The 57671-nt window shown below is 38.5% G+C and carries 53 protein-coding genes, 1 rRNA gene and 1 riboswitch (1 of these 55 only partly in view); of the genes, 10 read left to right on the top strand and 44 right to left on the bottom strand.

Translation table 11 applies throughout. From position 1 onward, the window contains the following. Window positions 1–358, bottom strand: the 5' portion of a protein-coding gene (locus KHA97_RS19895; RefSeq protein WP_213126550.1) for a family 16 glycosylhydrolase. Its footprint begins 1451 nt before the window's first position; only the first 358 of its 1809 coding nucleotides appear in the window; the start codon lies at window positions 356–358; the stop codon falls past the left edge of the window. A gap of 1413 nt (window positions 359–1771) precedes the next feature. Then, window positions 1772–2347, bottom strand: a complete 576-nt coding sequence (locus tag KHA97_RS19890; protein ID WP_213126549.1) for a dihydrofolate reductase family protein — start codon at window positions 2345–2347, stop codon at window positions 1772–1774. A gap of 965 nt (window positions 2348–3312) precedes the next feature. Between KHA97_RS19890 and KHA97_RS19885 the strand changes: the two genes are divergently transcribed. Beyond that, a complete protein-coding gene (locus KHA97_RS19885) occupies window positions 3313–4866 on the top strand; it encodes an ABC-F family ATP-binding cassette domain-containing protein (RefSeq protein WP_213126548.1) in 1554 nt (517 codons plus the stop codon). Window positions 4867–5101: 235 nt separating this feature from the next. Further along, window positions 5102–6799 (top strand): M3 family oligoendopeptidase, encoded by a 1698-nt coding sequence (locus KHA97_RS19880; protein WP_213126547.1) that lies wholly within the window; start codon window positions 5102–5104, stop codon window positions 6797–6799. Between the two features lie 371 nt (window positions 6800–7170). Here the strand turns inward: KHA97_RS19880 and KHA97_RS19875 are convergent, their stop codons facing one another. The 5 genes from KHA97_RS19875 to KHA97_RS19855 all read right to left on the bottom strand — a co-directional run bounded on the left by KHA97_RS19875 (window position 7171) and on the right by KHA97_RS19855 (window position 11954). Beyond that, a complete protein-coding gene (locus KHA97_RS19875) occupies window positions 7171–7986 on the bottom strand; it encodes a hypothetical protein (protein ID WP_213126546.1) in 816 nt (271 codons plus the stop codon). After that, window positions 7979–8518, bottom strand: a complete 540-nt coding sequence (locus tag KHA97_RS19870) for a sigma-70 family RNA polymerase sigma factor (protein ID WP_213126545.1) — start codon at window positions 8516–8518, stop codon at window positions 7979–7981. The genes KHA97_RS19875 and KHA97_RS19870 overlap by 8 nt, the downstream gene beginning before the upstream one ends. Window positions 8519–8858: 340 nt before the next feature. Continuing rightward, window positions 8859–10232 carry a 23S rRNA (uracil(1939)-C(5))-methyltransferase RlmD gene (rlmD, locus tag KHA97_RS19865; RefSeq protein ID WP_213126544.1) on the bottom strand — a complete coding sequence of 458 codons (1374 nt, stop codon included), beginning with the start codon at window positions 10230–10232 and terminating at the stop codon, window positions 8859–8861. 79 nt (window positions 10233–10311) lie between these two features. Further along, a complete protein-coding gene (locus tag KHA97_RS19860) occupies window positions 10312–10704 on the bottom strand; it encodes a hypothetical protein (protein WP_213126543.1) in 393 nt (130 codons plus the stop codon). A 266-nt stretch (window positions 10705–10970) separates the two neighbouring features. Then, complete coding sequence (locus tag KHA97_RS19855; protein WP_213126542.1) at window positions 10971–11954, bottom strand: Gfo/Idh/MocA family protein; 984 nt, start codon at window positions 11952–11954, stop codon at window positions 10971–10973. Between the two features lie 185 nt (window positions 11955–12139). Here KHA97_RS19855 and KHA97_RS19850 point away from each other — a divergent pair, with 185 nt between their 5' ends. Next, window positions 12140–12865, top strand: a complete 726-nt coding sequence (locus KHA97_RS19850; RefSeq protein WP_213126541.1) for a YqcI/YcgG family protein — start codon at window positions 12140–12142, stop codon at window positions 12863–12865. A gap of 26 nt (window positions 12866–12891) precedes the next feature. Here the strand turns inward: KHA97_RS19850 and KHA97_RS19845 are convergent, their stop codons facing one another. Further along, window positions 12892–13434: a GbsR/MarR family transcriptional regulator gene (locus KHA97_RS19845; RefSeq protein WP_213126540.1), complete on the bottom strand. Its 543-nt coding sequence runs from the start codon at window positions 13432–13434 to the stop codon at window positions 12892–12894. Window positions 13435–13674: 240 nt separating this feature from the next. Here KHA97_RS19845 and proV point away from each other — a divergent pair, with 240 nt between their 5' ends. The 4 genes from proV to KHA97_RS19825 all read left to right on the top strand — a co-directional run bounded on the left by proV (window position 13675) and on the right by KHA97_RS19825 (window position 17455). After that, complete coding sequence (gene proV / locus KHA97_RS19840) at window positions 13675–14916, top strand: glycine betaine/L-proline ABC transporter ATP-binding protein ProV (protein WP_213126539.1); 1242 nt, start codon at window positions 13675–13677, stop codon at window positions 14914–14916. Then, complete coding sequence (locus KHA97_RS19835; RefSeq protein ID WP_213126538.1) at window positions 14917–15768, top strand: ABC transporter permease; 852 nt, start codon at window positions 14917–14919, stop codon at window positions 15766–15768. It begins immediately after the preceding gene. Window positions 15769–15770: 2 nt separating this feature from the next. Beyond that, on the top strand, window positions 15771–16664 hold the full coding sequence (locus KHA97_RS19830; RefSeq protein ID WP_213126866.1) for a glycine betaine ABC transporter substrate-binding protein: 894 nt from the start codon (window positions 15771–15773) through the stop codon (window positions 16662–16664). Window positions 16665–16762: 98 nt separating this feature from the next. Further along, window positions 16763–17455 (top strand): YjjG family noncanonical pyrimidine nucleotidase, encoded by a 693-nt coding sequence (locus KHA97_RS19825; protein ID WP_213126537.1) that lies wholly within the window; start codon window positions 16763–16765, stop codon window positions 17453–17455. 21 nt (window positions 17456–17476) lie between these two features. On the opposite strand, the gene KHA97_RS19820 is transcribed toward KHA97_RS19825, so the two are convergent. The 9 genes from KHA97_RS19820 to KHA97_RS19780 all read right to left on the bottom strand — a co-directional run bounded on the left by KHA97_RS19820 (window position 17477) and on the right by KHA97_RS19780 (window position 26180). Continuing rightward, on the bottom strand, window positions 17477–18190 hold the full coding sequence (locus tag KHA97_RS19820; protein WP_213126536.1) for an NAD-dependent protein deacylase: 714 nt from the start codon (window positions 18188–18190) through the stop codon (window positions 17477–17479). Between the two features lie 79 nt (window positions 18191–18269). Next, on the bottom strand, window positions 18270–19217 hold the full coding sequence (locus KHA97_RS19815; RefSeq protein WP_213126535.1) for a siderophore ABC transporter substrate-binding protein: 948 nt from the start codon (window positions 19215–19217) through the stop codon (window positions 18270–18272). 417 nt (window positions 19218–19634) lie between these two features. After that, on the bottom strand, window positions 19635–20354 hold the full coding sequence (locus KHA97_RS19810; protein WP_213126534.1) for a ThuA domain-containing protein: 720 nt from the start codon (window positions 20352–20354) through the stop codon (window positions 19635–19637). 151 nt (window positions 20355–20505) lie between these two features. Next, window positions 20506–21417, bottom strand: a complete 912-nt coding sequence (locus KHA97_RS19805; RefSeq protein ID WP_213126533.1) for a diacylglycerol kinase — start codon at window positions 21415–21417, stop codon at window positions 20506–20508. A gap of 820 nt (window positions 21418–22237) precedes the next feature. Further along, window positions 22238–23137 carry a hypothetical protein gene (locus KHA97_RS19800; protein ID WP_213126532.1) on the bottom strand — a complete coding sequence of 300 codons (900 nt, stop codon included), beginning with the start codon at window positions 23135–23137 and terminating at the stop codon, window positions 22238–22240. Then, window positions 23134–24222 (bottom strand): hypothetical protein, encoded by a 1089-nt coding sequence (locus tag KHA97_RS19795; RefSeq protein WP_213126531.1) that lies wholly within the window; start codon window positions 24220–24222, stop codon window positions 23134–23136. The genes KHA97_RS19800 and KHA97_RS19795 overlap by 4 nt, the downstream gene beginning before the upstream one ends. After that, entirely contained in the window at window positions 24215–24676 is a 462-nt protein-coding gene (locus tag KHA97_RS19790) for an anti-sigma factor (RefSeq protein WP_213126530.1), read from the bottom strand. The genes KHA97_RS19795 and KHA97_RS19790 overlap by 8 nt, the downstream gene beginning before the upstream one ends. After that, complete coding sequence (locus KHA97_RS19785) at window positions 24673–25215, bottom strand: RNA polymerase sigma factor (RefSeq protein WP_213126529.1); 543 nt, start codon at window positions 25213–25215, stop codon at window positions 24673–24675. The genes KHA97_RS19790 and KHA97_RS19785 overlap by 4 nt, the downstream gene beginning before the upstream one ends. A gap of 83 nt (window positions 25216–25298) precedes the next feature. Next, window positions 25299–26180, bottom strand: coding sequence for a D-alanyl-D-alanine carboxypeptidase family protein (locus KHA97_RS19780; RefSeq protein ID WP_213126528.1), 882 nt, complete (start codon window positions 26178–26180; stop codon window positions 25299–25301). A 133-nt stretch (window positions 26181–26313) separates the two neighbouring features. Between KHA97_RS19780 and KHA97_RS19775 the strand changes: the two genes are divergently transcribed. Next, entirely contained in the window at window positions 26314–27171 is an 858-nt protein-coding gene (locus tag KHA97_RS19775; protein WP_213126526.1) for a hypothetical protein, read from the top strand. After that, window positions 27171–27749 (top strand): hypothetical protein, encoded by a 579-nt coding sequence (locus KHA97_RS19770; protein ID WP_213126524.1) that lies wholly within the window; start codon window positions 27171–27173, stop codon window positions 27747–27749. Before KHA97_RS19775 ends, KHA97_RS19770 begins: the two co-directional genes overlap by 1 nt. 39 nt (window positions 27750–27788) lie before the next feature. Here KHA97_RS19770 and KHA97_RS19765 read toward each other — a convergent pair whose 3' ends face one another. The 6 genes from KHA97_RS19765 to gatC all read right to left on the bottom strand — a co-directional run bounded on the left by KHA97_RS19765 (window position 27789) and on the right by gatC (window position 33783). Then, the gene (locus KHA97_RS19765) at window positions 27789–28562 is read right to left on the bottom strand and encodes an endonuclease/exonuclease/phosphatase family protein (RefSeq protein WP_213126522.1); all 774 of its coding nucleotides are present in this window, start codon (window positions 28560–28562) and stop codon (window positions 27789–27791) included. A 465-nt stretch (window positions 28563–29027) separates the two neighbouring features. After that, the gene (locus KHA97_RS19760; protein WP_213126520.1) at window positions 29028–29825 is read right to left on the bottom strand and encodes an arylamine N-acetyltransferase; all 798 of its coding nucleotides are present in this window, start codon (window positions 29823–29825) and stop codon (window positions 29028–29030) included. A gap of 17 nt (window positions 29826–29842) precedes the next feature. After that, window positions 29843–30394, bottom strand: a complete 552-nt coding sequence (locus tag KHA97_RS19755; protein ID WP_213126517.1) for a thioredoxin family protein — start codon at window positions 30392–30394, stop codon at window positions 29843–29845. Window positions 30395–30591: 197 nt separating this feature from the next. Further along, on the bottom strand, window positions 30592–32019 hold the full coding sequence (gene gatB, locus KHA97_RS19750; RefSeq protein WP_213126516.1) for an Asp-tRNA(Asn)/Glu-tRNA(Gln) amidotransferase subunit GatB: 1428 nt from the start codon (window positions 32017–32019) through the stop codon (window positions 30592–30594). A gap of 15 nt (window positions 32020–32034) precedes the next feature. Continuing rightward, window positions 32035–33480: an Asp-tRNA(Asn)/Glu-tRNA(Gln) amidotransferase subunit GatA gene (gene gatA, locus KHA97_RS19745; RefSeq protein WP_213126515.1), complete on the bottom strand. Its 1446-nt coding sequence runs from the start codon at window positions 33478–33480 to the stop codon at window positions 32035–32037. A gap of 12 nt (window positions 33481–33492) precedes the next feature. Further along, window positions 33493–33783, bottom strand: a complete 291-nt coding sequence (gatC, locus tag KHA97_RS19740; RefSeq protein WP_213126514.1) for an Asp-tRNA(Asn)/Glu-tRNA(Gln) amidotransferase subunit GatC — start codon at window positions 33781–33783, stop codon at window positions 33493–33495. A 206-nt stretch (window positions 33784–33989) separates the two neighbouring features. On the opposite strand from gatC, the gene KHA97_RS19735 reads away from it, so the two are divergent. Then, window positions 33990–34442 (top strand): hypothetical protein, encoded by a 453-nt coding sequence (locus KHA97_RS19735; RefSeq protein ID WP_213126513.1) that lies wholly within the window; start codon window positions 33990–33992, stop codon window positions 34440–34442. A gap of 18 nt (window positions 34443–34460) precedes the next feature. Here KHA97_RS19735 and KHA97_RS19730 read toward each other — a convergent pair whose 3' ends face one another. The 21 genes from KHA97_RS19730 to rrf form a co-directional block, all read right to left on the bottom strand. Then, on the bottom strand, window positions 34461–35621 hold the full coding sequence (locus KHA97_RS19730; protein ID WP_213126512.1) for a CamS family sex pheromone protein: 1161 nt from the start codon (window positions 35619–35621) through the stop codon (window positions 34461–34463). A gap of 44 nt (window positions 35622–35665) precedes the next feature. After that, the gene (gene ligA / locus KHA97_RS19725; protein ID WP_213126511.1) at window positions 35666–37669 is read right to left on the bottom strand and encodes an NAD-dependent DNA ligase LigA; all 2004 of its coding nucleotides are present in this window, start codon (window positions 37667–37669) and stop codon (window positions 35666–35668) included. Between the two features lie 23 nt (window positions 37670–37692). Further along, window positions 37693–39906: a DNA helicase PcrA gene (gene pcrA, locus KHA97_RS19720; protein WP_213126510.1), complete on the bottom strand. Its 2214-nt coding sequence runs from the start codon at window positions 39904–39906 to the stop codon at window positions 37693–37695. Between the two features lie 42 nt (window positions 39907–39948). Continuing rightward, entirely contained in the window at window positions 39949–40626 is a 678-nt protein-coding gene (pcrB, locus tag KHA97_RS19715) for a heptaprenylglyceryl phosphate synthase (protein ID WP_213126509.1), read from the bottom strand. A gap of 218 nt (window positions 40627–40844) precedes the next feature. Then, window positions 40845–41144, bottom strand: coding sequence for a YerC/YecD family TrpR-related protein (locus KHA97_RS19710; RefSeq protein ID WP_213126508.1), 300 nt, complete (start codon window positions 41142–41144; stop codon window positions 40845–40847). An 84-nt stretch (window positions 41145–41228) separates the two neighbouring features. Beyond that, window positions 41229–42275, bottom strand: coding sequence for a DUF3048 domain-containing protein (locus tag KHA97_RS19705; protein ID WP_456076868.1), 1047 nt, complete (start codon window positions 42273–42275; stop codon window positions 41229–41231). 33 nt (window positions 42276–42308) lie between these two features. Beyond that, window positions 42309–44051: an adenine deaminase C-terminal domain-containing protein gene (locus tag KHA97_RS19700; protein WP_213126507.1), complete on the bottom strand. Its 1743-nt coding sequence runs from the start codon at window positions 44049–44051 to the stop codon at window positions 42309–42311. A 162-nt stretch (window positions 44052–44213) separates the two neighbouring features. Further along, on the bottom strand, window positions 44214–45473 hold the full coding sequence (gene purD, locus KHA97_RS19695) for a phosphoribosylamine--glycine ligase (RefSeq protein WP_213126506.1): 1260 nt from the start codon (window positions 45471–45473) through the stop codon (window positions 44214–44216). A 69-nt stretch (window positions 45474–45542) separates the two neighbouring features. Beyond that, window positions 45543–47075, bottom strand: a complete 1533-nt coding sequence (purH, locus tag KHA97_RS19690; RefSeq protein ID WP_213126505.1) for a bifunctional phosphoribosylaminoimidazolecarboxamide formyltransferase/IMP cyclohydrolase — start codon at window positions 47073–47075, stop codon at window positions 45543–45545. A 13-nt stretch (window positions 47076–47088) separates the two neighbouring features. Continuing rightward, entirely contained in the window at window positions 47089–47661 is a 573-nt protein-coding gene (gene purN / locus KHA97_RS19685) for a phosphoribosylglycinamide formyltransferase (RefSeq protein ID WP_213126504.1), read from the bottom strand. Next, entirely contained in the window at window positions 47658–48701 is a 1044-nt protein-coding gene (gene purM, locus KHA97_RS19680) for a phosphoribosylformylglycinamidine cyclo-ligase (protein WP_213126503.1), read from the bottom strand. The genes purN and purM overlap by 4 nt, the downstream gene beginning before the upstream one ends. Window positions 48702–48882: 181 nt before the next feature. Next, a complete protein-coding gene (purF, locus tag KHA97_RS19675) occupies window positions 48883–50307 on the bottom strand; it encodes an amidophosphoribosyltransferase (protein ID WP_213126502.1) in 1425 nt (474 codons plus the stop codon). Beyond that, window positions 50283–52514, bottom strand: a complete 2232-nt coding sequence (gene purL / locus KHA97_RS19670; RefSeq protein ID WP_213126501.1) for a phosphoribosylformylglycinamidine synthase subunit PurL — start codon at window positions 52512–52514, stop codon at window positions 50283–50285. Before purL ends, purF begins: the two co-directional genes overlap by 25 nt. Then, a complete protein-coding gene (gene purQ, locus KHA97_RS19665) occupies window positions 52498–53181 on the bottom strand; it encodes a phosphoribosylformylglycinamidine synthase subunit PurQ (protein WP_213126500.1) in 684 nt (227 codons plus the stop codon). The genes purL and purQ overlap by 17 nt, the downstream gene beginning before the upstream one ends. Next, window positions 53178–53432, bottom strand: coding sequence for a phosphoribosylformylglycinamidine synthase subunit PurS (purS, locus tag KHA97_RS19660; RefSeq protein ID WP_213126499.1), 255 nt, complete (start codon window positions 53430–53432; stop codon window positions 53178–53180). Before purS ends, purQ begins: the two co-directional genes overlap by 4 nt. After that, complete coding sequence (gene purK / locus KHA97_RS19655) at window positions 53425–54564, bottom strand: 5-(carboxyamino)imidazole ribonucleotide synthase (protein ID WP_213126498.1); 1140 nt, start codon at window positions 54562–54564, stop codon at window positions 53425–53427. The genes purS and purK overlap by 8 nt, the downstream gene beginning before the upstream one ends. After that, entirely contained in the window at window positions 54557–55045 is a 489-nt protein-coding gene (purE, locus tag KHA97_RS19650; RefSeq protein WP_213126497.1) for a 5-(carboxyamino)imidazole ribonucleotide mutase, read from the bottom strand. Before purE ends, purK begins: the two co-directional genes overlap by 8 nt. 110 nt (window positions 55046–55155) lie before the next feature. Then, window positions 55156–55256, bottom strand: a riboswitch (purine riboswitch). A 72-nt stretch (window positions 55257–55328) separates the two neighbouring features. Further along, entirely contained in the window at window positions 55329–55517 is a 189-nt protein-coding gene (locus KHA97_RS19645; protein ID WP_213126496.1) for an NETI motif-containing protein, read from the bottom strand. A gap of 1 nt (window position 55518) precedes the next feature. Next, window positions 55519–56052, bottom strand: coding sequence for a DUF2179 domain-containing protein (locus tag KHA97_RS19640; RefSeq protein WP_213126495.1), 534 nt, complete (start codon window positions 56050–56052; stop codon window positions 55519–55521). A 263-nt stretch (window positions 56053–56315) separates the two neighbouring features. Continuing rightward, window positions 56316–56795, bottom strand: a complete 480-nt coding sequence (locus KHA97_RS19635) for a C40 family peptidase (protein WP_233713682.1) — start codon at window positions 56793–56795, stop codon at window positions 56316–56318. 565 nt (window positions 56796–57360) lie between these two features. Further along, a 5S ribosomal RNA gene (rrf, locus tag KHA97_RS19630) occupies window positions 57361–57476 on the bottom strand. Window positions 57477–57671: the final 195 nt, after the last annotated feature.

Raw genomic sequence — 57671 nt, 5'->3', positions numbered from 1 at the left:
CGTTATTGATGCTAAAGCTGTTACTCTTCCCTGGGAAAACATTCGACCACCGGTTGTTCGGAGACAGTCTGAGTGTCACCGTGTATTCGGTATTGGTCAAAAAGGTTTTTTCTATCTCCGGGCTCCAAGTGAGCGTCTGGTCGAAACCATTATTCGTTGTGGAATTGGACTTGTATGGGTATTTGTACAGACTTGTTGGAAAATGACCCGCCACAGGTGTTACGATTGGCCTGACCTCGCAGAATACAGTGTCCTCGTCTGGAGCTGCCTGCGCGGAAGGCAGCATACCAAGCGTTGCGATTAGGCTAAATAAAAGTACCAACGCGATATAAAAACTATACCTTCTTTTCCTTGACATATATTTACTCCCCTTTACCATATATTTTTTTGGATAAGACATGAAACCGCATCTCGTTTCCTTTCCGGAAGATAAAGACCTGCAAGGCGGGTATCATTAAAAATTGCCATAGTCCTTCCCATCGACTGTAATTACTGAGGGCACCCCCGAAAGGGACACCTACCTGCAATTGGCGATGTTATGAGAGTAGCTCGAAGCGAAAAGATATACGCTGCATCTAAAAGATCACCTTCCTTCTTTACATGCGAATCGGCACTAATCCGTCAAATTCCACTAGAAATTCACCCTACCGCACTGTAACAAGGACTTGGTTAACCTCGTGATGTACTTTTACATTTCGCCAGGGTTCCTTTGAACTGACAAAAAAATCGTACAACTGTTATCACGTGATATGGTCTCAAAGAAGTAGTTATGAAACATATTTTTTCAAAAATCTTTCCATGGATGCTTGATTGCGTTGAACTCTTTAGTCATTTTAAGTTTTCTAGCATCCGCTGCATGACCCCTTCAAACTGTCTCTCTAAATTAGGTTCTTTTGCTCAATTCAATTTCAACTAATTTAGGAGGTAGTCCTCTATACTAGCTTATATCCATTTTTGCAAGTTTCATTGAATATTTCCCTGATTCAGCCCCATTTATCAAGGACGTACTCTGTTTGAAGCATATATTTTTTATATAATGAAAATTATTTGGAATTCTATTAATTCACGTTCGAGTCTTCCTCATTCATCAAATTGATTATCATCATTAATTATCTCACTCATTATTTTTATTTTATCCATCTTTACCTAAATATTAATACTATTCTGTAAAAGGACTCTAAGTCCTCCTTAGTTCACTAAATTGCATCGAAAGTACTAGTCCCCTAGTAATTTTCCTTTTGGTTTGTATCGAATATTGTGCCATTGTAACTAAGTTCTTTCCCATAACAAAGAAAAGAGTCCGAAGAAAAGAAGGGAAGTGTAACAATTTTGGAACAGAGAAGAGTAAAGAAAAAAGTGGAAAAAGTGTGAACAGGATAGCACATTTACTTTGTTTCAATCCGCCTATTCAGTGTATCTTATCATTCTATCCAAAAAGCCTAATAGAATCGGCTAAAAATTTCAGGATTTAAAATTAAGTTTTCCTAGAATGAGAGGATGGGGAGCTTAGAAAATACCGAAAAAGACAAGAGTTCACATAAAAAAAACCCGAAATCGAAAATGTTTATTTTCACGAAATCAGGGTCAGAATCGGAAATGTTTAATGGGACTTGTTTTAAAACTATCTAAGCAACACATAAATTATAGTGTTTTAGTATGTTTCAGACTAGTCTTTGTCTAATATACTAAAGAAACAGGCCAGGGCTCAGACGCGACAAAAACTGGTAAACCGAAGATTAGGCTGCTTTCTTGAGCACTCCCGGGCGCTCAACTATTCCCCAGGGCTCGTCTTCGTAACCCTAAATATAATACTTGTTCTAATAGGGGTAGTTTCTTCTAAATTAGTTCTTTCAAGCTTTAGCTTATCTGTGTCTATATTTTGAAATAGGCTTAGTCCATTTCCAAGGAGAACAGGCATAATATCTATCTGTAATTCATCGCATAGCCCTGAATTAAGGCACTGTTGAATGGTGCTTGCGCCACCTATTACCTGAACAATCTTATCACCAGCTGCTTTCTTAGCCTGAGAAATGGCACTCTCAACGCCATTAGTTACAAAGGTAAAGCTAAGTTTGTCATTTCCCTTTGGATACTTTTCTGGAGGTGTATGTGTCAAGACAAAAATGGGAACTTGGAATTCATAATCATCGTTAGCCCACAAAAATGGGTCTGCCATCTCATACACACCTCTGCCCATAATAACAGCACCGGTGTTTTTAGTCATTTCCTTGAAAGAAGGAGCCTCAAGGAGTTCTTCAAAATCTGGACTCAGTTTTCTTGCGCTTCCGTTACGGTCATTAATAAAGCCGTCCAAAGACATGGTCATTCCAGCCATTACTTTTCCCATAGAGATCAATCCTTTCCTATACCCTCTATAACTTTTCCGGAGAGCTTTGTTGTGATTATACATTATCTGGAGCTCGTTCTCTATCGTTTTTTTAGGCTCGCCGAGTTGCAGACTGCAAATATGGTAGGAAAGTCTAAATTATTTACAGACCAGTCGGCTTCTTCCGAATAATCAATATACTGCTTCACGCGGCGCAGGGCAGTAAAAAATGGCTGATTGTCATGGTAAATATCAAGAAAGAACTGCTATTCGCCATTCTTGGTTTTTAGTCGAAGGTAAGAGTCTGGTAAGTGCTTGGGAAATACTCGTATTTACCTAGCTGAGTTCTAGTAAAGAATTTGAGAGCGTCGCCATACTCGATTTTTATGCTGTTATCAATTAATCTGCTCATACTCGTACCTCTCAATCCTTCATCAGTGGTCTTCAACCTTGTGCCAGATCGTTACAGTTTCATCATTATCCTCAAAGTAGTTCGACATATTTTCTCAATCCCCTTCCATTTCCTGAATATCTTTCACTATGCCTCAACAGTATCTCCCCATAAGGAGAGCCAAAGCGCTGACTCCGCTTTGGCTCTATCAGTCTTAATATCAATGGTAAATGCCGCTCTAATATTACTTCCTTACGAGCGACACACAGCACTCCACATGTGTAGAGTGTATGTGGCAACTCCTGAGGTGTTGATGAGTTTACACTTATTTTTAAAAAATTTTAGTTTAGAACTTAACCAATTCTTTCATTTTTTCTACATTTATTCCCACTAGGGAATAACTCATATCTTACCTCCAGGATCGGTTGTATAATGGACTCATACCCAATGTTATACGCCCAAGTATATGTAATTCAATAATCTTATTTTATTATTTTGGGGCAGACTTAAATTTTCACAAAAATAATTTTAAGATAGAAAAAGCAGTCAAAATCTAGTAAGATTCACATGTGACATCAGATAAGGGGTTAAAAAAATGAGTGTATTAAACGTACAAAATTTAAGTCACGGTTTCGGTGATCGTGCGATTTTTAATAATGTGTCTTTTCGACTTTTAAAAGGAGAGCACGTTGGATTAGTTGGAGCAAATGGTGAGGGTAAATCTACTTTCATGAATATTGTTACTGGGAAGTTGCAACCCGACGAGGGGAAAGTTGAGTGGTCACGAAAAGTCCGCGTTGGTTATTTAGATCAGCATGCTGTACTTCAAAAAGGTACTACGATGCGTGACGCTTTGAGTGCTGCTTTTCAATATCTTTTTGATGCTGAGTCAGAGATTAATGAACTTTATGCAAAAATGGGTGATGAAGGTGCTGATATCGATGCATTACTTGCAGAAGTTGGAGAGCTCCAAGAAACTTTAGATAGTAATGATTTCTATCGAATTAATTCAAAAGTTGAGGAAGTTGCTCGTGGTCTAGGATTAGACGATGTTGGACTCGATCGAGATGTAGATACTCTTAGCGGTGGGCAACGTACAAAAGTTTTGCTAGCTAAGCTTTTGCTAGAAAAGCCTGAAATCCTATTACTAGACGAGCCAACGAACTATTTGGATGAACAGCATATCGAATGGTTGAAGCGCTATTTACAAGAATATGAGAATGCATTTATCTTGATTTCACATGATATTCCATTTTTGAACAATGTTGTTAACTTGATCTATCACATGGAGAACCAAGAATTGAATCGCTATGTTGGTGATTATGATAACTTCTTAAAAATATATGAAATGAAGAAACAACAGCTAGAGTCCGCTTACAAGCGTCAACAACAAGAAATAGCTGATTTGAAAGATTTCGTTGCTCGTAACAAGGCAAGTGTTGCGACTCGTAATATGGCGATGTCTCGTCAGAAGAAGCTCGACAAAATGGAAGTTATTGAATTAGGGAAAGAGAAGCCAAAACCAGAGTTTAATTTCAAGGAAGCTCGTGCAGCTAGTCGCTGGATTTTCACGACTGAAAATCTTGTTATTGGTTACAATGAACCACTTTCTCGCCCTCTGAATTTGAAAATGGAACGAGGACAGAAAATTGCATTTGTAGGTGCAAACGGTATTGGTAAGTCTACTCTTTTAAAAAGTATTCTTGGGTTGATTAATCCAATTTCGGGTAAAGTGGAACGTGGTGAGTATCAATACATCGGTTACTTCGAGCAGGAAGTTAAACAGTCAAACTACAATACTTGTATTGAAGAGATTTGGAGCGAGTTCCCAAGTATGAATCAGGCTGAAGTCCGTGCTGCTCTTGCAAAATGTGGATTAACGACGAAACATATTGAAAGTAAAATCGAAGTCCTTTCTGGTGGAGAAAAAGCCAAAGTTCGATTGTGTAAAATATTAAACACTGAAACGAATTTATTAATTCTAGACGAACCTACCAATCACTTGGATGTGGACGCAAAAGAAGAATTGAAGCGTGCTTTAAAGGCCTATCGCGGAAGTATTTTGATGGTATCCCACGAACCTGATTTCTATCGCGAAATTGCGACCGATGTTTGGAATTGTGAGGATTGGACTACAAAAGTGTTTTAAATATAGCTAAAGGGGTACCCAATGAAAAAATTTTCACTTGGGTACCCCTTTTTATAAACCATCCAAAATTATTTAATAAAACTTTACTTTAGATTTCTTAAAAAAGCAGATTCTATCATCTTCCATTAAAGAATTAATTGTTGAAATTTTTAAAAAAGCTAGATTTGATAACTAGAAAACTATATGATAATTATTGGGATAATTGAAATAATTTAAGGGGGAAGGAGAGTTATCCATGACACAAGATATAGGTCATAATTATTATAAAGAATTAATTGATTTACAAGATGTAGAAGTGGTCGAAGCTCAATTTCAAAGCTTACTTGAGGTTCACATCGAATCCGTTTCTGACCTAGAAAATTGGTTAAAAGATGAAAAGGATTTAATGATTAAAATCACGGAGGCGATGACAGGTCACCAAGTCGACTTCTACCGAAACACAGAGGATGCGGACATCAAGTCAACTTATCTTCACGATCAGCAAGTCATCCAACCACTTTTAATGAAATATAAAGCTAAACTGAATGAGAAATGCTGTGAATCTCCTTATTTAAATCAATTAGATGAAAAACGCTACGGCTTAATGCGACGAGTTCGCGAGTCCGAAATTAAACTGTTTAGAGAAGAAAACATTCCATTAATGGTAAAAGAACAAGAGCTCTGTACGAAGTATAGTGAAATTATGGGAGGGCTAACAGTTGAATGGGAGGGGGAAGAAAAGCCTTTTCCATTTATCCAATCCCAACTAGATCATCTAGATAGAGCCGTGCGAGAAAAAGCTTATCACGCGATGATGTCAGCCCATCGTCAAATTAAGCCCGATATGGATGATATCATGGACGAACTCGTTCAACTACGTCATCAAATCGCTGTAAATGCAGGCTTTGAAAATTATCGTGATTATATGTTTGTGGCCAAAAATCGTGAGTATAGTGTCCAAGATTGTTATGACTTTCATGAAAATGTAGAAAAACACATTATTCCAGCTTGGAACAGGCTCGCAGATGTTTTTAAGTCCAAGCTTGGTGTCGATACATATCGTCCTTGGGATAACACAGCTAAATTGATGAAAAATCCACCATACTCCGAGGTGTCTACTCTTATGGATGGCGTTTCTGAGATATTAGGGAAGACCGACCCATACTTTGCAGACCGTTTCGATTATATGAGAGAGCATGGGTTACTAGATCTTGGGGATCGGAAAGGAAAAAGCCCAGGTGGTTTCTGTACCCCCTTACCTGTTTCAGGAGATACCTTTGTCTTTGCGAATTTTAGTCCATCCTTTTTCTCTCTTATCGCATTAATTCATGAAATGGGCCATGCAGTGAATGGTTACCTCGAGTTTTCAGAACACGGTCCTCTTGAAGACTACCAGCACAGAATGGAAATTGCGGAACTGTATTCACATGGGATGGAATTGCTCTTATTGGATAAGCTGGATCGTTTTTATCCAGAAGAAGAAGATTTTAAGAGCGCACAACGCGAAGAGTTGAGACGGGCATTTACCATGTTATTCGGACCGTTGTCAGGGGATCTTTTCCAACATTGGATGTATACAAATCCTAAACACACTGCCAAAGAGCGTGATGAAAAATACTTTGAAATCTCAAAACGTTATGGCTTAAACCCTGTCGATACTTCTGGGTTTGAGGAGGAAATTGGGATGAGTTGGGCAGGTACCCTTCATTATTTCGAAGTTCCTTTCTATAATATTGAATACTCCATCTCGATGCTTGGTGCTCTACAATTACTTGAGAATTATCAGAAAAATCCAGAGCAAGCTGTCGAATCCTTTAAAAAAGGAGCTAGTGCGGACTACAATCAATCCATCGCAGCTATTTATAATGAAACTGGAGTCAGTTTTGATTTTTCAGAGCGGACCGTTAAGCGAATGGGTGAATTCTTAGAAAAAGTCATTCAAGACATTCATTAATAAAGTGGGAGAACAGGGACGACTTTTTTTATAGAATAATCGGAAATTTTTCCGTGCAAAAAGGTACAACTAGTGATATTTTCTAGTTGTGCCTTTTGCTTTACAGTCAAAAAACCTGTCCACAGAACTCTTTGCGTATTTTTTGCTAATATCTCTTCAGTTCTAACTTCGATACACACTCCACATGCGTTATAATCAAAGGTTGATACATTTAAACGAATATTCTAATTCTGCGTGAATGTATTCACCCCTATAAAAGTAATTTGCCAGGGGGTATGTTGATTACCGATCCACTGGTAATAATCATGTTAATTTAGCTGATTATATCCACATTTTTTATCCCACTTAATTTATGACGGCGGAAATAATTTTCATTTGAACACATCAAAAACTTTACTTTCACCATCTTCATACTGACAAATAACGATTTGTAAGTTTTTCATATTCCAGTCTGAGGATCGTAGATAAATAAACGATTTATCCAATTCTACAATTGTGTTACCCGTTAGATAGTGTAAATCGAAATATTTATCGTATTGCTCATTATAACCAGGTGGTTCAATATTCTTGGGGCTAAACATACCAGTGGGCTGTTGGGTAGTTTTTTTGATGCTTCTAGAACTAATATTGTATTGATGAGTATATATAAATTCATTAGACATATCCTCATTTCCAACATAGATTGTTGTACCATCTTGAGAAACAGATGCCAACATCATGGAGATGCCATATGACTTAACTTGCTCATATGAAATTCTATTAGTAACCATAGAGTCCTCCATACTATATACGACTACTCCAAATGTCCCCTGCATTACCGCAATGTTGTGATCGGCATATAAAAGCCGGGGTATTTCGGCACCAATATTCATTTGTTCAACGTCAGACATGTCTACCGCTAATACTTTACCCTCAGGTAAGATGAAATTTTCATTACCAGGACCCAGTACAGCATGATTGTTTTCCGTACCCACCATAGTACCTTTTAGAAAAGATACCCCCAAAACAAGAAAAATAATAGCAGCAGAAGCCAAGGCTGTAGAATAGAACGGATTAAACTTTCTTGATTTATGAATACCTTGTTGAATTTTTAGGTGAATCTTATCGCTTTCTTCACTCGAAAAATGAATATTTTCATTTAAATAACTCTTCACGTTATCTGATATCTTCTTATCAAAGTTATTCAAGTTTTTTCCTCCTTTCAAGTTTACATTGAAGAGCCTCTTTTCCACGTAAAAGTCTTGATTTAACCGTATTAATACTAATATTTAGAACTTCGCTAATTTCCCTCATGTTCATTTCCTGATAGTAATATAGAATGAGAACTTCTTTGTATTTGCCTGAAAGACTAGCGATTTGTTCTATTATTTCATTGGTATGTTGTAGCTGAATATATATATTTTCAGATGATTGACTTGTATTCAATGAATTAATTTTTGGTTTATAAATTAGATTCCTAATGCTCCATCGCCTACGATGATCTTTACATTTGTTGATGGTAATGCGAATAAGCCAAGTTTTATAACTTGCTTCATGCCGAAAATTGCCCATGTTTTGATAACAAGTTATAAAAACCTCCTGAATAATATCTTCACATTCCATTCGATCGTTTACATACAAATAGGTAATCCGTTTTAACTCCGATCCATACTTCAACATTAACTGGTGCAATAAGGCATCATTAGTTATTTCTATATCATTATTTATTTGAAGTAACACCACTATCCCCCCTTCAAAAGATTAGACGAATGTAAAGTTGACTTTGACCCGTTTATTTTATTGGCTTTTCCTTTATCGTAACCTAACTAGTTTACTGAAGACAAAAAACTATCTTCTTGATTCTCTTTTTCGAAAATAACAACTGAATCGCTCTCATTTTTCCGTGCTAATACCGGATATAGTATCCCTGTTAAAAGGGATTGTTTCATATGTTACATCCATTTATTCCGCGGAAAAGCAAGACCCCGGGGGTCAAAAAATCCCCCGAACCATTAGTCCGAGGGAACATAAAACACACATCATTATTCAACTAAAATACACTAAACTTACTGATACCAAGCTATTTCAACTCTATCGACGCCACGCACTCGACGTGCATTGTCTGCGGAAACATATCCACCGGCTGCACTTCAACCGTCTTATATCCCCCATCTTCCAAAATGCGCAAATCCCTTGCCAAAGTTGCAGGATTACACGAAACATAAACAACTTTTTTCGGTTTCATATTAATGATCGTATCAAGCAATGCTTGGTCACAGCCTTTACGCGGTGGATCGACTACGAGAATGTCAGCTTCAATACCTTGTTTGTACCAATTTGGGATAACAGTTTCAGCTTCCCCTACTGCAAATTCGACATTTGTGATGTCATTTAGTTCTGCATTTCTTTTTGCATCTTCAATTGCTTCAGGAACAATTTCTACTCCGTATACTTTTTTCGCTTTTTGAGCTAAAAATAATGATATTGTGCCGATTCCACAATATGCGTCAATAACAGTTTCTTCTCCTTTTAAACCCGCATATTCCAATGCTTTATCATAAAGGACTTTCGTTTGGTCTGGATTTACTTGATAAAAAGAACGCGCTGAAATAGCAAATTTGATGTCCCCTATGTAATCGTAGATCACTTCTTCGCCCCACAGAACCTTTGTTTGATCACCAAAAATTACATTCGTACGTTTTGAATTCACGTTTTGGACGATGGACTTAACACCTGGTATTGCTTTAATGATTTCCTCTATAATTTGTTTACTGTTTGGTAAATCTGTCGTACGGGTAATCAGTACAATCATCATCTCACCTGTCGTTTTACCAGTACGCGCCATTACATGCCGTAGCGTTCCTTTATGAGTTTGTTCATTATAAGCTTTTACACCGTACTTACTGCAAATTTCCTTAACCTTTTGTAGGATAACGTCATTTTGTTCCATTTGGATGAGACACTTTTCCATATCAATGATGTCGTGGGATCTTCTTTGATAAAATCCGCCAATTAGCCCACCTTCATGTTCTCCAATTGGAACTTGGGATTTATTTCGATAACGCCACGGTTCATCCATTCCTAACACTGGATGGATGGTTACGTTTTCGAGTTTTCCGATTCGTTCCATTACATCGCGAACTTGCTTTTCTTTTGCCTTCATTTGTCCTACATAGCTCAGATGCTGAAGCTGGCAGCCGCCGCACTCTTTATAAATCGGACATTCCGGCTCAACTCGAAACTTACTTTCTTCGTACAATTCGATTAAACGACCAAACCCGTAGCCTTTATTTAATTTCACGACTTTAATTTTCGCTTTTTCACCTGGTAAACCATTCGGAATGAAAAGAGGATATCCATCTACTTTTGCTACTCCGTTTCCGTCATGTGTCAGATCTTCAAATATAACATCTATATAATCATTTTTATTAACTGGTGCTTGAATTTTAGCCATTATTGTCTTCCTTTTCGATGCAAATTTACTTTTTTGATTGTAACATAATTTGCTTTATTCACATAAAAGAGAGGATATTTTATTTCTTCTTTATCGCAAAATAGCTTTGCAAGAAAAAAACAACTCCCAAACATAAAATGAAAATTTCATTTATTGATCCAAGAGCTCCGATAGACATAATAAACGTAATCGTAAATCCAATTCCAACAATTAAACATAAACTAATATAAATCATTCTCCAAGCTTTATTTTTAAGGAGAAAAGGCATAATTCCCATTATTAGTCCAAAAAGAAGAAGGACGATAATAATCGTTAATCCTGAATTGTCAGAAGAGGATTGATCATATCCTGAATTCAGTGCTTTTGATAGACCTGTTCCTATTAAGTACATTATTCCAAAGCCTATTGCTACAAACATTATTAATATACCTGCCACAACCCCTACTATCTTTGTAATCTTATATTCTTTCATTTTTCACCTCAAAGTTTATTTGTTTCATTATATTAATTATGTTATTTAACGATTAACCGAGTCGACATTTAAAGGTTTTTAAGGCATTCACCTTTTCCAATTTTATCCTAATTATTCATAATATAAAAGGATGAAATTATCAAGATATCATCCTCAAAATTCCTTATCTACTTAGATTGTGATAACCATCACAGTCTCAACAATGTCAAAAATTCTTCAAAATAAATAGGTCCATCTACATATATAGATGGACCTACCAAACTTAATTATAACTCTATTCTTTTTCCTTCTTCTTGTGAACGGGCCGCTGCCTCATTCACAGCCGTTAAACGAATAGCATCATCCTTCGTAATAGAAGGAGTGGTTCCATTCAAGATTACTTCTGTCCACTGTACCATTGGCATTGGTATGGCTGCAGGTGCTTCTGGTGTTTGCCAGCCATCGAAGTGCTTGCCGTTAACTTTTATACTTCCATCTTCAATTAATACTGTTCCCTCTGTACCATAAAGCTCAAGCTGAAATGGGCTACCGTTTGATACGAAGCTTGTTTCGATAATCCCTAATGCTCCAGATTCGTATTCTACTAGAACTACCGCATTGTCATCTACACCTAGGCCGTTTGTTTGCTGTAGTCTCGCTTGAACAGCGACAGCGTTTCCAGCTAGGCGATTCGTTAAATAAATTGGGTGAGCTCCAAGGTCGATCAAAGCACCTCCGCCAGCTTCTTCTTTATTGAAAAAGCGTTCTGGCAGCCAGCCGCTCGTTGCTCCTTCGTTTGGAACGGCTCCATTATGTGCGAATCGGCAGCGAATCGTGGTCAATTTGCCTAATTTTCCCGAATCCAACGCCTCTTGAGCATATAAATAATAGCTTTCTGTTAATCTAGGCAATGAAAGCATGAAATGAACGCCATTTGCTTCTACTGCTTGATAGATTTCTTCAGAATCTTCAACTGAAAAAGCTAATACTTTTTCAGAAAAAATATGTTTCTGATGATTAGCAGCGGCAATCATTACTTCTTTATGTAAACTTGTTGGAGTGCTAACTATGACGGCATCAATATCAGGGTTGGATAATACTTTTTCTAAATCACCTTCAAATGGAACTCCTAGCTCATCTGCCCACTTTTTCCCGCGTTCGGCATCCTCATCCCAAACCAATTGAATCGAAAGATTTCCATTATTTTTGGCATCTCTAGCGTAATCATCTGCATGAACATGCCATCTGCTTAATAAGGCAACATTAATCAAAACTTACACTTCCCTTCTATTATTGTGAATCCTCAAAAAAATGAGAATCATATAAAGATATTATATCTTTATATATGCTTGATGGGAAAAGATATGAAAATTATTTTTATCTATTAAAATTTTCGAATAACCTATTGTTTTAACAAAATTGTGTCGGGTAAATATGGCAGTATGAGGTGATGTAAATGGAAAAACTCCTATTGACAAAGGAAGAGATGACAAACCCAAATATCGTTCCTGAATGGGTAATAAGGGAATACAAGACCTTTCATAAAATCGTAACGAATAAAACATTTCCTTGCACATTCGGGATGGCGGGAGAAAAAAAAGGAGAACTTCGTTATTCATATATTTCTCATGATGATTGGTCCATCCTTCCTCAAACATTAGAAGCATTCATTTCTTTATTTGATTCTTCTAAACCATTGATTCGCCACGGCTTTTTTCTATTTGTAGAACCTGAACAGGAAGAACAATCTTTAGAATACTATCGTCAATATTTTTGGAAAATCCTTCAGTATTTGCATGAAGCAGATGAAAAACCATGGCCAGAAGATTTACCGAAAGACCCTGACCACCATCTATGGAATTTTATCTTTTCGGGAGAGCCGTTTTTTATCTTCGGAAATACACCTGCTTATAAACAAAGAAAAACGAGAGATTTAGGGAATAGCCTTATTCTAGGATTCCAACCTCGTAGAATATTTGAAGGTCTGGAAGGAACGTCAAAAGGCGGAATGATGTCCCGAGAAAAAGTAAGAGCTCGAGTAGAAAAATGGGATCGGTTGCCGAAGCATCCAAATATCAGTCATTATGGCGACCCCGAACATCGGGAATGGAAACAATTTTTTATCGGTGATGATGCAAAACCGATTGAAGGCGAATGTCCGTTTCATCATAAAGAAATGTAAAAACCTGTCTTATTTTGGACAGGTTTTTACATTTCTTCATTTTCCTTTGGAACTAAAGAAAATATTTCTTGACTCTCAAACGTTTCGATTAAACGAGCAAGCCATTTATAGTATTGAAGAATATAGTCTAATTTTTCTATATCAATTTTAGCCAGTTCCTTTACTTCCTCATTGGCATCATCATCTGAAAGGAGTTGTTTTAATTCTGACAAAGACTTTTGAATTGCATGGATATGCATCGAAATGGAGCTTTTCCACTTTGTCGAAAATAAATCAATAAAACTTTGATACCAATCTTCTTCTACTTGGTATAAGTCTTTTCGTACCCCTTTTTTCCAAACCCTTTCCACCATTTTTAAATCGGATAAGGACCTGACTGACATACTCATGCTTGTTTTGCTCATCCCTAGTTCTTCTTTCATTTCGTCAAGTGTGATCGGTTGATTATGAAAATACATCATTCCATATAACCTGCCCGCAGAAGGGGTAACACCATATAAGTGAATATTTTGTGCAATTGTTTCTATTATTCGCTCACGTGCTTTATCTAGTTGCTCTTTTCCTTCCACATAGTTCACATCCTAAAGAATAATCAGCTTCATTATTAGATTATAATCTATCGAGCGTAATGTAAAGAATCATTTGAGGAAGGAAAAGGGAGCATTCGAGAGGATTATTGCGTATAACAAAGAAATACTTTGTACAGTTTATTCTGTACGTACTATACACATTGAATATCAAGTCATATGGCGTTTGAGCTACCGGCTGTTATTCCTATAAACTTGTATAGGTAGCGAAGGAGTGAAGTCATGAAAGAAGTTATGTTACCGAAAAAAATCGAAGTGAAAAATGTTACGAAAATTTTCGGAAAAAGCATAAAAAGAGCGGCACAGTTTTTAGAAGAAGGAAAAAGTAAAAGTGAAATTCTTAAAATGTCGGGCGCAACCGTCGGAGTAAATAAGGCAAACTTTGATGTATACGAAGGTGAAATTTTCGTCATTATGGGTTTGTCAGGAAGCGGTAAGTCTACACTTGTCAGAATGCTAAATCGGTTAATCGAGCCGACTTTTGGTCAAGTTCTATTGGATGGGACTGATATTGTCTCATTAAATAAAGAACAATTACGCGAAGTGCGCAGGAAAAAGATCGGGATGGTTTTTCAGAAATTTGCTCTTTTTCCTCATCGTACGATTTTGGAAAATACGGAATACGGGTTGGAAATCCAAGGTTTTGCGAAAGACGTTCGTAAAAAAATAGCCAAGGATGCATTGAAGATTGTTGGTTTAGAAGGTTATGAAGATCAATATCCTAACCAATTAAGTGGTGGTATGCAGCAAAGGGTCGGCCTTGCAAGAGCCCTTGCAAATGATCCAGATATTTTGCTAATGGACGAAGCATTTAGCGCACTAGATCCTCTTATTAGAAAAGATATGCAAAACGAGTTGCTGCAATTGCATGATGAAATGGGGAAAACGATTATCTTTATTACCCACGATCTTGATGAAGCGCTGAGAATAGGAGACAGAATTGCTTTAATGAAGGACGGAGAAATTGTCCAAATCGGAACTCCTGAAGAAATTTTGATGAATCCTTCTAATCATTATGTAGAAAGATTTGTTGAAGATGTAGATCTTTCAAAGGTTTTAACAGCAAGCCATATTATGAAGCGTGCTGAAACAGTTCAGATAGATAGAGGACCACGAGTCGCTTTAAGATTAATGAAACATCATGGAATTTCCTCCATTTATATTGTCGATAAACAAAATCGTCTTCTAGGGGCGGTTACGGCCCAAGATGCTAATACTGCATCCGAGAAAAATCAATCTCTCCAAGATGTCCTCATTGAAAACATTACTACGATTGCTTCTGATACGTTGCTTACCGATCTTTTCAATGTTGTTTCCACTGCTTCCATTCCAGTTGCAGTAGTAGATGAAGAAAATCGCCTACAGGGGATTATTATTCGAGGAGCTCTGATTGGTGCATTAGCAGGAGATAATGATTTTATTAATGACCAAGATGATTCAATAAACTTGCAGGAGGTGAATTAAATGGGTGAATTTTTACCAAGAATCCCTCTTGCCTCTTGGATCGATCAGTTTCTTGATTGGCTCATTGCCCATTTCGGAAGCGTCTTTGATGGGATTACTACTTTTTTAGAAGGAATTGTAGATGGTATTGTGAATGGTCTAGGATTCATTCCTTCTATTATTCTCGCGGTTCTTTTTGGACTTGTAGCCTGGTGGGTTTCGAATAAAAAAATAGCCATATTTTCTATAATTGGTTTTTTAATCATCGATTATTTAGGTTATTGGAATCCAATGTTGCAAATGCTTGCTCTTGTCGTAACATCAGTCGTCATATCGATAGTCATTGGAATTCCAATTGGTATTTGGGCTTCACAAAAGGAATCGGTAAGGCGAATTGTAACACCTATTCTTGATTTTATGCAGACAATGCCGGCATTTGTTTATTTATTACCTGCGATTTTCTTTTTCAACATTGGCGTAGTGCCAGGAATTGTCGCTTCGGTTATTTTTTCAATGCCGCCTACGATTAGACTAACGATACTAGGCATCCGTCAAGTTCCTGAAGATTTAATCGAGGCGACAGAAGCCTTCGGATCTACGACAGGACAAAAATTAATGAAGGTCCAAATTCCACTTGCGATGCCAACGATTATGGCAGGCATTAACCAAAGTATTATGTTGGCATTATCAATGGTGGTGATTGCCTCAATGGTTGGTGCTCCAGGCCTTGGTGAAGAAGTGTACCGTGCAGTGACCCAACTGAAAACCGGTGTCGGTGTTGAAGCGGGGTTGGCCATTGTTATTGTCGCAATCATATTAGATAGAATTACACAACATGCTGGAAAGCAAAAACAAGGGGGAAATGAATCGTGAATATGTTAAAAAAGATAGCAGGATTAGGGGCAGCAGGAATTTTAGCAATTGGACTAGCGGCATGCGGAAGTGATAATGCCGATTCAAGTGGTTCGGGATCTGAGTCAGTCGGTAAAAGTGTTAAATATAAAATTACAGGAATTGACCCAGGAGCCGGCATTATGCAAGCGACAGAAGAAGCAATAAAGGAATATGAACTTGATAAATGGGAGCTTGTATCAGGCTCAGGTGCTGCAATGACTGCTTCTTTGAAAAAGGCGTATGATAAAAAAGAACCTATTATCATCACAGGATGGAATCCTCATTGGATGTTTTCAAAATATGACTTGAAATATTTAGATGATCCTAAAGGGGTATACGGCGGTGCTGAAGAAATCCATTCAATTGGCCGTCTCGGACTAAAAGATGATCATCCAGAAGCATATAAAGTTCTTCAACAGTTTAAGTGGGAAGATGCGGATATGGGTGCTGTTATGGTTGACATCCAAGACGGTGAAAAGCCTGAAGTCGCAGCCCAAAACTGGATTAATGAAAATAAAGAAAAAGTTGCCGAATGGACAAATGGCGTTAATAAAGTCAATGGTGATAAGCTGAAGCTAGTATACGTTGCATGGGACAGTACGATTGCGAGTACGAATGTCATGAAACTCGTTCTTGAGGATTTAGGATATGATGTTGCAATTTCACAAGTAGAAGCAGGTCCAATGTGGACGGCTGTAGCTGACGGAAGTGCAGATGCGTTACTGGCTGGTTGGCTCCCTGTTACTCACCAAACGTATGCTGAAAAATTTGAAGGTAAGTATGAAGACATTGGAACTAGCATGGAAAACGTAAAAATTGGTCTTACGGTTCCAGAGTATATGGATATCGACTCTATTGAAGATTTAAAGGAATAATAATTTCGAAGCCCCTCACGTGTAATGTGGAGGGCTTCTTGCCCTTTTTCGCGATTTGCGGTAACCTATTTACTAAATTACTTAAAAGGGTGTTTTTCATGGATTATAAAGCGATTATTTTTGATTTAGATAATACTCTATTAAACTACTCTGTGAGTGAATTGAAATCCATGCAAAGAACGGTCGAGGAGCATGGATTAATTGATAGGAAATCATTTACGTGGGACGAATTTTGGAATATCTATACTACGATCAATACAAATTATTGGAATGATCGTGTAAAGTCCAACTATTCGATTTATCAAGTTTTGGAGTACTCCTTTCAAGATACATTGAAAAATCTTAATCTAGATAGCTCCGAATCTAAGATATTGGCCAATTTTTACTGGGAAACCTTTTGTAACGCATGTGATTTCGAAGAACATGCTCAGGACCTGTTATCCCATCTACACGGGAAGTTTCGAATGGCGATTATTTCGAATGGGATTGGTGAAGCGCAGAGAAGCAGATTATCTGTAGGAGGAATTGATCATTATTTTGATGAATTGATCATTTCAGATGAAGTCGGCTACTGGAAACCGGATAAAGAAATTTTCGAAGAAGCTTTAAAGCGGCTGGATATTAATCGTACAGATGCTTTATTTGTAGGAGACTCACTCCACGACGATTATTATGGTGCTATGAACGCTGGAATTGATTTTTGTTTTTATAATCGACTAGGGCATACAGTTGAAAAAAATATACGCCCAAAATATATGATTGAAAATCTAAATAAATTAATGGCGATATAAAAAAGATCTCTTCTGTAAAAATCAGGAGAGATCTTTATTTATTTCTTTTAATACTTCACCAATTTTGCGATCATTGATTACAAGATCAGCATATATATCAAAGTCTGTCGGTTCCATATTTATAATCACGAGTTTTGCACCGTTTTGTTTGGCTATGATTGGAAACTGGTTAGCTGGAGTAACGGTCAAGGATGAACCGAGGACGATAAATAATTCCGCTTTTTCACTTTCTTCCGCTGCTTGATAAAGTGCCTCTTCAGGCAACATCTCTCCGAATAATACAACGGACGGTCGCAGCTTTCCTCCGCATTCACAAATGAATTCTTCATTCGCATATTTCTCATTTCCGTATTCTTTTCCACATGATTGACAATGAACTTTTTTCATCGTTCCATGGAGTTCTAATACGTTCTGACTGCCAGCTTCTGAATGAAATCCATCAATATTTTGAGTGATAATGCTTCTAATGAGACCTTTCTTTTCCCATTTCGCTAATATCTCATGACCTTGATGAGGTTTCGCTTCATTTAAGCCAAGCACACGATGACGGTAAAATTGAAAAAATTCCTCGACGTTTTTATTCAATGCTTCAGTGCTAGCAATCTGACTTGGATCTTTTTTCATCCATAATCCTTTTCCAGCAGAACGAAAATCCGGCAAACCACTCTCTGTCGACATCCCTGCTCCTGTTAAAATAACTGTATAGTTAGAGTCCTTCAGCCATTGTGATAACAATGAGAAAACCCCTTTCAGGTTTTACATCTATTATAACAAATTAAAAGACTGCTCCAATATAACGGAGCAGTCCCAACGATTATTCTATTGCACCTTCAACTTCTTTTACCATGCTGGAAACAGATTCAAGTCCGCCTCCAGATAAGTACCAGTAATCCGGATCTAAATAAATAATGTGGTCATTTTTAAAGGCATTAGTTTTTTCAACCATGTCATTCTCCACAATTTGTTTGCCTGACGATTCACCATCAACGGCTGCGCCTCTGTCTACTACGAATAAGTAATCAGGATTTTTTTCTACAATGTACTCAAAAGAAATGCTCTGTCCATGCGTTGACACTTCAATAGTATCGTCTACTGGAGCAAAACCAAACACATCGTGAATAATTCCGAATCTAGATTTAGGACCGTACGCACTTACCTTACCTTCATTTGCCAACACGACTAATGATTTTCCGTCCAGGCTAGATGCTTTTTCATTTAATGCTTTTATGCTATCTTCAATGGCAGAAAGTTCTTTGTTCACTTCATCTTCTTTATCAAAAATTTTGCCGATTGTTCTTGCGTTCGATTCGAATGATTCCATATACTTTTCAGTATCAACACCTAGGAAAATCGTTGGAGCAATAGCTTTGAACTCATCATATAGCTCCATTTGACGACCAGAGATGATAATTAAATCTGGTTTAAGAGAATGGATTTTTTCAAAATCAGGTTCTTTTAAGCTTCCTACATTCTCATACTTTTCATCCTCGTATTTTGCTAAGTATTTTGGTATATTTGCTTTTGGCAGTGCAATTGGTTCAATTCCAAGCTTATCCAGCGTATCAAGTGATCCGAAATCAAAGACAACTACTTTTTCTGGATTCTTTTTCACTTTCGTTTCATCTAGCTGGTGTTTTATCGTTAATTCTTCAGCGGGCCCAGCACCATTATTAGCATCGTTGTTTTTCTTTGCATCTGTTCCGCAAGCAGATATTATAATCATTAATGCTGAAATTACTAATATAGAGAAAACTTTTCTCATCACATTCACCTCTAAAATTTTTATGTAAAAATGATCAATGATAACCATTATCAATTAATCTCAAAAAAAATAAACTTATGCTCCTCCTCATTTACTTCACATGACAATGATATTCATTCTCAATTAGTAATATAACATAAATAATTTTATTTTCAAGTACAAAAGCGCAAGCGATTGTTTATCAACTTACAAACTTCAGGGATTTTGACTGAGATAAAAAGGAAACACGATAAGTCCGATAGGACGAATCGATGTTGATTTATAGTAATGAAAAGGACAAGAAGTTTGCTAGTTAGTAGGCGCTGGAGCTAGAAGAAAACTATTTTTATAACTCTATACACATCCTTTCAAATTTATAATTTTTCTTAAGCATTAAAAAATTCCTTGTCACAAATTAGACAAGGAATTTAGTGTTTCTTATTTTTTTGAAATTTCCTCTAACGGCTTCGCGTTTCCATAAGTAGGATACGGACGATTAGATGGGCTTACCCATTTCGCTGCATTCACAAGGACTTTCTGAATTTCTTTATTGTGATAAGTTGGGTACGTTTCGTGTCCAGGTCTGAAGTAGAAAATTTTACCGTTTCCTCTTTGGTATGTACATCCAGATCTGAAGACTTCTCCTCCCTCAAACCAACTTACAAATACAAGTTGATCCGGAGCTGGAATATCAAAATGCTCTCCATACATTTCTTCTTTTTCTAGTTCAATGTACTCGCCAATTCCTTCTGCAATTGGATGTGAAGGATCGACGACCCAAAGTCTCTCTCTATCATCAGCTTCGCGCCATTTTAAGTTACAAGTGGTCCCCATTAATTTTTGGAATATTTTCGAGAAATGTCCAGAGTGCAATACGACTAGACCCATTCCTTCTAAAACACGTTTATGTACGCGATTCACGATTTCATCAGAAACTTCGTGATGAGCCATATGTCCCCACCAAAATAGTACGTCTGTTTCATTTAGAACATCTTCTGTTAAACCATGTTCAGGCTCATCCAACGTCGCCGTTTTAACATCAAATCCATTTTCGGCAAGTGTCTTCGCGATAGTTCCATGAATGCCTTCAGGATAAATATCAGCAACGACCTGATTCTTTTTTTCATGGCGATTTTCATTCCAAACCGTAATCCTCATGTTTCTCTCTCCTTCATTATGTATTTAATCTCTAAATTAGAGCTTAACCGCTTACATACCCTAATATTGATAATATAGCAATTATGAGCTGGATGAACAAGGAAATAATTTTCGAAAAATAAGAAACAGCCTCTCTTATTATGAGGCTGCTTCATACTTTATCTTGTTCTCTAATTTTATCAATCGGTACGAAAACTTCTAAATGGCGGTAAAGATTAGAAAATTCCGCAGGCAATAACCCGCCATACTCACCGTCAATATTTAACTGCATTTTTTCTTTTGATTTAACTTTTATATGATTTGCTTTCGTATAAATTAAGTTCGGATCATTAATATGCTCTCCACGAAGGGCTAACGATGCAATTCGAATAAATTCCGCTAAGTTTGTTTTTTTCAAAATCATCAGTGTAAATAGTCCATCGTTGACAGAAGAATCGGGAGCCAATTTCTCAAAACCACCTACAGAATTGGTCAAGCCAATTAGGAATAGCATGATTTCACCTTCGAAAAGCTTCCCATCATACTCGATGCTAACTTCTGCAGCGTGGATGGAAGGCAGCATCTCTATCCCTTTTAAATAGTACGCAAGTTGTCCTAATACGGTTTTCAGCTTGCTTGGGACTTCATACGTCAACTCCGTTAGCCTTCCGCCTCCTGCGATATTAATAAAATAACTATCATTCATACGACCGATATCAACTGGAATGGTATCATTTTTGATAATCACATCAACAGCTGAATCAATATCCCTCGGTATATTTAAGGCGCGGGCAAAATCATTAGTCGTTCCCGTAGGAATAACCCCTAGTTTTGGACGGAAATCCTGTTCAGCCAATCCATTGACCACTTCATTGATTGTCCCATCACCACCCGCTGCAATCACGATATCATATTTACGCTCTACAGCTATTTTAGCAGCTTGAATGGCATCTCCCTCACCTGTTGTAGCATGACATGATGCCTCATAGCCAGCGCTCTCTAGCTTTTGTAAAACTTCCGCTAGATTTCGCTTAAAAATTTCCCGGCCTGAAGTCGGATTATATATAATTCTTGCTCTTTTCACATACTTCACCCCATCACCAAGAAATCAAAAATCGATTATGATCAATTAAGTATCCGGACATATCATACCTCTTTTTTTCAATAAAATCCAGAACACAGGACAAGAATGGGCCGGGATGATGGACAGGTTGTGAACTTTTTCGAACAGTTTTCTTGCTTAACTTGAGAATTTTGGATTGGGCTCTGAATTTAAATTTTCCTGTCCATTTGATGTATTTAAATGGATAGGAAACGCGGGGCTTTTTGGTTATCTGCCCTTAGAACGATCCAAACGGACAGAAAACGTGGGATTCTTTGGTCCATGGGCTCTTTGAACGATTCAAACGGACAGGAACATGGAATTCCTTGGTTCATGGGCTCTTTGAACAATCCAAACGGACAGAAAACCCGGAATCCCTTGGATCACGGGCTCTTTGAACGATCCAAACGGACACGAAACGCAGGTTTCCTTGGGTCATGGGTTGTTTGAATGCGGGATCCCTTAGTTCATGGGCTCTTTGATCGATCTAAAAGGACAGCGATGCTGCATTTCTCATGTTTGATAAGCACATTACGCTATTGATTGTTATCATAAACCTACATACTAATTTTACATGGTTGTTAAAACATTTATCGTTACCTGAAGAATTACTTATTCAATTTGAAGGTCACGATAAGTGCTTCATCGTGACCTCATAACCAACCTTTTCATCTTTCAAGGTCACGTTGAACCTTTCAACATGTCCGGATTGCCTTCATTTTTTACAATTTGGTCACGATGAAAGTTGTTTCCAAATTATCACCCAACATTCATCACTGACTTCAAAGAGCCTGCTAAAACTTTATTTTATATCAACGCCATCAGCATTCTTAATAACAATGGTATGCTTCCCTGAGCCAATTGTTTTACTTGCTGATTTGATTACATTATCATAATCGTTTTTCACATTCTTGATGTTTTCCCAATTTCCAACATCCAAATTACGGGAATTTTGAACATCAAGTGTGACGTTTGTATCCTTTGATACCATTATTTCCAAGTAACCACCATTTGCTACTTCCCAATCGGATTGCATATTCCGAGGTTTTAATGCCAATGAATTTCCTTTTCCATTGACTTCAAGATTCATATTTTCTGGAATTAGTAGAGTGGGTTCCATTTGACCGCTAAAACCGCTATAACGGTTGTACGGTATTTCTTTCAAACGTATATAAATCGTATCCCCTTGTTTTTCAACTAGCGCATAATCTGAAACGTCTTTTAATGGGAATCCTTTTTTAGCTACATCTCCTCTATACGTTCCAAACATCGTCATCGTTTTACTTGTTGTACTTTCAATTGTAACGGGGTATGGACCAGTATCGACTTGAACTCGTGTGATTCCATCAAGAATTGCCTCTTCGTATTTCGGTAAATCAACTGTTTTTACTTCAGCTGAAATGTGTTGCTTAGCCACGTCCAGAAGTCCAACAGTCTGCAGCAAGGCTACACCAAGTCCAACCGTTCCAATAAAACCGATAAAGATGATACTAATAAAATCATATTTTACATGGCTATTTTCTTTATTAAAAAGCGCCAAATATATAAGGATTTCAATCCCTAAAATAATGAATAACAATGGCCACCATGATAACAGGGCAACTGCGGGATCCCAATCTAGTACTTGCTGTAGAAGAAGGAACACGCCGAGGAAAACGAGTGCCCCTCCCATTGAAAAAGAACCTACTCTCCATGTTCTCATTCGTTATCACCTTCTTCTTTTTCAATCGCTACTTTCTTTCCAGACAATAATTTGATTCCGCCACCAATAAGTAAAATACAGAGCACCCCTGTTTGGAAATAGCGATAAAACCAAAAATTGATATCGACGTCTAAAAGTCTTTGAACATAAGGAGCTGCAATCGGCATGAAAATGTTTGTTCCTAGATAGTACACACCAAGAGCAATCAACCCAATCCCGACCCATTTTTGATGATTAATAAAGAACGACACGATTGGTACGTCTTCTTCAACTTCGTCAGTTTCTGCTCTTGATGCTTTTTGCAAGCCATCAAAGAAGCTGAAAAACCAGATAATCGGAACTACGAATAAGAAAATCCCGAGCCTTAACACATCAAGGATATAGATAGAAAATAGGAAGGCTGCCATTAACTGAATGCCGCGTTTTTGCAGTCCTAAGTACAGATGCCCCGCTCCAGGTATAATGGAAAGCAAAGTAGCAATCGCTTTGCTTTTTCTACCATCACTTGATCTATTTTCGATATCTTCTAATACAGATTTATCAACAAGTGTCTCTCCTTTTTGTTTGGCATCCAGAAGTCTTATCACATCAAAAAATCCGTAAATCCAAATGATTGGCAGTGTTGCTAGAAAAATAAGGAACTGTTCACGCCCAGTCATAGCAGTTACAAATACCACCATAATCGCCACTCCAAGGAAGGAAGCTAACAGTGTCATTCCGCGATAGACTAATCCTAGCTGGAAGTGGCCCAAGCCTGGGACGAAAGATAGTACTATTGTAAAAAATCGTTCAGAATCAATGGCTCTTTGTTCTACAGCCACATCCTCATTATTAATTGGCTGTTGATATAGTTTCGATGCGGTAACGACTGTATCTATAAAGTTGATAATGTACATGATTATACCGCCTATGGAGAATGCTGCAAAAATCCCTTCGTTCGACATTGCAGCCAACCCAAACGACAGTATTGGAATTCCAAAAACAGTAAATGTATAGAAAAACCCGCGCAAAACTTTTCCAAGGTACATTAAACCGCCGCCTGGAAAAAATGCGATCAAAAACGCGATAAATGGGTTTTTATTCATGACGATCCTCCTCCTTAAGTATCTCTTCGAATTTATTTGTAAAGGAATCTTGTTTATTTAAAAACGATTGAACGAATGAATCAGCTTGTTTTTGCTCATTATTTTCAAATGAACTCGCCATATTCATAAGCTGAGAAAACACTCCTGTAGACATTAAGACTAATGTTACTGCTGCTGCCACAAAATAGTTAAAAATTGTTTGTTTTTGAGAAATCTTTCTTTTTGGTTTGGTCGTTGGCTTCTTCAGCCCTGTTACTTGATGCATAACCGAATCCGTAAAGCTGGATGATTCAGCAATTTCCGGCATCTGGAATTCTGTCTCTTCCACCGCTTTTAAATAAAGCTCTAGACAGTGGTCACAGGTGTAAAGATGGTTTTCATATATTTCTCGTGTTTCTTCATTTAGCTCATCCCGAGCATATTCGAGCCAATTTTCATACGTCATATGATTCATGAAAAATCATCCTCCTTCCAGTGCTTTTTCATCCATTGTCTTGCACGATAAAGCCTTACTTCGACTGTTTTGGGCTGCACTTCTTCTTTTACCGCTATTTCTTGATAAGTCTTTTCTTTTATGTAAAAGTCTTCGACGACGGAACGATAATTTTCTGGCAGCTCCTTAATCCTTTTTCTTAAAAGTTCTCTTTTTTCTTTATTAATAACTAATAGCTCTACACTTTCCGAAGGTGGAGCATGGCCAGTTTCATCATACTCCACTTGCTGGTTTTCCTGCCTTCTCACTTGCTTTCTTTTTATATCAATCGCATGATTAACAGCAATTCGAGTGATCCACGTCTTAAATCCTTGCTTCTTATATTGGGGGAGAGAAGTATAGATTTTGAGGAACACTTCCTGCGCTGCATCTTCAGCATCTTTTTCATTGCGAAGAACGCCGTATACTGTATAAAATATATGGTTTCGATATTTTTCTACGAGAACGCGAAACGCATGGTCATTACCATTTTTTATTTTTTCAATGAGCACATCATCCAAACCTTCTCTCCCCCCTTTCCGCTTGCATCCTAATAGACGTTGAACACAACATCAGACCCTACACATTTTTCTAATTAATTTTATCATGGAAGGGCAAGCGTATTTTCTTTATCTTGATTAAACCCGTAATTTAATAATGAAATAGAATCTGACCACATGGATTCTTTTCCAGAATGAAGTACAACGGCAATCAGCTTTTGATTTCCCCTTTTTGCAGACGATACTAGACAATATCCCGCCTGGTCAGTGAATCCTGTTTTTAGACCTGTCGCATCTTTGTAAAAATAGTGGCTATTAGGATTTAAAAGCTGATTCCGATTTTGGTATGTATGAGTCTTTGTAGAAAAGAATTGCCTACTTACGAGCTCGCTGATTACCTTATTATGCTTCGCTTCTTTAGCAATTAGCGCAATATCGTAAGCAGTAGAAAAATGATTTTCATCGTGTAGACCATGTGGATTTACAAAGTGTGAATGAACCGCTCCAATTTCCTTTGCCTTTTTATTCATTAAATCGGCAAAATACTGAATAGCTTCAAGTTCATTCATTTTCTTGTCTTGATTAGCCGTATATATCGCTATTGACCTCGCCGCATCATTTCCTGATTGTAAAAGCATAGCTGCGAGCAGTTCCTCAACCGTTTGAACTTGTCCTTCGAATAAACCGGCACGTGCCTCGCCTTCCATTTGTAAATAAACTTCTTTGCCAATCTTCACTTTATCGTTAGGTGCGCTTCTATCAAGTACAACCAAAGCTGTTAATAGTTTCGTTGTACTTGCCGGATACAATTTTTCATTTTGATTTTTAGAAAAAATAATTTCCCCGGTATTTTCATCCAAAAGGACAGCAGCTTCCCCTGATATATGTACCGGTGAATGCGTAAACGACATGATGATTTGATCTTTTTTATGATAAGTAAACATCGCTAAAAGAATAATAATAAGTAAAATAGCACTTCGTTTCATGGAATTCACTCCTACATATCGCATATCTATAACTAATAGACGCGGAAAAAATGCCTACCCCTACACTTTAAAAGGAAATTTATATGAATTTGTAGAATTATAGTAGAAGAACTTTTTAGAGAGGATCGAAAATATGAATATTAAAAAAGCCATGCTAGGGGGCATGGTAATCGCAATCATCAGTATGATTGGAAATTATTTGTTTTTTGTCAGTAAACAACTGAAAGAGCCAATCATGTTGAAACATTATTATGACACCCAGGTTAGAGTTGATAGCATGCTCCAATTTCAATATTTGACAAATCGAAATGATGATATTGGAATTGCTTGGTTTACGATTCCTGACTCGGAGATAGTGTTGCCAGTGTATTCAGATGAAACATATGATACATTTAAACATCATAAACTAAAGATGGTACATATGAATGTAACCGAAGAGCTTGAAGAGATAATGAAAAATGGGGAACTACAGCTAACGGAAATAGAAGCACATTTTACTAATGGGGAAATTCAATTAATGGAAATTGGAGATGTGATTCTTCGTAAATACAAAGAAAACAAAACCCCTTTCGACTTTAGTGCCAGTGGAAGTTCATCGGATCATACTGGATATACAGTAGCAGTTGCCAAAAAAGATGTGAATATCACGGATTTTGAAATTCCGTTTGCGGATAAATTTGAAAAGGCAATCAAGATTTATATAGGAGAAAATCAAAGAACTCCTGAAAATCATTCAGATATCGTACCAAAGGGGGAGCTCCTAACTAAAGATTCCTTTCCCATACAAAAGAAAAAAGGCGATTACTTATCAATGGAATATCAAATAAAGTTTGATCATGATGATAAAAATAAACTTCATTTATATACCTTTGATATTAAATTGATTGGTAATGATGATGAAGGCAAAACATTTTCATTCCTAGATACGATTTACTATCAACCAGAAATGACCGAAGAAGACATTGCGGTGATTGTACAGGGGGAAAAATAATGATAGACATCGCAAAAGCCTTTACGAAAATCTTTTGGGGATTCATGATCGTATTTTTAGACTTAAAAATCAATCAATTCGATCTATTACCGGATTTCATCGGTTATTTTATCGTAGTGTCCGGTTTAATTGATTTAAGCACATTTTCTTTTTATTTTAAAAGAGCTAATATTTACGCAATCTTTTTAGGATTAGCATCTATACCCACTTATTTTATTGGAGAAATCAATATTTTGGGAGGTTTCATCCCTTCTACATCGACCATTTTGATTCTTGCAACATTATCTATAATGACTTTGATTCACCTTGCTCTTATTTATTATTTATTAATAGGTTCCATAGAACTGGCGAATCAACATAAAAAGGAGTCGCTGGCCTATACTACTAAAAACAATCTAAAGATTTATATTATTGTTGTACTCGGCGTTGCGGTTCTAACACCATTCGCTTTAAATATTTCGGAAACAGCAGCACTCACTTTGATTACAATAGGATCAATTGCCTCATTTGTAGTGGAAATCATGATCCTCATTCTAATATGGCAATATCGCAAAACCTTCAACAATATGCAAGATTAGAAACCGGTAGGCATCGTTTTAACGATGCCTACCGGTTTTTTAAACCTCAAAATCAACTATGATCGGAAAATGATCACTAGGGAATCTTCCGTCTACTTGATCATTTACAATTTTAAGAGTACCTACTTTTACATCTCCACGATATAAAATCCAGTCGATCCGTCCTTCTCCTCCGGTCGGATCATTAAAGTTATTAAAGCTGCCCAATTCCTCATTCATTCGTTCTGAGGCAGTTCCCCATGTATCGATGAAATTCCCTTTTTTCAAAAAGGCTTGATGTGTATCCGTTTCAGCTAAAGTGTTAAAATCTCCTGTAATAAATAAAGGGATAGAGGAGTCAAAGGCATCTGATTGCTTTACAATCAACTCAGCACCCTTTACTCTCGCATTCTCAGAAATATGGTCCAAGTGAGTGTTCAAATGATAGAAGGATTGATTCGTCTCCTTATCGAGGAAGCGAATCCAAGTGGCCATCCGCGTACAATCATTTCCCCATGTACTTGAGGCTACCACGTTAGGCGTATCAGATAACCAAAAATGATCGTATTCTATCACCTCAAAACGGCTTTTTTTATAAAATATCGCCATAAACTCACTTTTGCTTCCACCTTCTCGTCCTAAACCAATCCAATTATAATCCTCAAGAAGATAATCCAAATCCTGCACTTGATTGAATTTACATTCCTGGGTACCAATAATATCAGTAGATTCTCTTACAATTAAATCCCTGATCAGTTCTTTACGTTCCTCCCAAGAATTAGGCGGTGGATCACAGTCATTGCGGACATTGTAAGTCATGATACGCAAATTCATCAGAAAAGCCCCTTTCTGTTTATGTATACGATTGCAATTATAGCATGTCTTTATGAAATTTTAGTGTTGTTGAAGTTCCTATATGCAAAAATTGAGTTAATGATGCAAAATACAATTACTGTAATAAACAAATAGGTATTTGTAATATCTACTGCATTTAATTCATCAGCCACATATCCTAACAGAATCAAGTTTAACATGGAGATTATGGCACAAATAAAACTAATTAAATAAACAGAAAAAGTGTTAATGAACTTTTTGAAAAAAACTACACAAATAAAAATACCTATTGAAACTACTGTCAAAAATACAAACTCATATTTAACAAAATTAAATGCTTCAATTAGATACATCATTCGATATCTCCTAATATAATATTTTCCTACATTAATTATGACGTAAAGTATTTGATTAAGTTTTATATTGTAGAAAAATAAAAAAATCCATCTTGGTTTAGATGAATTTTTAAAACAACTTTATTCCGCGATCTTCTAAGAAATGTATAGAGTCCACCAATGCCTCGGAATCTATTTGATAAACCTCCCGCACTAGCTTCACCCATTTTTCAATATCATTCATTTTGACCTCACTAATATTTCGAAAGGTCATGATCTTCATGGAATTATTACGCAAATAATAGCATTGATGACCATTAAAACGAACGGCCGTAATTCTTCTCATTGTAATATTATCATCACTGTCCAAATACGATGAGCGAATATCTTCCGTTATGTCCGTTTCCGAAAGCGGCTTCCAGATAATTTGTTTTTTCACAAAGGATTTGCCGTTTGATCTGCGGTCGATTTCATATGTATCCGAGCTAAGTTTTGTAAAAATAATTTCTTCCCCGAAACCATGCATATGATGTATTGATTTAGCTTCCAACTCGACTGGCTTCATAATCGGCGACCCATAGCCTACATCAACATAATATTTTTTATCTTGAAGCACTACCATTATGGCAAGATGGCCGGGTTCTACTTTTACAAGATAGCAATCATAACCTAGCAATGCTAGTAATCTCCCAAAGTTCATATTAAGGGTATAGCATGTCCCTCCCCAACCTTTTCCAATCATATTTTGAACGAAAACTGAGAGGGGTGGAATATAGTCCGGAGCCAATGAAAAATATTGAAATTTACTAAACGTTTCATATGGAACGAAAGCTAGATGGTGTTGAATGAGGCGCTGCAAATAATTTAGATTCGGTTCCTCTCGTGTTAAGCGTAAATGCTGTAAATATTGATTTGCAATTTGCTCCATCATTCAACACCTCGATCTTATAAAAGTCTATTTTTAATGCTATTATATACATCGTCCCAAACAGTAGGATCTGTTACATTTCTTTTCATCATTTGACTATACATTTCACTTTGTTTTTCAGCAAAGCTTTCATCTTCCTTATTAGGAAGCTTGGAACGTTGTTCTTCAACATATCGCTGTTGCCTTTCTGACCTTGGTCCCCAAACGGCACGTTCATTGCCATTTTGGTCGATAAAAATGAAAATAGGGATTGCTCTTGATGTACCATTTGTTAAATATTGGTCCATGAGCTCCAAGTTTTGATCACGGAGCAACATCCGAACTTCTAGTCCAGTTTTTTCGGCTAATTTTAATAAAATGGGAACATTAAGCATGGCATCTCCACACCAATCCTCCGTAATGACAATAACGCGAAGTTTTTCATCTTTTAAATTGGCTAAAGATGCTTCATCGCCTGCCGAAATTTCAAACTTCTGAAGAATTGCTTGCAAATTTTCTTTGTGTTTTTCCATAGAATTTATGTATTCTTCTGATGTCATTCCTTTATTAAACCAATCCACTAAGTTCATATTCATGCCTCTTTTCTTTTATTGTTGCCTATTATTATATACTAGGTTTACTTTTCATTCAGCTTAGAGGCTTTGTTGATAAAATTGCATCAACTCTCTGTAGTTGCTTAAATTCGTGGATAATTTCTTTCAAGCACCGTGAAAATCATTTTCACAAAAAAAATAGGCACCCCTTTTACGGAGCACCTATCTTCATCTTATCGTTTATCGATTTCTTGTTTTAATAATTTATTAACCATAGGCGGGTTAGCCTGGCCTTTTGTTGCTTTCATGATTTGACCGACTAGGAATCCAAGTGCACGGCCTTTTCCATTTTTATAATCTTCGATGGATTGTGGGTTGGCGTCCAATGTTTCAGTTACGATGGCAAGAAGTGCTCCTTCGTCTGAAATTTGAACTAAACCTTTTTCTTTTACGATTGTTTCTGCGTCGCCGCCTTTTTCAACGAGCTCGCGGAATACTTGTTTCGCAATTTTGGAAGAAATCGTTCCATCTTCAATCAATTTGATCATTCCTGCTAATCCAGCGGGCGTTAAGGCAGTTTCATGCAGTTCCTTCTGTTCAGAATTCAAGTAAGCAGAAACCTCACCCATCATCCAGTTGGAAGCCTGCTTCGCATCTGCTCCTTCAGCAAGCACCGCTTCAAAGAAATCGGACATTTCTTTCGTTAACGTAAGGACCATCGCATCATAAGCAGGGAGACCCAGTTCCTCAACATAACGTTTTTTACGTGCATCCGGAAGCTCTGGAATTTCCGCACGAACACGAGCCTTCCACTCATCATCAATATATAATTGAACGAGATCTGGCTCAGGGAAGTAGCGATAATCTTCCGCTCCTTCTTTGACACGCATTAGGATTGTTTCACCAGTAGCTTCGTCAAAACGACGAGTTTCTTGCTGGATCACTCCGCCTGATAAAAGAACCTTTTCCTGGCGTTTTTGTTCAAACTCTAAACCTCTGCGCACAAAGTTAAAAGAGTTTAAGTTTTTCAATTCTGTCTTGGTTCCAAACTCTTCTTGTCCAACTGGGCGTAAAGAAATGTTGGCATCACATCTTAGAGAGCCTTCCTCCATTTTAACATCAGAAACTCCTGTATATTGAATAATGGATTTCAGTTTTTCTAAGTAAGCATACGCTTCTTGAGGAGAGCGTATATCAGGTTCAGACACAATTTCGATTAATGAAGTTCCCGCACGGTTTAAGTCGACGAGTGAACCATCTTCTTTATGCGTTAATTTACCAGCATCCTCTTCAAGGTGAAGACGTGTGATGCCGATTTTCTTTTTAACTCCGTCCACTTCAATCTCAATCCATCCATGTTCACCGATCGGTTTATCGAATTGAGAAATTTGATAAGCTTTCGGATTATCTGGGTAAAAATAATTTTTACGATCAAATTTTGTTTCCGTTGCGATTTCACAATTTATAGCCATTGCCGCTTTCATCGCATACTCTACTGCGCTCTTGTTCAGTACTGGCAAAACACCAGGATACCCAAGATCGATAACAGTCGTGTTGTGATTTGGCTCAGCCCCAAAGTGGTTCGGAGCAGGTGAAAATACTTTTGATTTCGTTTTGAGTTCTACGTGGACTTCAAGTCCGATTACTGTTTCAAAATTCATGTCTTCTCTCCCCCCTTACAATTGTGGTTTTTGTTGATGAAAATTCGTGGCTTGCTCAAACGCGTGAGCAACACGGTAAATCGTTTGTTCATCAAAATGCTTTCCGATAATTTGCAATCCAAGTGGAAGACCTTCTGTAAATCCGCATGGAACAGATATTCCCGGAAGACCCGCTAAGTTTACAGGAATTGTCAGCAAGTCTCTGACGTACATTGTAACAGGGTCATCCACGACTTCCCCAATTTTATAAGCCGGAGTTGGAGTGGTAGGTCCAATGATTACATCATATTTTGAAAATACATTGTCAAAATCTTGCTTGATCAACGTTCTTACTTGTTGCGCTTTTTTATAATAGGCATCGTAGAATCCAGAGCTAAGTGCAAATGTACCAAGCATGATACGACGCTTAACTTCATCGCCAAAGCCTTCTGAACGCGACTTTTTATATAATTCCATTAGATTTTTCGGATTTTCTGTACGATAACCATAACGAACACCGTCAAAGCGCGCTAGGTTAGCGGAAGCCTCAGAAGATGCGAGTAAATAATACGTTGCAACTCCGTATTGTGAATGAGGTAAAGAAACCTCTTCCCAAGTAGCTCCAAGACCTTCAAGCACTTTTAGCGCTGCAAGAACTGACTCGCGTGAAGCCTCACTTACGCCTTCACCTAAATATTCTTTAGGTACAGCGATTTTTAACCCTTTAACATCTCCCGTTAAGTCTGCTGCATAATTTGGAACTTCCTTATTAACAGTAGTAGAGTCGTTAGCATCTAGTCCGGCAATAGCTTGTAAAACAATTGCATTGTCTTCTACCGTACGAGTAATCGGGCCAGCTTGATCTAAGGATGAAGCAAAAGCTACTAATCCGTAGCGGGATACACGGCCATATGTAGGTTTCATACCAACTACACCACAAAACGCAGCGGGCTGGCGGATGGAACCACCTGTATCAGTTCCGAGAGCAAATGGTACTTGTCCAGATGCTACAGCTGCAGCGGAACCACCTGAAGATCCCCCTGGAACTCTGTTAAGATCCCAAGGATTTTTCGTAATTTTAAAAGCTGAAGTTTCAGTTGTAGATCCCATTGCAAATTCGTCCATATTTAGCTTTCCAATAGTAACGGTATTCACTTCATTCAACTTTTCTATAACTGTTGCATCATAAATAGGATCAAAGTTTTCCAGCATTTTACTAGCACATGTAGTTCGAAGGTTTTTCGTAACGATGTTATCCTTCATTCCAGCTGGAATACCGAAAAGCAGGTTCTCTCCCAGCTTTCCATCTAATTCTTTTGCTTTTTTTCGAGCATTTTCTTCGTCAATTGTTAGAAAGGCTTGTACCTTTCCGTCTACTTCATTTATCCGTTTAATCGATTGATCTACTAGATCAGAAACGGAGATTTCTTTTTTATGTAAAAGTTCGTGCATATCTTTAATGCTATGATCAAAAATCGACATGGGAGTCCCCCCTTAATCCAAAATTTTTGGTACTTTGATTTGTCCATCTTCATGTTGAGGGACGTTTCTCAACACTTCTTCAATTGGCAACCCTTTTACTGGTTCGTCTTCACGCATAACATTTTCTTGAGCAAATACATGGGAAGTCGGTTTAATATTCTCCGTATTGAGTTCATCTAATTTCTCCGCCATTTCGATAATACGGTCGAGCTGCTCTGTGTAAAGTTCCGCTTCATTATCATTCATTTCAAGTCTAGCTAAATGAGCTACATGCAATACTTGATCCTTTGTAATTCTCGACAATTTTCTGCACCTCCAAGTAAAAATCGATCCTTGCAATACTATTGATAATATCAGAAAAACTTAAACAAACGCAAGAGGGCAAGCCGTTTGCCCCCTTGGAAGAAAAGCTTTTAGTATAATTTTTCGTCGGGATTTGGGTTCGATTGAGACTGAATCGGGAAATTTCATTCTAGTTCTGTCCCGATTCCCTCTCAATTGAGACTGAATTGGAAATTTCATTTGAGTTCTGTCCCGATTCGAGCACAATCGAGACTGAATTAGGATTTTCATTCGAGTTTTGTCCCGATTCAAACACAATCGAGACTGAATTAGGATTTTCATTCGAGTTCTGTCCCGATTCGAGCACAATCGAGACTGAATTAGAATTTTCATTCGAGTTCTGTCCCGATTCAAGCACAATCGAGACTGAATTAGGATTTTCATTCGAGTTTTGTCCCGATTCAAGCACAATCGAGACTGAATTAGGATTTTCACTCGAGTTCTGTCCTGTTTCGAGCATAATCGAGACTGTATTAGGATTTTCACTCGAGTTCTGTCCTGATTCGAGCACAATCGAGACTGAATTAGGATTTTCATTCGAGTTCTGTCCCGATTCGAGTCCAATCGAGACTGAATTGGAAAGTTCAATCGAGTTTAAGTCTGATCCCACAAAGATTTAAATTCTAGCAAAAACTCAATTAATAAATATGAACAAACGGTTCCTTATCTCCCGCATTTTTGACTATCAGTGCCTCAGCTCCATTAATGGAAGTTATATTTACCTCAACTTTAACGTGATCAGGGAAGTGGTCCATTACAAGCGAGGTTGCCCATTGGGTAAAAGCTATTACTTCCGCTTCTCCATATAACTGGATTGGAATATCAATTGTTAGTTTAATAAACTGACCGTCTTTATAAAATGCCTGCCCTATTACGCCATTATAATTTGGAAAGTATTGCTCGACATCATCTTTAAATCTCATAAAATAGGCTACGTCATCACGATGATCATTTTCTGCAACGGACGATGGAAATAGATAATATTTTTCATCGATTGACTTCCAGTCGCCTAGCGAGTTACTTCCTTTATTTGAATGGGCGTATGCAAAAAAGTTCCCTGGAATGACTGCATTCTTATTTTTTTGTTCAAAAAGGGCAATTGTGATGGGCACATCTCCAATCTCTTTATTTGAACGAAGTCGTTTAATAATCTCCTCGGCCATTTTCTTTCCTTCAGCAGCCAATTTATCATGAGGTATATCCTGCTCAAACGTAGCTCCATATTTTTCTTTTTGATAATAATGGACAGAATTTAATGCAAGTCCAATTACAATTCCACCAAGCTTTACAGTTTTATCGTTTTTGATTAAATAGTCATGCTCAAGAATATGTGCAAGATATATCGGACTTTTTGCATTTTGTTCCTCAATAGTCCCTTTTTCATTGTTTACTGGATTAAGCCCAATATTATCTTCTTCCTTTATCTCTAATTCTTTCAACTGACCCGCCGTATATTTTCGTCTTAGCCATTTACTGACTGTCTCTTTATCTAGCTTTTGGCCTTCTTGAAAAACATATTTATCAGTCGGGAAATCTTCTTTTGCTACGCGCATTAATCCTGTTTCAAACTCATCAATATCGTATTTTGAATTAAGGTTTGATACGACCATTCCCCTTGTTTTACTAGGTTCGAATGGAATGATAGAGCGATAGTAAGAATCGGAAATTTGATAATTAGGAATGATGGATTTTTCCTTTTTGTCATTTGTATCCTGTACAACTTCATCATTCTTTTCGAACGTTGGCATACAGCCGCTTAAAAAGACCGTTGCCAAAGCCACTGCCAACCATTTTTTCATGCTATTTTTCCACCTTTATTTTGTAAAGATTGGAGGAACAATTATTAAGCTAGTTCCTCCATTAGCCTTTCTTCATCCCAGACTTCAATTCCAAGTTCTTCTGCTTTTGTCAATTTCGATCCGGCTTCCTCTCCAGCAATGACAAGATCTGTTTTTTTGCTTACACTGCCCGACACTTTTCCGCCTAGTGATTCAATCTTTTCTTTCACTTCGTTTCGGGTCATTTTTTCAAGCTTTCCGGTTAAAACAACGGTCTTTCCGTTGAAGTAAGAATCTACATTTGCGGTATCAGATCTTTTTGGACCGAGATATTCCATATTAACTCCAGCATCTTTCAGTTTTGAAATTAACTGTTCGAATTCTTCATTCTCAAAAAATGTCGCAATCGAGTCTGCCATTTTTTCTCCGACTTCTTCCACAGTCAATAATTCTTCTCGCGATGCAGCAGCAAGCTTATCGATTGTTTCAAAATGTTCTGCGAGAGTTTTGGCCGCTTTTTCTCCTACGTGGCGAATGCCCAGTCCGAACAGTAATTTTTCGAGAGAATTTGCTTTTGAAGATTGAATGGCATCAATTAAATTCGTTGCCGATTTTTCTCCCATTCTCTCCATATTTAAGAGTTGATCCTTCGTTAAAAAGTATAAGTCTGCAGGATCTTTTATAAGTTGGAGTGAAAACAGTTGTCCAATGACTTTTTCTCCTAACCCATCAATATTCATTGCATTTCGAGAAACAAAATGAATTAGCCCTTCACGTCTTTGCGCAGGACATGTCGGATTGATGCAGCGAAGTGCCACTTCACCTTCTAAACGGACTAGTTCACTATCACATTCTGGACAATGTGTAGGCATATGGAACGGAATTTCTTCACCACTTCTTCTTTCAACAAGTACATTCACGACTTCAGGAATAATGTCTCCCGCTTTTTTTACAACAACATAATCGTGAAGCATAATATCCTTTTCCCTTATTAAATCTTCGTTATGAAGGGATGCCCTTTGTACTGTCGTTCCTGCGACACGAACAGGCTCTAATATGGCCGTTGGTGTGATGACACCTGTTCGACCAACACTGAGTTCAATATCAATCAGTTTTGTAACAACTTCTTCAGCAGGAAATTTATACGCAATCGCCCAGCGAGGTGTTCTCGCAGTTGTGCCTAGCTGTTCTTGTTGGTCGATTGAATCAACTTTGATGACGATCCCATCGATTTCATAGTCAAGATTCGGTCGATTTCCCGTCCACTTTTTGATATACTCGATCACTTCTTCGATAGAATCGTATTTTCTTCTTTCCTTATTTACTTTTAAGCCAAGTTTTTCAAGTAAATCAAGGCCGGCACTATGAGAAGCTACACCTGCTGTCCCATAATCCCCCATGCCATATAAAAAAATGTCTAGGTTACGTGATGCAGCAATTCTTGGATCAAGCTGGCGCAGAGAACCTGCAGCAGCATTCCTCGGGTTTGCGAACAGCACTTCACCATTTTCTTCACGTACTTTATTCAATGTTAGAAATGACTTTTTCGGCATATACGCTTCTCCGCGCACTTCAAGAGATAAAGGCTCCTTCAGTCTTATAGGGACGGAACGTATTGTTTTTAAATTAGCGGTAATATCTTCACCAATCGTTCCGTCTCCCCTTGTGGCTCCTTGTACGAAAAGTCCGTCGACATAACGAAGCGATACAGCCAATCCATCAATTTTGAGTTCACAAACATATGAAAATTGCTCTCCAATCGCTTGTCTAATTCGGCGGTCGAAGTCACGTAGATCATCTTCAGAAAATGCATTGGCTAAGCTCAGCATCTGTGTTTCATGACGAACTTTTTCAAATGCCGTTAAAGCTTCACCGCCAACACGTTGAGTCGGTGAATCGGGGGATATTAACTCGGGATGTTCTTCCTCAAGCTTTACTAACTCCCTCATCAAACGATCATACTCTGCATCTGGAACAGAAGGATTGTCCAAAACATGATATTCATAATTGTATTGATTTAAAAGATTGTAAAGTTCTTTTAATTGTTTTTCTACTGAATCAAGGGCCATATCTCGTCCTCCTTAAAAGCTTATTAGACTTTTTTTATTGGGGCATATTCCGCCAATAGGCGCTTAATGCCGGTCGGACTTGGAAAAGCTATGTCGAGTTCGATGCTTCCATTCTTTTCTTTTACACTAACAACTGTACCAATACCCCATTTACCATGCTCTGCCTTATCGCCAACCTTCCACGCTATGCCATCTGCACCAGAAACAACTGGGGTTGGTCTAGTAACAGGCTTGCTTCGAGTCTGTCCACCAACGGCAAAGCCTTGGGCAGCAACTGGTCGTCTCATTTCCTTATGGGCATGCTCCAATAAGTCTTCCGGAATCTCGGCAATAAACCTCGAAACAGGATTCATATTCGTACGGCCAAAAAGTGTTCTCATCTGTGCATTTGTAATATATAATTCTTCTTCTGCACGGGTGATGCCGACATAAGCGAGCCTGCGTTCTTCTTCCATTTCTTCCTCTTCCATTAAAGAACGGCTATGCGGGAAAACTCCTTCTTCCATTCCGATTAAAAAGACAATCGGATATTCGAGTCCTTTCGCGGAGTGAAGTGTCATGAGTGTGACAGCATCCCCAGGAGTTCCATCTTCATCAAGCTTATCGATATCTGCAACAAGCGCCAAGTCAGTTAAAAATGCAATCAAGCTCTTATCATCATTACCATCTTCAAAGCTTTTTGTAACAGATAAAAATTCGTTTATATTTTCTAATCTGCTTTCAGCTTCGAGTGACTTCTCTGCTTTAAGCATTGCTTCATATCCAGATTTCTCGATGACTTCTTCAACGATTTCTGTAACAGATAGAAAATCCTGCATTTGAGTGAAGTTGCGAATGAGTGCATGGAATTCGGCAGCGGTATTTGCTGCTTTTCCAGATAATCCGATAAAATCAACCTCACTTAACGCCTGATACAAGGATAAATCGTGTTCTCTCGCATAAGACGCAATTTTATCTAAAGAAGTTGCACCTATGCCACGTTTTGGAACATTAATGATTCGTTGCAAGCTGATGTCATCGTCTGGATTGGCAATCAGCCGCAAATAGGCTAACAAGTCTTTAATCTCTTTACGATCATAGAACTTTGTGCCGCCGACAATGTTGTATTCAATATTTGATTTTAATAAAACTTCCTCCATTACACGGGATTGCGCATTCGTCCGGTAAAGGATTGCAACATCTGAAAGCTTACGACTATTGTTTGCTGTCGATTCTTTTATTTTTCCAACGACGAATTGAGCTTCTGTTTGCTCTCCATCCGCACGGTAATACACGATTTTTGGACCTTCATCATTATCGGTCCATAGATTTTTAGGCTTACGATTATGGTTATTTTTTATAACTTCATTCGCCGCTTCCAAAATTCGTTTGGTTGATCGATAATTTTGCTCTAATAAAATGACTTTCGCATTTGGATAATCTTTTTCAAAGGAAAGGATATTAGCAATATCAGCTCCCCGCCATCTATAAATCGACTGATCGGAGTCGCCAACGACACATAAATTTTTCAACCGAGCAGCAAGTAATTTAACTAAAAGATATTGAGCACGGTTCGTATCTTGGTACTCATCAACGTGAATATATTGGAACTTACGTTGATAGAATTCGAGTACCTCTGGAACACTTTGAAAAAGTTGAATGGTTATCATGATTAAATCATCAAAATCGAGGGCATTATTCCTGCGAAGTCTACGCTGGTATTCCGTATAGACCTTGCTGACCGTTTGCGCATAGTAGCCTGCTGCTTGTTTTTCATATTCTGATGTAGTGACCAATTCGTTTTTTGCACTGCTAATCGCATTAAGAATTGCTCTTGCGTCAAATTTTTTCGAATCAATATTTAAATCTTTTTGGATATTTTTAATGACAGATAGTTGGTCTGTCGTATCGAGGATTGTAAAGTTGCGGCTATAGCCTAGCCGGTCAATATCACGTCGCAAAATACGAACACACATGGAGTGAAAAGTAGAGATCCAAACTTCTTCAGCTGTGCCGCCCATGATTTTTCCAATCCGGTCTTTCATTTCGCGTGCAGCTTTATTCGTAAACGTAATCGCTAAAATATTGTATGGATTTACACCTTTTTCCACCATTAAATAGGCAACACGATGTGTAAGCACTCTCGTTTTGCCACTTCCGGCCCCAGCCATAATCAACAATGGGCATTCTGTCGTTTTAACTGCCTCCTTTTGCTCCGGATTTAATCCTTCAAGGAGACGATTTGATAAAAATTGCACGTTCTTCACCGCCTATTAAGGAACATTTGTTCTATTATATCGTTAGTTGTGAACTGTTTTCAATGCTTCGTCAAAATTTTCATAAATGGCATTACCTACGATAATCACATCAGCAACCTGTCCCATTTCTTTTGCTTGTTGTACGGTATTAATTCCTCCACCATAAAAAAGGGTAGTTTCGGATAGCTGTTGCTTCACTTTTTTTACAAGCTCGGGGTCACCGTAAGTGCCACTGTATTCCATATAAAAAATCGGCATACGAAACATTTTTTCCGCCATCATTGCATACGCAACGACATCATCATGTTCTATATTCGTATTTGCATTTGTTTGTATGGCCGCTTTACAATTATCATTTAAAATGCAATAGCCTTCAATTAGAATTTCATTCCAATCCATTATTTCTCCGTATTCTTTTACAGCTGCGTGATGCAGGCCAGAAAGCCAACGGATGTCCCGGCTGTTGAGTACAGATGGAATAAAGTATAAATCAAAGCCCGGCGTAATCGAATCAAGATTGCTCACCTCGAGGACGCATGGAACCGTATATCTTCTAATTCTAGCCATCAGATTAAGAACTTTTTCTAATGTTACCTCATCTGTGCCTCCAACGATCATGGCGTCCGTTCCAGATTCACATAATTTTTCAAGCTGTTCATCTGAAATCTCTTTATTCGGGTCCAGCTTAAAAGCATGGCGCCATTCCTTTACATCGTACATATGCTTAAAATCCTCCATTATTTTCGATACCATACTACATTATAGCATTTTGGAGAGTGCGGCACTGAAGAAAAAGAGAAAATTCTTTGGCTATTACTTTTTATCCATTCTAGCTATTATGTTCACGAGTATTACGATACATAAGTATACTCATCGTAAAGGCTAAAAGAAGAAAAGCCCAGCATCTTTATTTTGCAAGATACTAGGCTCTCATCTATCTATTCATTTTCTTTATTGATTCTATTAAGCACCATTTCATACGTATCGTTTCCGTAGTTAAGACAACGTTTGACACGAGAAATCGTGGCCGTGCTCGCTCCTGTTTCTGTCTCAATTTTATGATACGTTTTTCCCTCTCTTAGCATTCTAGCTACTTCTAATCGCTGCGATAAGGCTTGAATTTCATTAATCGTACATAAATCATCAAAGAAACGATAGCATTCTTCAACATTTTTTAAAGACAGGACAGCTTCAAATAATTGGTCAAGTTCTCGACCTCTTAATTTTTCGATTTGCATCTATCTATCTCCTTTTTCACGCGTTTCCAACTTACGAACAGTCAAGGTAACTGTGTTGTTCGTATAAAAAGGCGTCCATTGCTTTTATTTTGCTTCAAACGAGACATCTTTTAAGCTTGGAACTACATTGACCCAGAGTTTCCCGGGAACTAGTTTTGCGGGTTGGCCATCCTCATAAGGAAGAATCTGACCGTCAGTATTTCTCCACTCAATTTCTTTCATAATTCCTTTTTGGAACAAGTAAGCTTTACCGCCTGATGTTAAATCAATAGAACGTCTTCCCGCAGAATCTAAAACTTTATGTTCAGTTTCAATGACTAGAAGATTGTTCATTAACACAGGTTCACTTGTTTGATATTCCACTGTTTGTTCACCATCGGAAAAACGAGAATATTGACCAGATTGTACGTCATATTGATAATCGGCTGTAAATTGTGAACCATTTCCATACACTACCTTTATATGATCGGCGGCATTCCCATTAATGCTTTCAAGCTTATCTTCTTTGTAAAAATTCATCGAAGCAGGAGGCCCTGTCATTGAAAATCCGTTATCCTCTGCACCTTTTTCAATATTTTCAAAAGTAATATAAGAATTATGAGGTGCTTTTCGATCGGATGATCTCTTAAATAATGTACCGTCGTATACCATCCCGTTTAAATTGTCGATGACACCAGATGTAAGTATTTTTTTCGCTTCTGGGCTATAACCATGTGCAATGAAAAGAGCTTTATAGCCCTCGGCAAGTTCAATAAAATATTCACGGGCACTACGGACGGGTCCAATGTTTTCGGGTGCTTCACTTTGGAATATGGCAACAAATCTTGTAATATTCCCTTCAGCAAGCAGTTCAAACACAATATCTGCTTTCGAAAGTCCCGTTTGTGGACGTGCTTCAGGATGATTGTTAACCGTTACGGCAACGGCTCTTTGATTAGGCTCCGTGTCAGTTCCTATTCCTGTCAGCGGAAAATGGTATTTATCGGTTTTTTCTTCTGTCTGTTCCGTTTGCTTTGGTTCTTTTACTTCAGGCTTTTCCGTTTCTTTCTCAGGAGCCTTTTTACTACAAGCTGAAAATAGTAAAATTGCAGTGATTAAAAATATGGTTGTTATCCATTTATGTTTCACTATTCCATCCCCTACATCGTTTTATACTCTATCATTTTAACGCATTAATGTCGGAAATAGTATAGTTTTATTCATAACATCATATATTCCGCTTTGCGTTACACGAATATAGGGCAGGTGAGTTGCGGAGAAAAATAGTAAAGAATAGATAGGATCCGTGAATGAGTATCCTCTTTCGTATAGTAGTTCCTTTAATTTTTCTTCAGCAATAATTAATTCATCTACCGATTGATCAGACATTATTCCCGTAAGCGTTAATGGGATTTCATGTATGATCTTGCCGTTTTCTGCAAGGACAATACCCCCACCTATTTCTTTCATTCTTTTAAAAGCGAGAATCATATCTTTTTTCATTTTACCTATTAAAATAATATCTCCTGTATTTGAAAAAGAAGATGCGAAACCGCTTACACTTTTTACGAATCCTTTGACAATTGTGTTAATTCGCCATTTCCCTTTCCGATCTAATAATGCAAAATAACTCTCTTCGTGATTTTGTGGCAGATAATCAATTGATAAGTCGAGAGAAACAGAATATGGTTTTGTAATAACATCATTGACCATTTCAATTCCAAAAGGCATGGAAAATTGCAAATCAGAAGATTGCAGATCCCAATCTAGTTTAAGTGGCTCGAAGCCAAATTTCTTCCAATTGATGTCTGGATCATTTATTAAATTTTGGCCATCTCTTTTTATCCATTGACCCTTGGCAAGAACTGATATAGGAGTCGGTACTTTTTCGTCTGAAAGGAAATTAATATTTGCGACCCTGCCTGTTGCTATCATTCCGTGATGGTGAGTCATATTGTAATGGCGTGCAACATTATAGGAAGCCATATGATAAGCGTCGACAACGGGAACTCCATTTTTAATCGCCATGTCAATCATCATATCCATAATCCCTTTTTTATAAAAGGAAGGCGTAGAACCGTCAGTTGTAAAAACAAGCGAATCATACTGATCAAGCCCTAATTCATTCATTTCTTTTAACATGACATCCAAATCTGGTCTTATGGAGGAATGTCTAAGGGCAACGGTTAACCCATGCATAAGTCGTTTGTATACATCCGCTCCAGTCATCGATTCGTGATCTCCATCCACACCGAAAAGTTTCATTTTTGCTAACGTTTTTTCGGACGCACCCGGGAAATGCCCTTCCACTTTTTTGCCGAGACGCTTCGTTTCTTGAATCCAATGCAGCATTAAATCGTCACCAGCCAGAAGCTTAGGCCACCCTGTTAATTCTCCTCCCTGAACTACAGCTTCATGTTCAAGCCAAGATTTAATCTCACTATTCGTAAAGATCGTTTCCTCTTCGCTCATCTCTGTTTGCGAGTCAAAACGTCCCCACCAATACATCGAAACTGGTGATTCATTCAGTTCATTTAGAAGTGAAAACGCTTTCTTTTTACTTAAATGAAGAAAAAAGAATAGGTTGTCACATATCAACGTCGTTGTGCCAGTTTGAGATGCAAAACGAGCGAATGATTGGGGATTATAGAGTTGAAACGGATGGACGTGTGGCTCTATATAACCAGGTACTAGCGTTAAACCAGAGCAATCAATTACTTCACAGTTTTCCACTCTTTTTGGCAGCTCTTCACCAATATAAATAATTCGATCTTGGTAAATCCATATATTAGAAATAATCCATTTCTTTAAAATTGAATGTAGGAAACGGGCATTTTTTAATAAAAGAGTAGGCGACTTTCGCCCATCAATAACAGAAACCTGTTCCCGTATCTGTCTATTTTTCCAGCGATATCGTTGATTCCACATACCCAATCCTCCTGGGAGCATAACTTTCAACACAATACTATTCTAACATACTATTCATTTTAACGCAGTAAAGTTCTACAGAAAAATATTAACAATTTGTGAAGAGAAATTGGGGACAGGCTAAATGGGGACGGGTTCAAATGAACCCGTCCCCACTAAATATTAAAGGGCTTTATGTGCGATGTCTTTCCGATAGAAAAATTCTTGATGGTTTAGTTGTTTCATTTCTTGATAGACTTTTTCTACGGCTTTTTGAATGGTATCTGCTTTTGCAGATGCAAGCAGCAATCTTCCGCCATTTGATAGGTAAGGACCTTCATCTTCTTGACGGCTCGTTCCTGCGTGAAAAAAGGATACGTTAGGAGCATCAGAAGAAAAGGCTGGCAATGGAATACCTTTTTTATAATCTCCAGGATAACCATCAGCTGCTAAAACAACGCCAACGACGGCTTCATCTGACCATTGAATTTCGGGTTCTTTTCCGTCTAGCAAATCATTCAGCAACTGGACTAGATCACTTTCAAGTCTCGCTAATACGACTTGAGTTTCTGGATCTCCAAATCGAGCATTAAATTCGATTACTCTCGGACCTTGTTTTGTCTGGATTAATCCAGCATATAAAATACCGGTAAAAGGACGATTTTCAAGCATCATCGCTTTAGCCGTCGGATGTAGAATTTCTGCAACTGCGCGTTCCACTTCAGACTCGGAAATAAATGGAACAGGAGAATACGCACCCATCCCACCTGTATTTGGACCTTTATCACCATCAAAGGCACGCTTGTGATCTTGGGCAATGACCATTGGAAAAACCTTTTCTCCATTTACAAAAGCCATTAGTGAAAATTCTTCGCCTTCAAGGAACTCTTCAATTACAACCATAGCAGATGATTCTCCGAATCTTGCATCAAGGAGCATATCCTTTAACGCTTCATCTGCTTCTTCAAGTGTCATCGCAACGACAACACCCTTTCCGGCTGCAAGCCCGTCAGCCTTAATGACAATAGGCGCTCCCTTTTTTTCAATATACGCTTTTGCATCTTCATAAGAATGGAAACTCTCATATTCTGCAGTTGGAATATTATATTTTTTCATCAATTCTTTTGCGAACGATTTACTTCCTTCAATAATGGCAGCATTTTTCTGCGGGCCAAAAATTTTCAAACCGGCCGTTTCAAATTCGTCCACGATTCCTGCCGCAAGAGGAACTTCTGGTCCTACAATCGTTAAATCAATCTTATTATCTTTCGCAAATTGAATTAGATTTGAAAAATCCGTTTCTTTAATCGGAACTAGAATGGCATCTTCCCCGATACCAGCATTTCCAGGTGCGCAATAAACTTCGCTTACAAGTTTACTCTCTTTCACTTTTTTACAAAGGGCATGCTCACGACCGCCTCCGCCCACAACCAACACCTTCAAAAAATCACCGCCCATTATTATATTGAACCTGTCCCCTTTAGAGCTGTCCCCAATGAGACTGTCCCCCTTTTAATGTTTGAAGTGGCGTACGCCCGTGAATATCATGGCGATGCCGTGTTCATCGCAAGCTTTAATTGATTCTTCGTCACGAATTGATCCGCCTGGTTGGATGATGGCTGTAATGCCTGCCCGAGCTGCTTCTTCTACTGTGTCGCTCATTGGGAAGAAGGCGTCTGAAGCAAGGACTGCTCCTTTTGCTCGTTCTCCAGCTTGTTCAAGAGCTATTTTTGCTGCTCCGACTCTGTTCATTTGACCAGCTCCAACACCAAGCGTCATATCGTTACCTGCTACAACAATCGCATTGGATTTTACATGTTTTACAACTTTCCACGCTAATTTTAATGCCGCTAATTCTTCATCTGTAGGTTTACGTTTCGTTGCAACCGTAATTTGTGCGTCATCGTATGTGAAGGAATCTTGATCCTGCACAAGCAATCCGCCCTCTACGGAAGTAAGCATTTTTTCTTGTTTTTGTGCGCCTTCAAACGGAATCGTCAATAAACGAATATTTTTCTTGCTCGTTAAAATGTCCAACGCTTCCTCTGTAAATGATGGGGCAATAATGATTTCTAGAAAAATTTCATGCAACTGGCGAGCCGTTTTGCCATCTACCTCCCTATTAAAAGCGACAATTCCGCCAAAAATCGATGTAGGATCTGCTTCGTACGCTTTCTTAAATGCTTCAGAAGAAGATGTTCCAATACCTGCTCCACAAGGGTTCATATGCTTTACCGCAACAGCTGCCGGCTCGTCAAAATCCTTCACGAGCTGTAAAGCTGCGTCTGCATCGTGAATATTATTGTAGGATAATTCCTTCCCATGAAGCTGCTTTGCATTTGCGATTGAAAAAGCTGATCCTAGTGGTTTTTTATAAAAAGCAGCTTTTTGATGTGGATTCTCCCCATAGCGCAAATGTTGTTTCAATTCATATGTAAATGTAACACGTTCAGGTTGTTCTTCACCTGCAAGCTCCGTCATATATTCCGCAATTTGCGCGTCATAAGCAGCCGTGTGGCGGAACACTTTAGCAGCAAGCTTTCTTTTTGTTGTTTTTGATACTTCACCATTTTCGCGAAGTTCGGATAGAACAGTTTCATAGTCGGCTGCATCGACAACTACAGCAAGATCTTCGTGGTTTTTTGCAGCTGCACGAAGCATTGAAGGACCGCCAATATCGATATTTTCAATTGCATCCTCTGGTGTCACATCAGGTTTTGCAATCGTCTGTTGGAAAGGATATAAATTTACGCAAACTACATCAATCGGCTGAATGCCTTGCTCATCAAGTTGTTTCATATGGTCATCAGAATTTCTTTTCGCAAGTAATCCTCCGTGAATCATTGGGTGAAGCGTTTTTACCCTGCCTTCCAATATTTCAGGAAATCCAGTAATTTCGTCCACACCTGTAACAGGCACACCGTTGTCTTCAAGCGTCTTCTTCGTTCCTCCTGTTGATAACAATTCAAATCCAAGCTCAACAAGCGCTTTTGAAAAGTCAACTACACCTGTTTTGTCTGATACGCTGATTAGGGCTCTTTTCATAAACCTGTCCTCCTCAATTTTTTTCACCGAAGTATTTTTGCAAAACTTCCGGATAAAATCCATGTTCTATTTTGTGAATCTTCTGTTCTACTTCTGCAAGTGATTCCTCACCCGAAAGTTCTAATGCTTTTTGTGCTATGATCGGACCCGTATCCATTCCTTCGTCTACATAATGAATCGTGACTCCTGTGATTTTCACGCCCGCGCGAAACGCTTGGCCGATGGCATCTTTACCTGGAAATGTTGGAAGCAAAGAGGGATGAATATTAACGATTTTATTTTTAAAAGCAGCAAGCAATGTTGTTCCGATTAATCTCATATAGCCAGCAAGTACAATGAAATCCACATCGTTTTCTTGTAAAACACTGATGATTTCTTGCTCAAAACTTGCTTTATTTTCAAATTCCTTCGGATTAAATACGAAGGTTTTAATATTCTCGTTTTCTGCTTTATCTATAACTAGAGCCCCCGGCTTATCACAAACAAGCAAGGCGACTTCCAAATGAAGGCACCCCGCTTTAACCGCATCAATGATGGCTTGAAAATTGCTTCCTGTACCTGAAGCAAAGATTGCTATTTTTTTCACTTTATTTTCCCCGCATTCACGAATGTAACTCCCTCATCTTCAACTACAGAACCAATTTTATAAGCTTTTTCACCATGTTCCACAAAGAAACGAATAACAGCCTCAGCATCATCAGGGCGAACAGCTACCACAAAACCAATTCCCATATTGAAAATATTGTACATTTCGTTCTCATCCAGTTGTCCATACTTTTCAAGGGCTTGGAAAATCGGTAAAACGGGCCATGCTCCTTTTTCAATGACGACTCCGAAGCCTTCAGGGAGCATTCTTGGAATATTTTCAATAAATCCGCCACCCGTAATATGAGACATTCCTTTTATTTCGAATTCTCGCAAAGCTGCTAAAATGGACTTAACGTAAATTTTTGTTGGCTTTAATAATTCGTCACCAAGACTAACGGACAGTTCAGGAAGTTGTTCATCAAGTGAAAACCCATTCTCTTCTAAAAAGATTTTACGAACTAACGAATAGCCATTGCTGTGAATTCCGCTTGAAGCTAGGCCAATAAGTACATCACCTTCTTGAACATGCTCACCCGTAATGATTTGCGATTTTTCACAAGCCCCTACTGCAAATCCTGCAAGATCATATTCATCTACTTCATAAAGTCCTGGCATTTCTGCCGTTTCGCCGCCGATTAGCGCACAGCCTGCTTGCTCGCATCCGTCCGCGATTCCACTTACAATTTGTTCGATTTTATCAGGAACTGCTTTTCCTAGTGCAACATAGTCCAGAAAATAAATAGGTTCTGCTCCTTGAACTACGATGTCATTTACACACATCGCTACACAGTCAATTCCTATAGTATCATGGCGTTCCATCATAAAAGCTAGTTTCAGCTTTGTCCCTACACCATCCGTTCCCGAAACGAGAACCGGCTCTTTTAAATTCAATTCCGATAAATCGAAAACACCGCCGAAACCGCCAAGTTGCCCCATAACTCCAGCGCGCACCGTTCTTTTCGTATGCTTTTTTATTTTCTCAACCGCTTCATACCCTGCTTCTATATTAACTCCGGCCTTTTGGTAGGCATTAGCCATCCCGCCCGCCTCCTAATGATATTTTCATTGTCTAGCTCCAGCGCCTATCGACTAGCAAACTTCCTGCCCTCTTCCCTACGATAAGTCAACATTGATTCGTCCTAACGGACTCATCGTGTTTCCTTTATCTCAGTAGAGGGACTGAAGTTTGTACGTCGATGGACAGACGCTTCCGCTTTTCTCAGTAGCTATTCAATTCCTTTTCATGCGGCAATAATGTATCAGGATAAATTTCCGTAGGATATTCTCCTGTAAAGCATGCAAGACATTGACCGCAATTTTTTCCATACCCTTTCCGCCCGATTGCTTCCAGCATTCCTTCCACACTTAAAAATGTAAGAGAATCTGCTCCAATGATTTCACGAATTTCCTCGACGCTATGAACAGACGCGATCAATTCCTCGTGTGTTGACGTATCAATTCCGTAAAAGCAAGGGTTTTTCATCGGTGGTGAGCTGATGCATACATGCACTTCTTTTGCACCTGCTTCTTTCAGCATGCGGACAATCCTTTTACAAGTTGTACCACGAACGATCGAATCATCGACCATGATTACACGCTTGCCTTCTACGACTTTTCGTACAGGGGAAAGCTTCATTTTAACGCCGCGTTCACGTAATTCCTGAGAAGGTTTAATAAACGTTCTGCCAATATAACGATTTTTAATTAAGCCCATTTCATACGGAATTCCAGCTGTTTCCGCAAAACCAATCGCAGCAGATATACTTGAATCAGGCACTCCTGTTACGACATCGCCTTCGATTTGAGCTTCCCGAGCTAAAACTTTCCCAAGATTTTTCCTTGCTGTATGAATATTGATTCCTTGAATATCGCTGTCTGGACGAGAAAAATATACATATTCCATCGTACACATCGCACTTGATGAAGAAAGTGTAAACTGTTCAGCATGCAACCCTTTATCATTAATGATAATGAGTTCGCCAGGCTCCACATCGCGCACAAACTCTGCACCTATGAGATCATAGGCGCAAGTTTCCGATGATACACAGTAAGCATCTCCAATTCTTCCAATCGATAGCGGGCGCATCCCTTTAGGATCCAAAGCAATCATTAATTCCGTTTCAGTCAGAAGAATAAGTGCATAAGCACCTTTTACTAAGGATAAAGCATTTTTCATTTTATCCTTTATAGTAAGATAGCCGCTTCTTTTGATTAAATGTGCTAAAACTTCTGTATCAGAAGTCGTTTGAAAAATACTTCCTTGCATTTCGAGTTGATGTTTTAAATCATTCGCATTGATTAAATTTCCATTTTGCGCGAGCGCCAGGCTTCCACTTTGTGAGTGGAACAGAAGGGGCTGGACATTCTCCAAGCCACCTTTTCCAGCTCCCCCGTAACGTACATGACCAATAGCACTTTTTCCCGGAAGGCTTTCAAGCTTCTTTTCATTAAAAACATCATTGACAAGTCCTTCTCCGCGAATGCCTTTAAGGCGATGACCATCCGTTACAACAATTCCAGCACCTTCTTGCCCTCGATGCTGCAGACTGTGCAAACCGTAGTAAGTAATTTTAGCAGCATCCGGGTGACCCCATATTCCGAAAACGCCGCATTCCTCGTTTAGCCCTTTAATGTCAGCAAACATGGAATGGCTCCTTTCCAAACATCTTCCAACGCCTTGACTTCAGAAGATATCAATTGTTTTTCTGAACCTTCAATGACTAATTGCCCTTTATCTGTTACTTCTCCGATCAATGCAGCAGCTTCCACTACTTGTTCGAATGCTTCTTGATGTTCCTTTTTAATAGATAAAACAAAACGGGATTGCGTTTCAGCAAATAATGCTGCCGTTTCATTTCCTACAAGTTTTACGTCCGCGCCAAGTCCATCCGTTCCAAACAGTGATTCTGCAATGGCAACTGCAGCTCCGCCTTCGGAAACATCATGAGCAGAGGCAACATATCCACTTCGGATCGCTTCAAGAATTTGTTTTTGTCTTTTTACTTCTATGTCTAAATCAATAGTAGGCGCTTTACCGAAAATTTTGCCGTTAACCATCTTCTGCAGCTCGCTTCCGCCGAACTCATCTGTCGCTTCACCGACTAGATAAATAAGGTCTCCTGCTGATTTAAAGTTTTGAGTAGTAATAAAAGATAAATCTTCAATCAAGCCGACCATCCCGATAATGGGTGTTGGATAAATCGCTTTTCCGCCTTTTTCATTGAAAAGCGATACGTTCCCGCCGATAACCGGACTTTCAAGAGCGATACAAGCTTCACTAATGCCTGCGGCTGATTTTTCAATTTGCCAGAAAATGTCTGGTTTCTCAGGGCTACCGAAGTTTAAGCCATCTGTAATCGCAAGCGGTTTTGCACCTGAACAAACAACGTTTCTTGCCGCTTCTGCTACAGCAATTTTTCCGCCTACTTCAGGATCTAAGTAGATATATCTTGAATTACAATCCGTTGTAATCGCGATCGCTTTATTCGTTCCGCTTATTCTGACAACCGCTGCATCCGAACCAGGACTGACAACCGTATTCGCTCCTACATGCTGGTCGAATTGACTGTACACCCATTCTTTGCTCGCAATCGTTGGTTGTTGTAAAAGTTTTAGCAATGTCTCGTTGTAATCAGACACTTCAGGAATTTCTTGCTCCATCGCTTGGAATTCGCGGTAATATGCTGGTTCTTCAGATGGCTTATGATAAACTGGTGCATCTTCTGCTAACGCATCTGCAGGAACTTCTGCAACTACTTCACCTTTATGAAGCAAACGAAGCATTTTATCATCTGTTACATGACCAACAGAAACGGCCTCTTGATCATATTTTTCAAAGAGATCAATGACTTCCTGCTCACGTCCTTTTTTTACAACGATGAGCATTCTTTCCTGAGATTCTGAAAGCATCATTTCGTATGCAGTCATATTTTCTTCTCGTTGTGGAATTAAATCAAGATTCATTTCCACTCCGAAGCCGGCTTTACTCGCCATCTCCGCGGAAGAACTTGTAAGTCCAGCTGCGCCCATGTCTTGAATCCCAATCAATGCATCAGATTTAACGAGCTCCAAACAAGCATCCATCAGCATTTTTTCCGTAAAAGGATCACCCGCCTGAACCGCTGCTCTTTCTTTTTCTTCCTCTTCATCCGCCAATTCTACTGATGAAAAAGTAGCTCCATGAATTCCATCACGACCTGTAGGAGAACCAACATACATCACCGTATTGCCGACACCTTTTGCTTGGCCTTTTTGAATATGTTCATGATCAAGCAATCCGACAACCATCGCATTAACGAGTGGATTGGTTTTATAAGCATCATCAAATTGAATCTCTCCGCCAACTGTAGGTACTCCAAGCGCATTTCCATAATCAGCAATCCCGGAGACTGCTTGCTCTAGTAAATAACGTACTCTAGGCGTATCTAGTTCACCGAAACGAAGGGAGTTTAATGAAGCAATCGGCTTTGCGCCCATGGAAAAAACGTCACGAATAATCCCGCCGACGCCAGTTGCTGCACCTTCATATGGTTCAACCGCAGACGGGGAGTTATGGCTTTCGATTTTGAAAACAACAGCTTGATTGTCGCCAATATCAACGATTCCAGCACCTTCACCAGGTCCTTGAAGAACTTGCTCACCTTTAGTAGGAAATTTTTTCAAAACTGGTTTGGAATTTTTATAACTGCAATGCTCTGACCACATAACGGAAAAGAGACCTGTTTCCGTATAATTCGGTGTTCTGCCGAGCATTTTTTCCGCTAGGGCAAATTCTTCATCCGTCAAACCCATTTCACGATACAATTTTTGTTCTTTAATTTGTGTTGGATTTGGCTCAAGCGTTTGTTGCATGTGATTCCCTCCAGTTTCTTACAATCGATTGAAAGATTTTAAGACCATCTTCACTACCAAACAATGAATCTACTGCTCGTTCTGGATGAGGCATGATCCCAAGAACATTTCCTTGTTTATTTGTAATGCCTGCAATGTTTTCAATGCTTCCATTTGGATTTGATGTATAAGTAAAAATAATTTGATTGTTCTCTTTTAAGTTGGCAAGGGTAGCTTCATCACAATAATAGTTCCCTTTTCCGTGAGCAATTGGAATATTCAGTTGCTCCCCTTTTTCATAAGCAGAAGTATAAGCTGTGTCGTTATTTTCCACTTTAAGTTGTGTAGGTTTGCAAACAAACTTTAGATTGATGTTTTTTAGCATTGTGCCTGGCAACATACCTGCTTCTAATAAAATTTGAAAACCGTTTCCGATTCCGAGAACTAATTTTCCAGCTTCAGCGGCATTTTTCACAGCTTTCATAACCGGCTGCAAATTGGCAATCGCTCCTGGACGAACCGCATCACCGTAGGACGCTCCTCCTGGAATGACAACACAATCAAATTCGTCCAAACTTTCATTTAAGTGGCTCACATATTCCACTTCTTCATTCAATTTATTTTTGATGACGTCATACGTATCGACTTCACAGCTTGTTCCTGGGAAAACGAGGACAGCAAATTTCACTGTGCCACAACCTCCTCAATTTCAAAGCGATAATCCTCAACCTCTTTGTTGACGAGGAGTCCTTTACAAATATTGTGCACCGTTTCTTCAATGTTTCTATCTGTTTTTTCAAGCTTCAGCTCAATATATTTCCCAAATCTCACTTCTTGAACTTCAGGGAAATCTAGCTTTTGTAAAGCTTTACTCGCTGCTGAACCTTGTGGATCAATTACACTTTCCTTCAACGTTACAAATACTTTTACCTTATACATCATCATGTCTCCTCCAGATTCTAGTTTGGTTTAGTTCTTTCAAAGCTTCCTCTATATTTTCTGTCAGTACAGTCACATGCCCCATTTTACGATTATGCTTTGCTTCTTCTTTTCCATAAAAATGAATGTACCAATCAGGGCGTTGGGGAATCTCATCGATTACCGCATTGACATGCTGTCCTAAAACATTAACCATTACTGATTTTTGTAAAAGCTTCACCTTTTGAAGCGGCCATCCACAAACTGCACGTATATGCTGATCAAACTGCGATATATTACAAGCTTCAATCGTATAATGACCGGAATTATGAGGTCTTGGCGCTAGTTCATTCACGTAAATTTTTTCATCTTCTGTTAAAAAGAGTTCAACCGCCAATGTCCCGACAAGATTGAGATAATCGGCAATTTTATACGCCAATTCCGACACGTTCTTTTCTACTTTGTCTGATATTCGTGCAGGAACAATGGTTTGATGCAAAATATTATTCACATGAATATTTTCGCCTACTGGAAAATAACTCAATTCCCCAGACGTGCTTCTCGTCATTACAACAGATATTTCTTTTTCAAAAGGGATCCATGCCTCAAGGACGCACGGTCCACTCTTTAAAAGCTTCGCAGCTGCTTCTAGATCCTGCTCACTTTTTAATACATATTGACCTTTGCCATCGTAGCCGCCACGCGTTGTTTTCAAAACGGATGGAATGCCGATTCTTCTAACTCCATCCTCTAAATCTTCTAGACTATTAATCACAGCATACGGAGCAACTTCAACACCAGCTTCCGTCAAAGCTTGCTTTTCCAAAATCCGATCTTGTGTGATTTTAATCAATTCTGCACCTTGTGGAATATGAACTTTATCCAAAAGCCAATCCAATGCTTCATAATCAATATTTTCAAATTCATATGTAACAACATCGCTTTTCTCAGCTAATTGCAAAAGCGCATCCCGATCATCGTATTCTGCTACAATTTGCTCATCCGCGACTTGTCCGGCTGGTGAATCAGGAGTCGGCTCCAATACAACAACTCGAAAACCGGCTTCCTTTGCTGAAAAAGTCATCATTTGGCCCAGTTGACCACCGCCAATGATTCCAATCGTTTGCCCAGGTTTAATAAACTTTTCAGACAAGCTGATCACTGCTTTCCAATACTTTTTCTTTTAAATCAGATCTTCTTTTTTCTAGGCGCTCAGCAACCGCACTATTTTCAATACCGATAATTTGAGCGGCAAGCAATCCAGCATTGATAGCTCCAGCTTTCCCAATCGCAACCGTTGCAACCGGCACCCCACCTGGCATTTGCACGATGGATAATAACGAATCTAGTCCTTTTAGTGTTTTCGATTCAACTGGAACTCCAATAACTGGAAGAATGGTTTTAGCAGCTACCATGCCAGGTAGATGCGCTGCACCTCCCGCACCAGCAATAATAACTTTTAATCCACGTTCTTTTGCGGACTCTGCGTATTCAAACATTAAATCTGGCGTCCGATGGGCTGACACTACTTTCTTTTCATAAGGAATTTGCAATTCATCCAAAATGTCACAAGCGTGTTTCATCGTTTCCCAATCGGACGTACTTCCCATAATAATTCCGACTTCGGTGTTCATGTAAATCCCTCCGTCTATAAAATAAAAAACCCGGATAAACTGCTTTTCTGAAAAAGAAAGCAGTTCATCCGGGTTTAAAAACGCATTTGAAAAAAGCACATCAAATGCTTCCCAAATTCCACTTTCCTCATAGTCCAATTATTTTCGGTAATCGGGTAGAGACTTATGGGCCATATTCCCATGATATACGAGGCTTTTATTACAATTTAATCTTAACAAAGAAAAGAATGCGAGTCAATCAAAAATCGAACATTAAATATCCATCAAATCCGAATGTTCGGTTTTAGGACTCTTTTACTCCTTGGAATATTATTTTTCGTGATATTGGTATGTAATTTGTTTTCCCCTTATGAGTTTCCTCTTTAAAAATTGGTTTTTCCGTCCTCTTAATAACCTTATACCCCTCTTGTTCCATCCGTTTTAAACAATCACCAATTGTTTCATTTTCCATCACTTCAAATTCTTTTTTCATCCTACTTTCCCTTCTTCACAGCTTTCACCCAGAACCCTCCATAAATGGTTTTAGGCTCGTATGCGATAATAAATGCTTTTGGGTCGAGTTCCTTTATTTTTTGATACAACTTTAGCTCCATTTTTCTTGAAGTCAACACTTCAAGCGCCATTCGATCACCTTCCAAACCTTGCGCTGCCCAACTTGTCACTCCATATCCTTCATTTCTCAATAATTTTGGAAGATCACGATCATATTCCTTTGTAATCACATTAACCATTATATAACCAAGAGCCATCTTTTCCTCAATTTTTGTCCCTACGATAACACCAATTCCATAACCAACAGCGTAAGCTATTAAATTTTGAATTTGATTAAGATTATCAAGGACAAGACCGAGACCAACAACATATATAATTACTTCAATCATACTTAGAAAAGCGGCAATATACCTATATCCTTTTAAGGTTAAGATCATCCTAATCGTAAAAAACGAAACATATACGATGTTAATCGTTAATATAATGGCGACCATAATAATACTGTTTCCTAACATGAATCTTCCCCCATTAAATGTTCTATTTATCCATTTACCCTTAAGTAGGAGATAACATACAATTTTAGGGAAAATTCCTTTTTGAAAACAAAAAAATCTCCGTAGACAATTTGCTACGAAGATTAAGATTGGATAAACATGAAGACAACCAGGAGAGTGATTATCCCGAAAAGAGACACAGCTACAAGTATATAGATCAGAAAGTGAATGAACTCCTTAATTTTTGCCCATTTCATGATAGACTCTCCTGTACAAAAGTGGTTTTAGTTTACGATTCTTTTTGCCCCTACATATTTTGACTTCCAGTAAGTAAGATTCATCGATTGGACCTTAACACCATTAGATGTAGCCCCAATGAATTGTTGCTTCCCTACATAAATGCCGACAAATGAAACAGATTTTCCGTCAGTTTTGTAGAACACTAAATCCCCCGGCTTTAAATCCTTCAAATTAACGCTTTTCCCTTTTTTAAATTGATCAGCACTTGTACGCGGTAAATTGGCTTTTACACTTTTCGCATACACATATTGTGTAAAGCCAGAAGCATCGAATCCTTTAGTTGTCGTTCCACCCCACTTATACGGCTTCCCTTTCAACGTCTGAGCATATGCCGCAACCTTATCCCCTTTTGTTTGTGCTGCCGCATCCGCATTCAAGCTAAACAAAGATGAAAATAGTAGTGCTAGTGCTGTGACCACTGCGATCACCCATGTTGATTTTCTTACTGAGATCCCCATTTCCATTACAAATCCCTCTTTCTTTTATATTGTTTTTCTTTCTAATGACATCATAAACAATTTAAAGAAAGCATTGGTTTCTTATTGGTTAAAAATAGTTACATAAAGGTTAAGAGTCTAGGTGCCATAAGTGGTCTGGGTGCCAGTTGAAAAGCTGTGGAATCTACAGGTTTGGTCTCATGGTCATAGCCCATTCCGAGTCTCCCTTGATCCCTCTCTTTTCTTTTGTACCTTCGGTATTTATTAGTTAAAAACAAAAAAGACACTCTCATTTTGAGAATGTCTTTGATTGCCTTGCAACGTCCTGCTCTTGCAAAGAGAAGCCCCTTACTACCATCGGCGCGCGAGCTTAACTTCCGCGTTCGTGCTGCGGATCAGGATGACCGGCGAATCTCTTCGTCATCCGCGCTCGTTCGATTCTCATGGGCATAGCCCATTCCGAGTCTCTCTCCCTTGATTCCTCGATCTTCTTGGTCCTCCTGATCCTCGCTTACCTTGTGTTTGTTTCTTTTCTTCTATACCTACGGTATATAAAAAAAAAGGACATCCAACTTTTTGGATGTCCTTGGCTGCCTGGCAACGTCCTGCTCTTGCAAGGGGAAGCCCCTTACTACCATCGGCGCTGAAGAGCTTAACTTCCGTGTTCGGGATGGGAACGGGTGTGACCTCTTCGCCATCGTCACCAGACAAGTATGTTGTGAAGGATTCATTCCTTCAAAACCAGATATAGAGAAAACAAACCGTATTTGATTAAGTCCTCGATCGATTAGTATCCGTCAGCTCCATGTGTCGCCACACTTCCACACCGGACCTATCAACCTGATCATCTTTCAGGGATCTTACTCGCTTGCGCGATGGGAAATCTCATCTTGAGGGGGGCTT

It is taken from the genome of Lederbergia citri, from assembly GCF_018343625.1.
GTDB classification, from domain to species: Bacteria; Bacillota; Bacilli; order Bacillales; family Bacillaceae_C; genus Lederbergia; species Lederbergia citri.
The sequence above is the reverse complement of the archived record's forward strand: the minus strand, read 5'-3'. Positions and strand labels throughout refer to the sequence as shown.

What these genes read in the sequence shown, in the direction of transcription:
- pcrB (WP_213126509.1), bottom strand. Translation starts at nt 40,626, where the DNA reads ATGTACGATGTAAAGGAATGGCGCCATGCTTTTAAGCTGGACCCGAAT.
- KHA97_RS19710 (WP_213126508.1), bottom strand. Translation starts at nt 41,144, where the DNA reads ATGCAAATCGAAAAATTAAGAGGTCGAGAACTTGACCAATTATTTGAA.
- KHA97_RS19765 (WP_213126522.1), bottom strand. Translation starts at nt 28,562, where the DNA reads ATGAATTTGCGTATCATGACTTACAATGTCCGCAATGACTGTGATCCA.
- KHA97_RS19760 (WP_213126520.1), bottom strand. Translation starts at nt 29,825, where the DNA reads ATGGAGCAAATTGCAAATCAATATTTACAGCATTTACGCTTAACACGA.
- rlmD (WP_213126544.1), bottom strand. Translation starts at nt 10,232, where the DNA reads ATGGCTAAAATTCAAGCACCAGTTAATAAAAATGATTATATAGATGTT.
- ligA (WP_213126511.1), bottom strand. Translation starts at nt 37,669, where the DNA reads ATGGCCCTTGATTCAGTAGAAAAACAATTAAAAGAACTTTACAATCTT.
- gatA (WP_213126515.1), bottom strand. Translation starts at nt 33,480, where the DNA reads ATGTCGATTTTTGATCATAGCATTAAAGATATGCACGAACTTTTACAT.
- purF (WP_213126502.1), bottom strand. Translation starts at nt 50,307, where the DNA reads ATGTTTGCTGACATTAAAGGGCTAAACGAGGAATGCGGCGTTTTCGGA.
- KHA97_RS19815 (WP_213126535.1), bottom strand. Translation starts at nt 19,217, where the DNA reads ATGAGAAAAGTTTTCTCTATATTAGTAATTTCAGCATTAATGATTATA.
- purE (WP_213126497.1), bottom strand. Translation starts at nt 55,045, where the DNA reads ATGAACACCGAAGTCGGAATTATTATGGGAAGTACGTCCGATTGGGAA.
- purH (WP_213126505.1), bottom strand. Translation starts at nt 47,075, where the DNA reads ATGAAAAGAGCCCTAATCAGCGTATCAGACAAAACAGGTGTAGTTGAC.
- KHA97_RS19800 (WP_213126532.1), bottom strand. Translation starts at nt 23,137, where the DNA reads ATGAGAACATGGAGAGTAGGTTCTTTTTCAATGGGAGGGGCACTCGTT.
- KHA97_RS19790 (WP_213126530.1), bottom strand. Translation starts at nt 24,676, where the DNA reads ATGAATCATATGACGTATGAAAATTGGCTCGAATATGCTCGGGATGAG.
- KHA97_RS19850 (WP_213126541.1), top strand. Translation starts at nt 12,140, where the DNA reads ATGGAAAAACTCCTATTGACAAAGGAAGAGATGACAAACCCAAATATC.
- purS (WP_213126499.1), bottom strand. Translation starts at nt 53,432, where the DNA reads ATGTATAAGGTAAAAGTATTTGTAACGTTGAAGGAAAGTGTAATTGAT.
- KHA97_RS19775 (WP_213126526.1), top strand. Translation starts at nt 26,314, where the DNA reads ATGAATATTAAAAAAGCCATGCTAGGGGGCATGGTAATCGCAATCATC.
- KHA97_RS19770 (WP_213126524.1), top strand. Translation starts at nt 27,171, where the DNA reads ATGATAGACATCGCAAAAGCCTTTACGAAAATCTTTTGGGGATTCATG.
- KHA97_RS19810 (WP_213126534.1), bottom strand. Translation starts at nt 20,354, where the DNA reads ATGAGGATTACGGTTTGGAATGAAAATCGCCATGAAAAAAAGAATCAG.
- KHA97_RS19780 (WP_213126528.1), bottom strand. Translation starts at nt 26,180, where the DNA reads ATGAAACGAAGTGCTATTTTACTTATTATTATTCTTTTAGCGATGTTT.
- KHA97_RS19825 (WP_213126537.1), top strand. Translation starts at nt 16,763, where the DNA reads ATGGATTATAAAGCGATTATTTTTGATTTAGATAATACTCTATTAAAC.
- KHA97_RS19700 (WP_213126507.1), bottom strand. Translation starts at nt 44,051, where the DNA reads ATGTGGAATCAACGATATCGCTGGAAAAATAGACAGATACGGGAACAG.
- KHA97_RS19795 (WP_213126531.1), bottom strand. Translation starts at nt 24,222, where the DNA reads ATGAATAAAAACCCATTTATCGCGTTTTTGATCGCATTTTTTCCAGGC.
- KHA97_RS19885 (WP_213126548.1), top strand. Translation starts at nt 3,313, where the DNA reads ATGAGTGTATTAAACGTACAAAATTTAAGTCACGGTTTCGGTGATCGT.
- KHA97_RS19835 (WP_213126538.1), top strand. Translation starts at nt 14,917, where the DNA reads ATGGGTGAATTTTTACCAAGAATCCCTCTTGCCTCTTGGATCGATCAG.
- KHA97_RS19645 (WP_213126496.1), bottom strand. Translation starts at nt 55,517, where the DNA reads ATGAAAAAAGAATTTGAAGTGATGGAAAATGAAACAATTGGTGATTGT.
- KHA97_RS19890 (WP_213126549.1), bottom strand. Translation starts at nt 2,347, where the DNA reads ATGGGAAAAGTAATGGCTGGAATGACCATGTCTTTGGACGGCTTTATT.
- KHA97_RS19755 (WP_213126517.1), bottom strand. Translation starts at nt 30,394, where the DNA reads ATGAACTTAGTGGATTGGTTTAATAAAGGAATGACATCAGAAGAATAC.
- KHA97_RS19730 (WP_213126512.1), bottom strand. Translation starts at nt 35,621, where the DNA reads ATGAAAAAATGGTTGGCAGTGGCTTTGGCAACGGTCTTTTTAAGCGGC.
- KHA97_RS19635 (WP_233713682.1), bottom strand. Translation starts at nt 56,795, where the DNA reads ATGGAAATGGGGATCTCAGTAAGAAAATCAACATGGGTGATCGCAGTG.
- purL (WP_213126501.1), bottom strand. Translation starts at nt 52,514, where the DNA reads ATGCAACAAACGCTTGAGCCAAATCCAACACAAATTAAAGAACAAAAA.
- proV (WP_213126539.1), top strand. Translation starts at nt 13,675, where the DNA reads ATGAAAGAAGTTATGTTACCGAAAAAAATCGAAGTGAAAAATGTTACG.
- purM (WP_213126503.1), bottom strand. Translation starts at nt 48,701, where the DNA reads ATGGCTAATGCCTACCAAAAGGCCGGAGTTAATATAGAAGCAGGGTAT.
- KHA97_RS19880 (WP_213126547.1), top strand. Translation starts at nt 5,102, where the DNA reads ATGACACAAGATATAGGTCATAATTATTATAAAGAATTAATTGATTTA.
- gatB (WP_213126516.1), bottom strand. Translation starts at nt 32,019, where the DNA reads ATGAATTTTGAAACAGTAATCGGACTTGAAGTCCACGTAGAACTCAAA.
- KHA97_RS19830 (WP_213126866.1), top strand. Translation starts at nt 15,771, where the DNA reads ATGTTAAAAAAGATAGCAGGATTAGGGGCAGCAGGAATTTTAGCAATT.
- KHA97_RS19640 (WP_213126495.1), bottom strand. Translation starts at nt 56,052, where the DNA reads ATGTTAGGAAACAGTATTATTATGGTCGCCATTATATTAACGATTAAC.
- KHA97_RS19860 (WP_213126543.1), bottom strand. Translation starts at nt 10,704, where the DNA reads ATGAAAGAATATAAGATTACAAAGATAGTAGGGGTTGTGGCAGGTATA.